The following is a 57671-nucleotide window of genomic DNA, read 5'->3' on the forward strand; positions in this document are numbered from 1 at the left end:
CTTGTCTTCAAACGAAAAACACCTCCAATGAATTTGCATACTTAGTATGCGAATTCAGGAGGTGTTTTTTTCATGTACCACTATTCGGGTTCACTTCAGAAAAGATCTTGAGGGTGTTTTTTACGCTTTCTTAAGCAACAAATACATAAAGTAAGGAGCCCCAATTAAAGCAACGACAATACCTGCTGGGATGCCGTTAGGTTCAACGATGTTTCGGCCAATTGTATCTGCTAATAGCAATAGCCATCCGCCGATTAAAACGGCAATAGGCATGAAAATTTGATGTCTTGGACCTACTAAAGATTTCGCGATATGAGGAGCCATTAGTCCGATAAAGCTAATTCCTCCTGTTACGGAAACAGCTGCAGCTGCAAGCGCAACGGCTGCAACTAATAAGTATCTGCGTTCTTTTTCAATTTCAATTCCAACACCGATTGCGACTGGCTCGTTTAATGCTAGAATGTTTAATCGATTTGCTTTATAGAAAACGAACGGAATTAATACGATTAACCATGGGAGCATTGCTAAAACGAAGACCCAGTCATCTCCCCAAATGTTTCCGGCAATCCACTTGGCGATAAAGTCCACTTTCATACGATCAGCGGATGAAATAAGGACAATCATCATTCCAGATAGTGCAAATGAAAAACCAATACCGGTTAATGTTAGTCGGATTGGCTGAAGCCCAGTTGATTTACTATATGAAAATACGTAAATTAGAACAGCTGTCAGAAAAGCCCCGATAAATCCAACGACTGGTAGTAAGTAAAGAAATGAACCTACATCTATTGGAAAGTATAAAAAGAAAATAGCAACAGCAACACCGGCCCCAGAGTTGATCCCGAGAATACCAGGTTCAGCTAAATCATTTCGAGTAATTCCTTGGAATATAGCCCCTGATAAAGCGAGAGCCATACCAGCTAATAATGTAATCACAATTCTAGGTAGTCTTAAAGAGTATAAAACAAACTCCTCTTTAAAAGTCCCTTGTCCCATTAATGTTGGGAGTAGTCGATCATAAGATAAAGATGCTGAACCAAGTCCCATTCCAACTACAATGGTGGTGATGGTCAGTATTAGTAAAGCGAGTATAATAAGACGTTGTTTTCTTAGAATAGATTGCATCATGAGAATGTTTTTCCTCCTTTACGTACAATGAATAGGAAGAATGGTAACCCTACAATCGCGACAATTGCCGCAACTGGTGTTTCGTACGGAGCGTTAATAGTACGTCCGATTGTATCTGCAAGTAGCATAAAGGAAGCTCCAGCAATTGCTGACATCGGTATAACAAATCGGTAATCTGGACCGACAATTGGGCGTACCATGTGAGGTACCATTAAACCGATAAATGCCATATTTCCAACAAGCGCTACAGATGCACCTGCAAGTAAGATAATAATGATAAATAAAATAGTTTTAATAACAATAATTTTTTGACCAAGTCCAATAGCCACTTCCTCACTGAAACTAAGAACTGTTAATTTTTTTGCTAGTAAGATAGCGATAAAGATACTAATTGAAATGACTGGAATAATAATTTTTAATTGGCTCCAAGTTGTTCCAATTACGCCCCCAGCAGTCCAAAGTGATACATCTTGTGAAATTTTAAAATAAATGCCGATTCCTTCTGAAATTGCGAGTAGAAATGCGGAAACTGCAGCGCCCGCTAATACAATTCGAAGAGGAGAAAGGCCGCCTTTTTTCACCATACCAATTCCAAATACCATGATTGCGCCAATTGCCGCACCGATAAAGCAAGCTAATGTTAAGTAAAGATAGCTGATGGAAGGATTGAAAGCAAGTGTCAGTGCAAGCGCAGCATTTGCTCCACCAGATAGCCCTAATAAACCAGGATCTGCAAGTGGATTTCGTGTTAATCCTTGCATAATCGCTCCAGAAACGGCTAATCCAGCTCCTACAAAAATAGCAGCAACTTCACGTGGTAAACGTATTTCTCGAATAATAGATATTTTGTCTCCTTTAGCGGAGGAAGTGAGTGCTAACCATACATCTTTTATCGAAGTATCTGCAGCACCTAATACCATTGCAACCATAAAAATAAGAAAGAATGCAATTAAGCTTAAAATTAGTTTGTATGTAAAAGCTATAGAACGTGGATTTTCATGATCTTTTGTCATTCGTTTCACATCTTTTCTGTTCATAGAATAAAGGAAGAGGAATTCTTAAATTAAGAATTCCTCATGTTTGTATTATTTACCAAGAAAGTTCTTCTTGAAGAAGTCTAGTTGGAAATCTAATGTAAGTGGATCATTGAAATAGAATTCCATCATGTTTGCTTCATATACGCGATTATTTTTTACTGCTGGGATGTTTTTATATGATTCTGTCTCTTGGAATGAGTTATCAGTCTCTTTATTTTTACTTACGATTAAGTAATCACCAGCAAATTCCGGTAATACCTCAGTAGATAATGCGTAGTAACCTTCTTTTAATGCTTTTTCTTTTACTTTTTCAGGCATTTTTAATTTCATTTCTTGGTACAGGATTTCTGTTCCGCGGCCCCAGTTCTCGCCGTATACATAAAGCTGTTTGTTGAAGTTTTCTACAACAGAAACTGTTGCATCTTCACCGATTTTTGCTTTAATTTCTTTACCAGCTTCTTGTGCACGTTTCTTGAAGTCATCAACCCAAGTTTTTGCTTCTTTTTCTTTGTTTAATAACTTACCAATTTCTAAATGCTGTGTTAAGTAATCAACTTTTCCGTAAGTGTATGTTACAGTAGGAGCGATTTTCTTTAACTTATCGACATTTTTAATATTTGATAAACCGATGATTAAATCTGGATTTAGTTCAGCGATTTTTTCAACATTTTCATCTGATACTTCAGCAACATCTTTAAGTTTGCTATCAAAACGTGGGTTTTGTTTAGACCATGAATCTACCCCAACAAGATTTACATCTAATGACATTACGTTACCAGCGAATGATGATAATACAACAACGCGTTTTGGATTTGCAGGAACTTCTACTTTACCATTTTCAGATTGGTATGTAATTGTTTCTGATTTACTACCTTTTGCATCGTTCTTTTTGTCTGTAGAGCCATTGCTACAAGCACTCATAACAAGAACGAAAAGAACTGTTAGTGAAATAAATAACTTTTTCATCGTCTTTCTCCTTTAACATAGATGATATGTGTATACAATAATTTGTTTAACTGTAATCTTTTTGAAAGAGTAGTGGTAATGCAAAATAATTTATTAAAAATCTTGAATATGAGATTTTATAATATAGTATTAACCATATTAATGAAAGAAGATGTAATCTCAATTTGCTAATTATTAACAAATTGATAATGATTATCACTATTGATTATTTAAATAATATAATTTTATATAGGTGTATTGTCAATAGTAATTTTGATTGTAAATTTTGCGGAAACAGGTTATATTTTATTGAGAATGATAATCAATGACTAGTAGCTGAGGAGTGACACGAATGAATCAAGAAGAATTGTTTGATGTAACTGTGATAGGCGGAGGACCTGCAGGGCTTTATTCAGCTTTTTATAGTGGACTCAGAGAGATGAAAACGAAAATAATAGAATTTCAACCACAGTTAGGTGGAAAAATACATGTTTATCCAGAGAAGATGATTTGGGATGTAGGAGGGCTGCTGCCAGTTACAGGTGATAAATTAATTGAACAACTTGTACAGCAAGGGCTAACATTTAAGCCAGAAGTGGTATTAAATACAAAAGTAGAATCGATTATTCGTAACGAAGATGGCACTTTTACGTTAAAAGCAAGCAATGGCGAAGAACATTTTTCAAAAACAGTTATCGTCGCAACTGGAAGTGGTATATTGAAACCTCAAAAGTTATCAATTGAAGGTGCTGAGCGATTTGAAGTATCTAATTTAAATTATACAGTGAAATCTTTAAAGCGTTTCAAAGGTAAGACGGTCATTATTTCCGGCGGAGGAAATTCTGCGGTTGATTGGGCAAATGAATTAGAACCAATTGCGAAAAAAGTGTATGTAACATATAGAAAAGAAGAATTATCTGGTCATGAAGCACAAGTAAAACAACTGCTGAACAGCTCGGCGGAGTGTTTCTTTAATACATCGATTACAAAACTCATTGCTGGTGATAATCATGAAGCGATCGAATATGTAGAATTGACAAATCATGAAACAGGTGAGGTTTCTCATTTACCTATTGATGAAGTTATTATTAATCATGGATATGAACGTGACATTACATTATTAGAAAATAGTGAGTTAGACGTTGCGATTATAGATAATTATTATATTGCAGGTAATGCAAATAGTGAGTCTTCAGTAGATGGATTATATGCTGCTGGAGATATTTTAAAGCACGAAGGGAAACTACACTTAATTGCAGGTGCATTCCAAGATGCTGGAAATGCTGTGAATAAAGCAAAGCAATTTATCCAACCAGATGCAAGTGAGTACGGAATGGTTTCTTCTCATAATGAAGTATTTAAGAAGAGAAATCGAGAACTGATTAAACAGATGATGAAATAATAAGGAACAAGTATACCCCCACATACTTCTCTATTCAAATGGATGAGAGATGTACGTGGGGGTTTTCCTGTTTACTATATTTTCAATCATTATAATGACACCGGTTTCATCAGTTCATATGATATGAACATTTTATTGGTAAAGCATCCTAGAAAACAATTTAGCTATGTTTTGCTTACGCAGAACATGGCTAAATTACGCTGTCCCTTTAGCGCGTTCATTAGGAAATGGCATATTTAGTATAGAAGCAATATATTGTTTTCCATGTTTTCGAGCCAATGATTCTAATATTTGACGGACGCGTTTTGTAAGATGGCCTTGTTTTTTGATGGCTTCACAATATGCGTCATAGAAAGCATATTTAGCCCAAAGGAAATCATCTTGTTGGAATAAGAAATGATTTTTGTACCATTCACCAATTGTATGATAACAATTGTTTTCATGTATTGCTGTGCTTTGAGAAAGAAAACGATCAGATAAAGATACATTCAAATGAGAAATTGTGTTTTCTGTTTCAACTTGTAGTGTTTTTTCTAACATTGTAATGATGTGACGAGTAGCCATATGTTAACTCTCCTTTGTGTAAATGGGTAATACCATTCTATATTTAAAAAATTCTTACTATATAATACTATACAATATATGGAATGCATCTACCTGCTTTTTGAACTGCATTTACAAAATCTTTTTTATTTGTTTACAAAAATAAAGTAAAGTAAGATACAGTATAGATGAAAAAATAATAAAGGAATGAACGCATTGTATATAACAGTAGAAGAGACTGCGGAGTATTTGAATTTACCGAAATCGTATATTGAAGAGTTAATTCAGCAAAAGAAAATTCGTGCGCTATTCGATGGAGAGCAATATTTAGTAAATAAAGAACAATTCAATACACATTTAGAACAAATGGAGAAATATAAGCAGTTAGTGGAAGAAATATTAAATGAACCAATTCCAGAAGATATGGATGTTAAAGACGAAGACTAAACTTTGGGAAATCCCGTATGAAGATATGCAGAAATGTATCTTCATACGGGATTTTTGTTTAAATGTATCAAAATCCTAATGGGCACGCAGAATTTCTTATATTTTTGATAGGTAGTAGTCTACCATGTTAAAAGCATATTTTTTTCTAGCTAGGACAAACATAGAGAACGTAACCTGTACAGATACATATACTATCAGTGCAAAAGCTTATAAATTAATGGAAGGGGTTTTCTCGTGAGTTTATTTCATTGTGATTTTCTGAAAGACTTAATTGGATCTTTTGTGAGAGTAAACAGGGGTGGTCCAGAATCTCAAAAAGGAACAATAATATCAGTATGTCCGGACTACTTCGTATTGAAGAATGAAAAAGGTGAGCTTTATTACTATCAACTTAGCCATCTGAAAAGTATTACGAAAAATGCAAAAGACTGTGGATCAAGTGATTGTGATTGGGAAGATTGCGAATGTGCAGACGACTTTGAAGCACTACTTCTAAGCTTCAAATATTGCTGGGTGAAAATTAATCGCGGTGGTCCAGAGAAAGTGGAAGGCATTTTACAAGATGTTTCTTGTGACTTCGTTACATTAATTGTAAAAGAAGAAGTTATATTAATTGCAATAAAGCATATTAAAAGTGTTAACTATAATGCATTAGCATGCGGAGAGAGCGATGAGAGCGAAGATAGTAATAGTAAGGAAAGTAGTAGCGATAATTCAGGTCGAGCTCGCGCACAAAGACAGTCAAGTAGAGGAAGATAATAAGAAAGGAGGATACAAATTTGGAAAGTATATTATGCTGTGAGCAAATTAAATGCTTAGTCGGTGAGACTGTAAAAGTAAATCTTCGTGGACCAGAGAGTCGAGTGGGGGTACTTGTATCGTTAGGGAGAGATTACCTTACATTACAACTTCCTCTTGGTGAATTAGTATATTACCAATTGAAACATGTGAAGAGTCTAGCTAAGAAAGTGAAAGAAAGTAAATGTGGCGATTCCTATGTTTCATGTTTCTGCTCTGATGATGATACTTTTGTCGATGTATTACGTGACTTGAAGTATAAGTGGGTAAAGATTAATCGTGGCGGTCCAGAATGTGTGGAAGGATTATTAAGTGAAGTGCATGAAGAATGTATTACACTAGTAAACTGCGATGAAGTCATTTATATCATTAATTATCATATTAAGAGTGTGAGTCAAGTAGTGAAATGTAAAAAGAATGAAGATGAATAATGTTTAATAAATAAGAGGGGCATTATGAGGGAAAGAGAAGAACAATTTCTTATTTCGATAGTATGAAAAGGAATTACTTACTATTAAGACAAAACATTGCCCTGATTATTTTTTTTGAAACGGAAGATAGGAAAGCTGATATTCATAGGAAGGAGGATATAGATGAATGAGTTGAATAAAAGTATTGGAGAAAATATATATGTTAAATTAATCGGTGAAAAAAGATTTAAAGGTGTATTAATTGATGTAGGAAATGATATCGTTGTTCTTTACAATGGACAAGATTACGTATATATATCTTTATATCATGTACAATACTATAAATTTTTAAGACCATATGACGAAGAAATATCAAAACCAGATGTTGATTCTGTAATTAAGAGGGAATCCCCTTCAATTTCTTTGAGAAAAGTATTAAGTACTTCTAAAGGTATTTTTACAGAAGTTTATGTAGCAGGAAATGCTCCAATACATGGTTATGTTACAAGTGTGATGAACGATTATATTGTTTTTTATAGTCCGGTTTATAAAACGGTATATATATCTTTAAAGCATTTAAAATGGTTAATTCCGTATAAAGAAAACCAAGTACCGTATGCCCTCAATAAAAATGAACTCCCCGTAAATCCGTTAAATATTACGTTAGCTAGAACGTTTGAAGAACAGCTTATTAAAATGACAGGGAAAATTATGGTGTTCGATTTAGGTGAGGAGTCCAATAAAATTGGAAAAATGGCGAAAATTGATGAAGGTCATATTGAAATATCAAAAGCACGTGATGCAAAAATGTATGTGAATATTCAACATGTAAAATCCGTCCATTGTCCGTAGATTAGTTGGAAGGGCTGGCTTTTTCTTTTATATGCAGAAGAAAAGGTCGAGCCTATTTATTTAGTTTAATTTGGATATGAGGGGAAAAATGAATTGAATATAAATATATTATAGTGTGATCTTTTTAAAAATAATTTTGCACTACTTTATAAAGAAATATGTACGAGCTATCTTTTTATGTATTCAATTTATTTTTTGAGGAGGAGCTGCTCAACTAATTTATTAAAGGGGTTTTGTTTGTGGAGCAGTTTCCGAATTCGTTATCAATTACATTGCTTGGTAGTGCTGGTGGAGCAGCAAAAGCAGTTTTAGCAATTTTAAATCAAGCGATAGCAAATGAAAAAGATCCAATTTATGAAGTATTAAAGAATGCCAAATTTCATTTGGTGGATATAAAACAAAAAGATAGGACTTATTATGATGAGTTGTTTTCGAATTTGAAAGGTCGCTTATATTTATATGAAATAAACCTTCAAAATGTAGTGGAATTTAAACAACATTTAAAAGAAAAAAGAACGAGTGTTGTGATTGATGTTTCAGGAGCAGATACAATTAGAGTATTAAGCTGCTGTAATGAACTAGGAATTTGTTATATTAATTCAGCCTTGGAAAATGAGGCCGTAGATCAGGACGATAGCTTAATCGGCTTTCAGCTTACGGAAAGATATACAAGGTTTGAGAAGGAGAAAGAGAAATTTACAAATACAAAAGCGATTATAGGTTCAGGTATGAATCCGGGTGTTGTTCAATGGATGGTTGTTGAACTTATGAAGGAACGACCAAATGAAAGGCCAAGAGCATGTTATATTGTAGAACATGACACGTCGTTTTTGAATGATACAGCGCTTATAAAGCCACATACACTTTATGCTTCATGGGCAGTAGAGCGATTTTTAGATGAAGCAATCTGGAGTTATCCGATGTATATGAGTCAACATCGCCCTCTTTACTTTTATGAAGATGTATATGCTTCAGAGTATAAAGTGAAGTTGGGAGAAAAAGAATTCTATGGTTGTTTAATGCCACATGAGGAAGTATTAATTTTAGGGAAAAACTTTAATATGGAAGTTGGTTTTCTTTACCGAATTAATGAGTATACAACAAATATAATTAGACATAATTTAGACAAAGTAGAAGATTTATGGAACTGGAATCGTAAAGTGTTTAATCCAGCGGAAGAAGAGGTTGCTGGAGAGGACTTGGTCGGTGTGTTACTCGTTTATGAAAATAGTGAGACATATATGTATAATGTGATGAATAGTAGCCAAGTTTTTCGTAAATATAAAACGAATGCAACGTATTTTCAGGTAGGGTGCGGGATTTATGCGGGCTTGTCCAGTTTACTTTTAGATCGATTTGAACAAGGTGCTTATTACGTCGAGGAGTTGTTATTAAATACAGAAAGTAAGTACGGTGAGTATTTAAATTTATATATGAAGGATTTTGTAATGGGGCATAATAATTTTACTGATGGATTGTTACATGACAGGGTAAGATGGGTGTAATTTGTTACCAAAAGGAAGGAGAGATCTCCTTCCTTTTAGTATTATAAGGTTAAATATTGCCCTGAAAGCAATTTCATACTTATACTTTAAGGAGATAACAATGAAAGTTTTTTGTATCGATCAAGGGGAGTTTTTATATGAACAAATACAAGAGCTTGATTTATGAAGAAAGAAGAGCCTTAAAGGTATTTATATTATTATTCTATATTATATTCTTTTTATATGACGCTATATATTATTTTGTGTATCCGGCTATGAATATTAGTGGAACAGCGGTAGGTTGGCCAGAAGGTAGTCTTGGGATAGGTGTGCCTATATTTGTAATAGCAATATTTCCTATTTCTATATACCTTCAAAAAAGAGGGTATGTATATTCTGTAAAATATTTATTTTTATTTGGGTACATGTTTATCAATCTTGTTAATAATTTAATGATTTATTTGCGAACGGATAGACCTTTTGAACATGGTAGTATGGTAGAAATGTTATTAATTTTATTTGCCCCAGTTTTCGTGAATAGAAAATACTTTTATTTAGTTTCCTTTAGTGTAATTGGAAAGTACGTATTTTTCACATTGCTATTACAAGATTTAAAAGTGGTAATTCCACTTGTTTTATGTGTATTCTATTTCATTATTTCACATTCTTTATTAAAACGATTTCAATCTTATGTAAGAACAGTGGTTGAAATGATGAACAATATGAAAGAGACGGAAAATTTAGCTGTGATTGGAACTATGTCTACAACAATTGCCCATGAAATTCGAAATCCGTTAACAGCGTTAAAAGGGTTTACGCAAATGCAAAAAGAAAGAAATCCAGCTGATACGATGAGCTACGACATTATGTTACAAGAAATTGAAAGGGTTAATGGATTTGTTAGTGAATTGATGTTGTTAGGAAAACCAAAGCCAACAAATTATGAAAGGTGTAATATACGAGACATCCTTCTATATGTTGTGCATCTAATGGAAAGTTATGCAACGCAATATAGAGTTAAATGTCATTTACAAGTAGATGGGAATTTACCGGCTATAAACGGTGATGATAAGCAATTAAAACAAGTGTTATTAAATATCATTAAAAATGGAATAGAATCAATGCCAGAGGGTGGAGAAATTCATATCCGTGCATATCAAAAAACGCAAGGACATTTGTGTATTTCTGTTGAAGACCAAGGATTTGGTATAGAGAATGAAAAGTTGGAAAAAATCGGCAAGGCGTTTTACACAACAAAGGAGAATGGTACAGGACTTGGATTAATGATTACATATAAAATTATTAAGGAACATCAAGGGAGTATCACGATCCAAAGTAGTCTAGGAGTAGGAACGAAAGTCGAAATTTTTCTGCCGACCGTTTAATGTATTGGGAGAAAAGATTTTTCAGAAAAGTGTTCTTGTTGTGTAAATATAAACATTTTATAAAATGTTTCAAGAAGGGTTTTTTTTATAAAATACTTCGTTTATAATGGAGGAAAATATCGACATGAGATTGATTGCTCATGTAACGGTTCAGTAGTGTTATGAAAAGATAAGAAGGGGTGCACGCGCATCCTTTTTTCTATGCAGATATTATGAAAGAGGTGGTATGATGGAATTAACATTAAATTCGACTGTATGTTTACACACGATTCAATTTCGAAAAGAGCAAAAGAATTATATTGTAAAAGATACAATTACAGGAGAAAAATATGAAATGCCGCCACTTTGGATTGATGCATTGGCAATGATGCGTGACGGTTTTTTATTGGGAGAAATTGAGGAGAAATTAAAAGAAGAGTATCCATCTGAAGAAGTGAATATGTTAGCATTCACGAGGCAACTGTTAGAACTAGAACTTGTTGAAATGGTAGATGGAGAAGAGATAGCTTGCACAAAGAAGAAAGAGATAGATTGTTTAGCTTGGGTGCGTCCCCGTGTGGAACAATTCTTTCTTAATTTAAATAGAAAATATAGAAGCAAAGACCAGTAGTGGCCTTTGCTTTTTTTAATCCCGCTATTTGCCGGGCAGTAAGACCCCCACCTCAAAATTCAGCGGAAGCAAAGAAGTTAGGTGTGGGATGAACAAAACCCCCACTGATTAAAGGTTCACTTTATAGGTTGTGTTTAAAATATAACAGCAAATGCTCTTGCGAAAGCACCGTCACTATTTTTAATTTTTAAAGGTGCGGCTGAGAAAAAGAAACGTTTTGTTTCGATAGCATCTAGATTTGTTAAGTTTTCAATTAAGTAAATATTATTCCCTAGTAATATGTGATGAATCGGTGATGTTTCTGTTGTGACTTCATCAGGAGAAATGAAATCTAAACCGATAGATTTTACTTTTAATTGAACTAATTCTTCAGCTAATTCTTCAGAAAGATAAAATGCTTCTTTCTCATAAGCTTCTGTATTCCATTTGGTGGATAGATTAGAATGAAAAATAACAATATCACCTTCTTTTATGTCAGTATTATGCAATACTGCCTTAGGTAATTTTCGCTCTTGAATATGTGTTACATCTATAAGAACAGCTTCACCTACAAATTGATCCAGCGGTAATTGATCGATGGTCGTTGCGCCTGAAATAAAATGCGCAGGAGCATCACAATGCGTGCCAACATGAACGACAGAATGAAAATCTGTAACTTGATAGCCTGATTCTTCAACACTTGTAACAGCTTCTAGTTGTATTTTAGGTGTTCCAGGAAATTGAGACATATTATTTTCAAATGTTTGCGATAAATCAATTACTTTCATTTTACATACCTCCAATATATATTTTTCAAATAATAAAAAGCTCACCCTTCAATATCAAGAAAGGTGAGCTTTACATGCTAGTTGAGTTTTATCTTCCAAAATGCAATGCATTTTGCAGGAATTAGCACCTATTCAGTTTGTATAAACTGAGGTTGCTGGGCTTCAAAGGGCCGGTCCCTCTGCCTCTCTTGATAAAGAAGTATTCAGTTTTTTTGAAAACGGAATTTTCCGATAGTTAAATTGTAATTCATTTCCTTTTTTCGTGCAATACAAAATAGGTATTCACCCAAATAAAGCTGCTCGCATATTGTAGGTTATGTAAATAGAATGCTGCGAAGGAGTGAGTGCAGTGACAGGAAATGTATTAAATTATTATGCTGGTGGTAATACAGCTAGGGGATTTCACAATTTATACGAAGAGAATTTAAAAGGATTAGACAGATTATTTATCTTAAAGGGTGGCCCAGGAACGGGAAAATCTTCTTTAATAAAGGCAATAGGTCGCGAATGGATTGAAAAAGGATATGATATTGAATTGTTACATTGTTCTTCTGATAATAAATCGGTTGATGGTGTAATTATCCCAAAATTAAAAGTAGGAATTGTTGATGGGACATCGCCGCATGTTATTGAGCCAAAAATGCCAGGAGTTGTTGAAGAGTATATAAATTTAGGAATTGCTTGGGACTCAGATAAACTAAGAAAGCAGAAGTTAGAAATTGAAAGATTTGTTTCAGAAGCAAGCAAAGCTTTTCAGTCTGCTTACGCACGTTTTAAAGAGGCATTGGTTATACATGATGAGTGGGAGAAGATATATATTGATAATATAGATTTTAATAAAGCAAATGAACTAACCAATCAGCTAATCCAGAAATTATTTGCAGATAAAAGCGGGAGACAATCGCTTGTAAAACATCGTTTTTTAGGAGCTGCTACACCGAAAGGAGCAGTTGATTTTGTTCCTAATTTAACAGAAGGGTTACCACATCGTTATTTTATAAAAGGGCGCCCAGGCTCTGGAAAATCAACGATGCTCAAAAAGTTAGCTAAGGCAGCTGAGGAAAAAGGGTTTGAAGTTGAAGTATATCATTGCGGATTTGACCCGAATAGTCTTGATATGGTTATCGTAAGAGAATTAGGATTTGCAATTTTTGATAGCACCGCACCACATGAATATTTTCCAAGTCGCGAGGGTGATGAAATTATTGATATGTATGCCCTTATTGTTACGCCAGGGACGGATGAGAAATATGCGAAGGAAATTCGTGATGTCTCCATTCAATATAAAGCAAAAATGAATGAGGCGATGTCTTTCTTAGCGAAAGCAAAATCGGTTCGTGATAAATTAGAACGAATTTATATTGCTGCTATGGATTTTTCAATAGTAGATGCATATAAAGAGGAGATTCAAAAAGAGTTTGAACGAATTGCTGCTACTGTAATTGAAAAGCAACAATAGACGTTTCATTAGGCTGTCAGTAATTTCTGACAGTTTTTTTAGTATGTAGTAAAATTAATAGTGTATTGTCGAATTTCCAAGGAAATAATCAAAAAATGGAGTTGTTATGAAATGAGAGAGAAAATCGAGTTGGAGTTAGAAAGAATTGAAAAAGAGAATGATGTGAAAATTTTATTTGCGGTGGAATCAGGGAGTCGTGCTTGGGGGTTTCCATCGAAAGATAGCGATTATGATGTTAGGTTTATTTATATACATCCAGTAGAATGGTATTTATCAATTCATGATAAACGAGATGTAATTGAATATCCAATTAGCGATGATTTAGATATAAGTGGTTGGGATATTAAAAAGGCATTGCAACTATTCGCGAAGTCGAATCCTGCTTTACTTGAGTGGATTCGATCACCAATTTTTTATTCGAAAAACTCTAATTTTCCAGAACTACTTCAACAGATGAGTGAGAAGAATTTTGATCCAAAAGCAACGATATATCATTATTTACATATGGCGTCGAAAAATTATCGTGAATTTTTGCAAGGTGAGAATGTAAAGCTGAAAAAGTACTTTTATGTATTACGTCCCATTTTAGCTTGTAAGTGGCTAGAAGAGAAAACGACTTTACCTCCTGTAGAATTTGACCGATTGATTACAGAATTATCATTAGAACGTAGCGTATTAGATGAAATTGAAAAGTTGTTAATAAAGAAAAAAGCAGGTACTGAATTAGATGTTGGATTGAAAATTAAGGTGCTAAATCAATTTTTAGAAGAACAAATTCATTACTATCAGGAATATGTAAAAGGAATTGAAAAGGGATCAGGAATCGATATTGAGAGTTTAAATACATTGTTTCGAGATATGTTGTTTGAAGCATATGAAAAAGAGCACAAGTAAGTTTGTGCCCTTTTTATTTTGTAGGAATGAAGAAAACAGATATAGCTGCGATAAGACCTGCAAAGGAGAATAAGTAAAAATTCCATGCTAAGTCATATTGCATTGTCATAATAATACCGACAAGAATTGGGCCAGCAATTGCACCAACTCGGCCAAGCCCCAGTCCCCAGCCTAAGGAGGTAGCTCGGATATGTGATGGGAAGTATTGTGTTACATATGCATTTAATATTTGAGTAATACCGACTGATCCAATACCAGCAAGGCCAATTAAAAGATAAATGATTGTAACAGATGGTTTGATTGTTAATAGTCCGATACATATAGCTGCCATAAGATAAGAGATGCTAATAACAATTTTTGCTCCTATACGATCAGCAATTGCTCCAGCGAATAATGCGCCGATAGCTGCGGTAATATTTAGCATAAGTAGAAATGACAGACTAGACCCAAGAGGATATCCTGCCTGGCGCATCATCTGTGGTAACCAAGTATTTAAGCCGTATATTAAAAACATTCCCATTATATAAGTGATCCAAAAAAGTAGCGTTGCTTTTATGTATTCTTTTGAGAATAACGTAGTAAATCCATTTTTCTTTTGTATAGTAGATGGAGCTTGATGAGTTTTATTTTTCACATGAAATTCAATTGGAAAACGATTAAGAATTTGGTTCACTTCTTCTTGGCGATTACGTGATAATAAAAATTGAATGGACTCAGGTAAATAGCGAATAATGAAAGGAATGAGGAGTAGTGGAATCATTCCGATACCAAACATAATTCTCCATCCGAAATCTTCTAACATAAATATAGACAAAATAGCACCTAACACGATACCTAAAGGATAGCCAGTAAACATAAGAGCATAAATAAAAGATTGCCTTTTTTTGGGTGAATATTCAACAGTAAGTGCTGAAGCTGTTGGGATAACACCGCCTAATCCGATTCCTCCTATAAATCGAGATAATCCAAATAACTCAGGAGAAGGAGCGATAGCCGCTAAACCCATTGTGATAGAAAAAAGTGCTAAACAGCATATAAGCGTCCATTTACGTCCAATTAGATCTGTAATCGTTCCAACTAGAATAGCCCCAATAAACATCCCAAATAAAGCATAGCTTGCAATTGTGCCAGCGTGCGATGGTGATAGCGCCCAGCTTTTGTCTTCTAGGAGCTTTGGTAGAACGGCACCGTAAATACCTAAATCATATCCATCAGCTAAAATGGCTAGCCAACAAATAAAAACAACAAGTTTTGTAATAGAGCTTGAAAAGATAGTTTCTGTAGATTCTAGATGAGGTGGAGCTGAAGGTTGCATAATATTCCCCCCCCTTTTTAATTTGTAGATGAATATATTATTTCATTTAATGTTAATATTTTCCTCCCTGTGTTGAAATTTATCTGAAAAGGTTTTATAACAAATAAAGAAGTTCAACAGTAATTATGTTGAACTTCTTTATTTGTTCACTCATTATCAACTCGTTTTAACGGTTGATCTGCTGGACCTTCAAGAACGTCTCCTTCAATTGAAAAACGAGAACCATGGCAAGGACAATCCCAGGTACAATCACCATTATTCCATTCAACTTCACAGCCGAGATGTGTACAAGTTGTATCGACGATATGTAATTTTCCTTCTTTGTCCTTATAAGCACCTGCTCGTTTACCGTTAACATGTACGACAGATCCTTCACCAACTTCGAGATCTTCTGGCTTACGTAATGCGGTTTCGATCTTTCCTTCAATTAAATGTTTCGCAACATCAATGTTCTGGGAGAGGAACGTTTTTATATCTGGATTTGCATGGAAGCGTGATGGTGCATACAGTTCTTTATAGGGACTGTGGACTTTTAGGATGGAGTCCTTCAGTAGCTGAGCGGCAGCAGTTCCAGTTGTCATTCCCCATTTGCGATATCCAGTTGCAACAAATATATTTGGATTTCTTTCGTTAATATGTCCGATATAAGGAAGCTTATCTAGAGTGATTAAATCTTGTGCTGACCATCTATAAGGAACCTCGTCTATTCCAAAAGTTGCTTCAGCAAAAGAATAGAGTGCTTCATAATGAAGCATCGTATTTATTCCTTGTCCTGTTTTATGACTTTCTCCGCCAATTAAAATTAATTTCTCTCCATTGTTTGTTATATAGCGTAAGGAGCGCTTTGGATCATCAATACTTAAATACATGCCACCTGGATAATCTGTTTTGGCTTTTATTGCAAGAGCGTAGGAGCGTTCTGCGTACATTCGCGTAAAGAAAAAGCTATTCGCATCATAAAAAGGAAAATGTGAACAAGAGACAACATATTCACAAGTGATATGATGGCCCTCTTTTGTAATTATTTGTGGATAATCTCCCTTTTCCACATCCATAGCTGTTGTTTGTTCGTAGACCTTTCCACCCATCTCCACAAACTTTTCTAAAAGTGTTTTTAAATAAAGAAGGGGATGGAATTGTGCTTGATTTTTCATGACAAGTGCAGATTGTACTGGAATAGGAATCGATAGAGATTGAACATAATCACAAGGTATATTTAATTTTTGATAAGCTTCATATTCTTTCGATAAATTTCTTAATCCGTTATCAGTAGTTGTATATAAATATGAATCTTCATTTGAGAAATTACAGTCGATTTTATATGTTTGAACAGTTTCGTTTATGAATTGTAGAGCCTGATTATTTGATTCATAGTAAAGCCCGGCCTTTTCTACACCGAAGTGATTTATTAATTCATCATAAATAAGATCATGTTGTGCTGTTACTTTCGCTGTTGTATGCCCAGTCGTCCCGTTTAAAATACGACCAGAATCAATTAAAACAACATCGATGCCTTCTTTTGCAAGTAAATAGGCAGTAGTAATACCTGTAATACCAGCACCGATAATAGCAACTTTCGCCTTTATATTTTCGGATAAACGAGGGAAAGTAGGAAACTGAGTAGATTCAATCCAATAAGATAGCGGCAGTTGTGGAAATGTATCACTTGTCATTGCTGAAACCTCCTGATTTTAGAACAATTTTCCTTTTAATATTTCCATATTATATGAAATTCATGTGTGTTGTTTTAGAAGAAGTCTATTTTTATTAAAAGAGGTTATAAATTATTTTGATATAATTAATTAGGTGGGGCATTATGAAGAAGTAGGATTTATATAAAACTAAATTCAAGTGATTCTGTTTGTTGATTACATAGAGATTTATTGAATGAGATAGGGTCTATGGCGTTTAAGAAAATGTCTATAGATAGTGGATAAATCCTTATGTAATATATACATTTTCTTTAGTGAAATAAAGTATGATTATAAAAATATAACCAACTTTTATTACTAGGTCATAAAAGTTGTTGACAATATAGAAATTCTATTGTTATGATTCATCATGTGGAAAGGTTGATAGAGAGTAAAAAGAGAAATGTTTTTCATTGATAATAAAAGCGAAAAATAAGTGACGATAGAGTGAGTATATTTTCCTTATAATACATGCTTTTTGGATCATTTAGTAAAATCAATCTGGAAGCAAGAATTGATATATGTAAGTTGCGCAAGGCGCGGCATAAGAAAGGGGCAAAAGGATGAAGGAGCTTCATACATTTGGGTGGTATGCAGCACGTGTATCACCACATTTGCCGAAAAAAGCATTTAAACCAGTGCCTACTCGTTTATTTGGTGGATTGGCTTATTTGCTTGTGGCATTGTCGGGATTAATATCGATTGGTGTATTTGAATTGAATGTGTGGGCGAATCTAGGAATTGCGATTGTTCTTGGATTATGTTTTGCTTCACTAGGATTTTTAGGGCATGAAATTTTACATGGAACTGTTGTAAGAAAGGCATGGCTTCGTGACTTCTTAGGAGCGATTGCATTTATGCCATTATCAACAGGGCCAAAGCTTTGGAGAAAGTGGCATAATGCAACGCATCATGTTCATACACAGCATGAAGAGAATGATCCGGATGCATGGCCGACACTTGAGAAACTTAAGAAGAGTAAGTTTTTGAGTTGGGTATATCGTATGCCTCTACATGTACGTTCATTCTTTAGTTTTCTGTCACTAACAATTCAATTTACATTGCATTCGACTCGAATGTTCTTTCATTTTATAAAAGAGTTCAAGTCATCCAATCAAAAATCTGTATGGCTTCAACTTCTTTTGCCTTGGACAGTTTGGATTAGTTTATTGTTTATTATGGGACCTGGAAAATGGTTATTTGCATATGTCATTCCGTTGTTAATTGCTAACTTTATTGTAATGGCATATATCGCAACAAATCACCGCTTAAATCCAATTGTTCCAGTAAATGATCCGTTAGCAAACTGCTTATCAGTAACAGTGCCGCGCTGGGTAGACGTTTTGCATTTCAATTTCTCATATCATACAGAACATCATCTGTTCCCTGCTATGAGCTCTAAATACTATCCGTTAGTAAAAGAGAAGATTAAAGAAATGTGGCCGGAACGTTATCACGAAATGCCGATGACAAAAGCATTGGCAGCACTTTGGAATACACCACGTGTGTATTATCACGGAAGTGAATTAGTTGATCCGCATAGAGAGCATTTCTACGGTTCTTTAGGAAATGGCTTAGACCCTCATAATATTTCATATCGTGAGGAACATATAGAAGAAAAAGAGAGTATTAAAAAAATAAATCAGTAAAAATTAATATATTTTTGCAGTGAAAAAGCAAGCCATCTCAGGCTTGCTTTTTCTTATAAAGAAACTTCCTTTTTGTTCTTTTTATTGACTTGGAAGGAGTTAGTTTCTTTTCGTTGTAATCGTTTTTCTAAAAGATTAACAAAATAAGTAAATAGAAGAACAAGTACGAGATAGTATGCACCAACGATTATGTAAGTATCTAATTGTTGGAAGTTACCTGCTGCAATTGATAAACCCGATCCCCATAATTCGGACATTCCTACATAAGCAACAAGTGAAGAATCTTTTAATCCGATAATAAATTGGTTTCCTAGAGGAGGAAGAGACAGACGAAATGCTTGTGGTAATATAATTCGTCGCATAGCTAAAGGATAAGGCATGCCTAAAGAGCGAGCTGCTTCTAATTGTCCTCGGTCAACGGATTGAATAGATCCACGGAAAATTTCCGTAATATATGCACCGTTATGAATTGCTAAAGCGATTGCTCCTGCCCAAAAAGGGGTGAAAACAACAACAGATGTAATTCCAAAATAGAGAATGGCAATTTGAACAATTAAAGGTGTACCACGAATAATAGCAATGTAGACATGAGCGATACTATTTAAAACTTTATTGTTAGAGATTCGAAAGAAAGCGAATAATAATCCAATTAATGAACCGAGTACTAGGGAAGTTAATGTTAATTGTAATGTGACAATAGTAGCTTTTAAGAGTGTGGGATAGGAAGAGATAAAAATTTCAAACATGCGTTTCACCTCATATTGTATAGATTTTAGTAGAGAATGAAATGCCCCACATAAAATGAACACTTAATCAGTGTGGCACTGTTTATGAATCTTTTGAATGGCTAACTTACTTACTTCGTTTTTTCCTCTTCACCAAGAATATTACGTCCGAACCATTTTTTACTGATCTTATCATACGTACCATCTTTAATGATTTCATCTAACGCTTTATTTACTTTCTCAACCATTTCTTTATTATCTTTGCGAATAGCAATTCCCATTTCATCAAGATTTAATGGTTTTCCGGCTTCTTTTATATTCGATTTTCCTTCTTTTATCATACGTAGACCAACCATTTGATCCGTAATTACTGCGTCAACACGCCCAGGCTCTAAATCCATAAGAGCAGTAATATCACTGTCATATTCTGTGATTTGATCTGTATATTTTGCAACAAGATTTTTAAAGGTACTAGCTTTTACAACACCAATTTTCTTACCTTTTAAATCTTCTGGAGAAGAGATAGCGGTATTCTTTTTAGCTACAAAAATTTGGGCGCCAGAGCGATAGTACGGATTTGAGAAACTAACAGCTTTTAAGCGCTCCTCTGTAATTGCCATACTACCCAGTATTACATCATATTTCTTCGCTTGAAGACCTTGAATTAGCGTTTCCCATGGGTTTGTAACTGGCGTAGCCTTCATGTTCATCTTTTTAGCAAGAGCTTCACCGATTTCTACATCAAAACCGACAAGTTTGCCGTCATTTTCTTTATAGTTAAAAGGTTTGTATAATCCACTCATCGCATAGCGAAATTCTTTTTCACCATTTGATGAAGTAGTAGAACTTTCTTTGCTACAAGCTCCTAGTATGAAAGATGTACATAGTGTAATGCTCGCAACAATGGTTAATAGTTTTCTTTTCATAAAACCCCTCCTATATATTGATCATACGGATGTTTTTCAGTATGTTATTGAAATATTTTATTTGGATGATTAGTTGTGCACCGTATGAATGTATTCCTTTTCGTTTGAAACAGAAGTTACATTATAAAACGTTACGTAAAAATTGTTTTGCTCGTTCATGTGATGGAGCTGAAAAGAATTGTGCTGGCGGAGCATCTTCTACAATCTTTCCATCGTCCATAAAGATGACGCGATCAGCTACATCTTTTGCGAAATTCATTTCATGAGTAACAATAACCATTGTCATCCCTTCTTCAGCAAGTTCTTTCATAACTTGCAATACTTCTCCAACAAGTTCAGGGTCTAAAGCTGAGGTAGGCTCATCAAATAGCATAATCTTAGGGCTCATTGCAAGAGCTCGTGCAATGGCAATGCGCTGTTTTTGACCACCTGAAAGAAGATGAGGAGTTACATCCGCTTTATCTTGAAGGCCGACTTTTTGGAGAAGTTGATTTCCAATATCCTGTGCATTTGCTTTCTCTAATTTTTTTACATGAATAGGTGCTTCTATGATGTTTTCTAGTGAGGTCATATGAGGAAAGAGGTTAAAGTGCTGAAAAACCATACCGACATTTTCACGGACTTTATTTAAATTTGAATGCTTTGGATCAATTCGCTCACCTTGTAAGTGAATTTCGCCTTCATCGTACATTTCTAAAAAGTTAAGACAGCGAAGTAATGTACTTTTACCAGAACCACTGGCACCAATTAAAACAACAACTTCTTTTTCTTTTACTTCTAAATCAATTCCTTTTAACACATCAAGTGAACCGAATGATTTTACTAGATTTCGAACTTGAATCATACAAAACCCCCAGTTAAAAATATATTTTACAAATGTTGCCCCGTATTTCTGTTATTAGTCATAAATTGTCAGAATCCTTTATTTTTTTCGTGCAATTTGATATTCAAAGAAATAATGATTTTTAAAATCTCTATATCCTTCTATAATGAAAATATGGATAATAATATATAGGTAGTATTTATATTGCTTATAAAAAGGGGGAAAGGGAAGATGGAAAAAGAAAGAAAAACATTTTCTTTTGGATTACGTACACAACTTATGCTATTCACTACAGTTTTAGCTTTTATTACATATTCAACAAGTATATTTTTTATTTACGTGATATACGATTATTTTCAAAGTTATGTAAGTCAAACTGTATATAATATTATCGTTATGTTATTAGGGGTAGTATGGTCTGGAATTTTAGCATATGGAGCAGCCGTATTTTTAATTAAACCACTTCGCAAGTTAGAGGAAGCGGCAAGAAAAGCAGCTGAGGGTGATATTCGTGAAGATGTTCCATTACCGAAGACAGATGATGAAATTAAATCTTTAAGTGTTGCATTTAATATGATGTTAGGAAACTTAAGGGGCATGGTAAAAAATATTGATACAACATTTTCTTATACAAACAATCAAGTACAGCAGATTAGAAAACAAACAGGAGAAGCAACGAGACAAGCGCAAGGTGTATCTGAGACTCTTGCAGAGATTTCTTCAGGCGCTGAGCAATCAGCAGCATCAATTCAAGCAATTGTTTCTGCTGTTGATACAACGACGTCTATTGCAAGTGAAGTAGAAGAAAAAGCGAAGCAGTCTGATACGTTGTCTTCAGAAATGGTTCAAGCTTTAGGGCATAGTACTCGTGTCTTTACGTCTTTAATTCAAGGTATTCAAACATTGGCAAAAGAAAATGAAGATTCAATGCAAAATGTACAGAAGTTAGAAGAACGAATGAAACAAGTAGAACATATTGTGTCTGTTGTGAGTGCGATTGCTAGCCAAACGAATTTATTAGCACTAAATGCTTCTATTGAGGCAGCTCGCGCAGGAGAGCATGGAAGAGGTTTTGCGGTTGTTGCGGAAGAAGTACGTAAACTTGCTGATGAAAGTGATCATTCTGCAAGAAACATATCTCAGTTATTACGGAATATGCAAGATGAAGTACAACAAGTTGCAATGAAAATGACAGAACAAGTGAAAATAGCTAAAGAAGAGGCGAAACGTGGGGAAGCTACGGAATTAATTTTAAAAGAAATGTCATCAAGTGTTATGGAAGTAGCCGATGCAACTCAGCAAATTAGTAGTTATATGAATGAACAAGTGAGCCACATTCATCAAACAGGAGCACAAACAAAAGCTGTAGCAGCAATTGCTGAAGAAACGTCAGCTGGTTCGCAAGAAGTGGCGCGTGTGACGCTACAACAGTCTAAAAATATGATAGTAATCGATCAATTATTAAAAGATTTAGAGAAGCAAGCAACTGATTTGAAACAAACAATTGAACGATTTTCAATGTAAAAGGAAGAACAGAATGCTGTTCTTCTCTTTTTTATTTAGTTTGATTTAATATTTACAGTTAAACTATGAACGTTTCCGCAACATTCTTTTCTCTCCCTTTCGGATGAAAATTATAGCGAGCTATAATATTAAAAGGGGTGTCTTTTATGAAAAAAGAAAAAAGACAACGGTTAATTAAACAATTTGTAAAGGAGTATGAAATAGATAAGCAAGAAAGATTAGTAGAATTGTTAGCAAAAAAAGATGTATTAGTAACACAAGCTACGGTTTCTCGCGATATTCGTGAGTTAAACTTAACGAAGGTACCTTCTCAAGAAGGATTAATGATATATAAAGTTTTCTCAGAAGAGCATTTAAAAACTGATATAAAGTTAAAGAAAAAATTACGAGAAGTTGTTGTGAAAATTGATTGTGTAGATCAATTAATGGTTATTAAAACATTACCTGGTAATGCACATGTTATTGGTGTTTTATTTGATGAGTTAGATTGGACAGAAAAAATAGGATGTATATGTGGAAATGATACATGCCTTATAATTTCACAGTCGAAATCAGATAGGGAGATTATAGAAGAAAGATTAAATTTAATTATTTAGATGTAAAAATCCTGTTTTTAATAAAATTAAAAACAGGATTTTTGTTTAAATACGGAAGTTGAATATTCAACATATATGCGTAATATATGTGTTTTTTATTGAAAAAGCGAGAGAGTTTGTTATAAAAATACAAATTCGTATGATTTTAAAAAAATAACTTGTTTAATATTTCACAATGATAATGTGGATGCTTTCACAAAGATGAAAGTGCAGAGCATTTATTATGTACTTGTAAGACATCAAACATATTTAAAAGGAGGTACAACAAATGAAACATCCGATACATGTTACTTCAGAAATTGGGGAATTACAAACGGTTTTATTAAAACGACCGGGTAAAGAAGTGGAAAACTTGACGCCAGATTATTTGCAGCAATTATTATTTGATGATATTCCATACTTACCAATTATTCAAAAAGAGCATGATTATTTTGCACAAACGTTACGCAATCGGGGTGTTGAAGTTCTTTATTTAGAAAAACTAGCCGCTGAGGCGTTAGTAGATAAAAAACTTCGAGAAGAATTTGTTGATCGTATTTTAAAAGAAGGACAGGCTGACGTAAATGTTGCACATCAAACTTTAAAAGAATATTTACTTTCCTTTTCAAATGAAGAATTAATTCAAAAAATTATGGGCGGTGTACGGAAAAACGAAATTGAAACAAGTAAGAAGACACATTTATATGAATTAATGGAAGATCATTATCCGTTTTACTTAGATCCAATGCCTAATTTATATTTTACTCGTGATCCAGCAGCTAGCGTGGGCGATGGCTTAACGATAAATAAGATGAGAGAACCAGCGCGTAGACGTGAATCATTATTCATGGAGTACATCATTAAATATCACCCAAGATTTGCAAAACATAATGTACCAATCTGGTTAGATCGTGATTATAAATTTCCAATTGAAGGTGGCGACGAGCTAATTTTAAATGAAGAAACAATTGCGATTGGAGTGTCTGCTCGTACTTCAGCTAAAGCAATTGAACGTTTAGCTAAAAATCTCTTTAGCCGACAAAATAAAATTAAGAAAGTGTTAGCAATAGAAATTCCAAAATGCCGAGCATTTATGCATTTAGATACAGTATTTACAATGGTTGATTATGACAAGTTTACAATTCATCCAGCCATTCAAGGGCCAAAAGGGAATATGAATATTTATATTTTAGAAAAAGGATCAGATGAGGAAACTCTTAAAATTACACATCGTACTTCTTTAATGGAAGCATTAAAAGAGGTATTAGGCTTAAGTGAATTAGTTCTTATTCCATGTGGAGGAGGAGATGTAATTGCTTCTGCTCGTGAACAATGGAATGATGGCTCGAACACATTAGCAATCGCACCAGGTGTAGTTGTTACATATGATCGCAACTATGTATCCAATACGTTATTACGGGAGCACGGTATAGAAGTAATTGAAGTGCTAAGTTCGGAATTATCTCGTGGTCGTGGGGGTCCACGTTGCATGAGTATGCCAATTGTTCGTAAAGATATTTAGTATAAATAACGGAGAAAGTAGGGATGAAGTATGTTAATGACTAGACCAAATTTAAAAGGAAGAAGCTTTCTAGCAGAAAAAGATTTTACACAAGAAGAATTGTTATATTTTCTAGATTTGGCAGCAGAATTAAAAGAGAAAAAGAAAAATGGTATCCCGCATCATTATTTAGAAGATAAGAATGTAGCGCTCTTATTTGAAAAAACCTCCACTCGTACGCGCTGTGCATTTACAGTAGCATGTACAGATTTAGGGGCGAATCCTGAATATTTAGGGAAAGGTGATATTCAGCTTGGGAAAAAAGAATCCGTAGAGGATACAGCAAAAGTGTTAGGGCGTATGTTTGACGGAATTGAGTTTCGTGGATTTAATCATGAGACTGTAGAATCTTTAGCACAAAATTCTGGTGTGCCAGTTTGGAATGGATTAACAGACATGTGGCATCCAACACAAACACTAGCAGATTTATTAACAATTAGAGAACATGTAGGGAAGTTGAAAAATGTGAAGCTCGTTTACGTTGGAGATGGACGAAATAATGTTGCTAATAGCTTACTAGTTGGTGGAGCAATCGTTGGAATGGATGTACGTATTTGCACACCAGAATCTTTATGGCCTGCACAAGAAGTAATTGATTTAGCAAAAAAATATAATGAACAGGTAATGATAACAAGTAATGTGGAAGAAGCTGTTGCGAATGCAGATGTAATTTATACAGATGTATGGGTGTCTATGGGGGAAGAAGAAAAATTTGCTGAACGTGTCGAGTTATTGAGACCTTATCAAGTAAATATGAAAATGATTAAAGAAACAGGGAATGAAAACGTGATTTTCTTACATTGTTTACCTGCATTTCATGATGTTGAAACGATGTATGGCGAAGAAGTTTACGAGAAATATGGGTTGAAAGAAATGGAGGTAACTGACGAAGTATTCCGCAGTAAACATTCAAAAGTATTTGATCAAGCTGAAAATAGAATGCATACAATTAAAGCGGTTATGGCAGCTACTTTAGGAAACATGGAGTAAAGAAGAAAGGGAGTCTTCCTTTCTTCTTTCTCCTCCTTTAGACACTATCATTCACTATTGCTTTTGTATTGTTATTGCAATTAAAGAGAGGTGAGTGGAATGGGTGAAGATAAGAAATTAGGGTTGTTTACACTAACGGCTCTTGTAGTTGGGTCTATGATTGGCGGTGGAGCCTTTAATTTAGCGAGTGATATGGCAAAAGGTGCTGGTGCTGGAGCCATTATTATTGGCTGGGTTATAACAGGAATTGGGATGATTGCACTTGGATTATCTTTTCAAAATCTAACTGTAAAACGGCCAGATTTAGATGGTGGTATTTTTAGCTATGCAAAAGCAGGATTTGGTAATTTTATGGGATTTAATAGTGCGTGGGGATACTGGCTATCTGCTTGGCTTGGGAATGTAGCTTACGGTACATTATTATTTTCTTCATTAGGATATTTCTTCCCGATCTTTGAAGGCGGTCAAAATGTAGAATCCATTATTGGTGCAAGCGTATTATTGTGGTGTGTTCACATGTTAATTTTACGTGGAGTTCAATCAGCAGCACTTGTGAATTTAGTAACTACAATCGCAAAATTAGTACCTGTATTTGTATTTATTGTCATAGGAATCTTCGCGTTTCATATTGATACATTCTTAGATGGATTTTGGGGGCAAACTGGTTCTTTTTCATGGGGAGCAGTTGGCAGCCAAGTTAAAAGTACAATGCTTGTAACTCTATGGGTATTTATTGGGGTAGAAGGGGCGGTTGTTTTATCCAGTCGAGCAAAAAATAGAAGTGATGTAGGGAAAGCAACGGTTATTGGCTTAATTGGTACACTCATCATTTACATTTTAATCACATTATTGTCTCTTGGACTTATGCAGCAAGCAGATATTGCTGGTTTGAAAAATCCAGCTATGGCTTATTTATTTGAAAGTGTTGTTGGAAAATGGGGTGCTATCTTTATAAATTTAGGTTTGGTCATCTCTGTATTAGGTGCTTGGTTAGGTTGGACTTTGCTCGCTTCTGAAATTCCATATTTAGCGGCTAAAGATGGAGTATTTCCAAAATGGTTCGCAAAAGAAAATAAAAATAAGGCTCCAGTAAATTCATTATGGATAACAAATGGTTTAATTCAAATATTCTTGTTAACATTCGTCGTTTCTGATCAGGCGTATAACTTTGCATTCTCTTTAGCATCTTCAGCCATTTTAATTCCATATGCTTTTTCAGCATTTTATCAACTGAAGCATAGCTTAAAATCTGAAGAAGTAGATCGAAATAAAAATATAATAATTGGTTTGATAGCAAGTATTTATGGTGTGTGGTTAGTTTATGCAGCTGGTTTAGAGTATTTATTATTAACAATGACTTTATATGCGCCAGGTATTTTTATTTTTTACAATGTTCAAAAGCAAAAGAGTTCGAAGCAAATATTTACTCGAGTGGAATTAGCATCATCCGTAGCAATTGGTGCTTTAGCATTCTTTGCGATTTATGGATTAATTACAGGCAGTATTACTTTATAAAGCGCTGTGAAAGCGAAATGAACTGGAGGGCTGAAATATGGCACGAAGAAAAATTGTAGTTGCACTAGGGGGAAATGCGATACAGTCTGGAGAAGCTACTGCGGGAGCGCAGCAAGAAGCGTTGGAAAAAACGGCGGAACAACTTGTGAAAATAATGGAAAATGATGTGGATATAGTAATTGCGCATGGAAATGGCCCACAAGTGGGGAATATTTTATTACAGCAAAAAGCTGCAGAAACGGAAAAGACACCTGCAATGCCATTAGATACTTGTGGGGCAATGAGCCAAGGGATGATTGGATATTGGATGGAAAATGCGATTGAAAAGGCATTGAAAAAACGGAATATAAAAAAAGACGTAGCAACGGTTATAACGCGCGTTGTTGTGGACAAAAAAGATGAGGCATTTAAAAATCCAACTAAACCAATTGGTCCTTTTTATACAGAAGAAGAGGCCAGAAGATTAATGGATGAAACAAAAGCAGTGTTTAAAGAAGATGCTGGTAGAGGATGGAGACGTGTTGTTCCATCACCGAAGCCTGTAAGTATTCATGAACATAAAGTGATTAATTCTTTGGTGGAAGATGGAAACATAGTGATAGCTGTTGGCGGGGGTGGAATTCCAGTAATTGATTCCGAAGAAGGGTTAAAAGGAACTGAAGCGGTTATCGATAAAGATTTCGCTGCGCAGAAATTAGCAGAATTAGTAGATGCCGATACGCTCGTTATTTTAACTGCAGTTGATCATGTGTATGTAAATTATAATCAACCGAATCAAAAAAAATTAGAGCATGTCACAGTGAATCAATTAGAAGAATATATTGAAGAACAACAATTTGCTGCGGGAAGCATGCTTCCAAAAATTGAAGCTGCTATTAATTTTGTTAATACAAATCCAAAAAGAAAAACAATTATTACGTCTTTAGAAAAAGTATATGAAGCACTAGAAGAAAAAGCTGGTACTATTATTTCAAAACAGAATGTATGCATGTATGTTTAAATTATTATGTACGCTACTTAGTAGTAAAAAAAGAATGAGGTTAATAACTTCATTCTTTTTATTTATTAATATTTTTTGTACTCATTGTTCATAAAGTTTTCATGATGAAATCTGAATATATAAGTTAATTATGATAAAATTCAAATTGAATACGCTTTCTTGATTTTTCGCTCCAACATACAGCAAGAGAGAGGGAATTTTATGAATAGACGGAACGTAGTGAAAGACTTAAAGCAGTTCGAATTATTTGCTCATTTAACAGAAAAAAAATTGAAAGGCTTAACAGAGTTTGTTTATTGGCGAACTTATAAAAAAGGTCAATTTTTATTTTTAGAAGGGGATTCAAGGGAAAGAATTTACTTCATGTTAGATGGTTTTGTAAAGTTAGAGCGGGTTAATCAAAATGGGAACTTATTATACGATGACTATGTAAAGCGGTATTCTATTTTTCCTTATGGTGGTATGTTTACAGACAGAGGATATAACTATACAGCAGAAGCAATGACGGATGTGGAGGTATATTATATTCCAACGGTAATCTTTGAAGATATGGTAAAATCCAGCAGAACGCAATTGATGTACGTTGTTCAGCAATTATCATCTATATTAAAATTGAATGAAAATCGAGTGCAAAATATTACAATTCCTAATGCACAAGATCGTGTTATCCAAACGTTAAATTATTTAATGCAGGATTTAGGAGAACAGAGTGGGGAAAAGATTGTAATTTCATGTCCACTTACAACAATTGAAATATCCAAAATATCTGGAACATCTCGAGAGACAGTTAGCAGCGTATTAAAACAATTAAAAAATGATAGCATTGTTACAATTTTAGATAAAAAAATTACAATACACAATCCAACATATTTTGAAGAAATCTCAATGTGAAAATTGTATATTGATTTTTTAATTCATAATGTATATTAATAAGGTTCTTTATATATTTATAAGGAACTTTTTTACGTTATCCTCTATAAAAAGATTGTATAGTATGGTAATAATAGCTAAAATCGATAATAAAAAACAAAGTGAAGGGGAGAAAGAATGATTCGTATTGAGTATGATCGATTAGTAGCTATTTGTTACAGTATAGGGGTTTTGTTATTATTAAAAATTCCAAATGATAATGAATTAATTGGGGAAAAACTATTCAATGTCTATAAGGTTCCGATACATACGTATGTTTATATGGATTATAAAGTCTCAAATATATTGATTGTTTCTTTCATACTACATGTAATTGCATTTATATTATTTTTAAAATGGCTAGGAAAAAAGGAGTCTAGTACATTTAGAAAAATGAATAAGATAAAAGTAGTAGGCATTAGTATTTTGATTGTAATGATGCCGTTTATTTTGAATACAATCCTCCAGACATTGAATAAAACATGGTACTATGCAGGAAAAACAGGGGTAGAAGCAATAGAATATAAAAAAGAAGATAGCCAGTGTAGAATGGAGAAAAATGGAGATAATATCCAACCGAAGTGCATTGTTACTTTAAAAAATTATCGTAATCATTCACAAGCATTAAAAGTTGTTTTATATGATAATGCAAACGAGAATTCAAAAAGCTATCCAGTACCGAAACCAGTCTATTTACAAAAACATGAGACAAAGCAATTCGAATTTCAAGTTCCTGTTTCTTATAATAGAGGTATGGAAAAAGATAAAGTACCAAATATTAAATTACATTCATTGCATGAAAATGATACGAAATACAATTAATCTGTAAGTAAAAGTTTATGAGTAGGAGCAAGAATTTGAAACGATATAGAAAATCAACTTGAATCATCCAACATACTGTGAGGTAACGGTATATTGGATGATTTTTTTATGTTATCCTCTTTTTCACGTATGAAAAGGAGGAATACTTTGTTGGAAATGAAAAACATCACAAGGATCATACATAGTTTTTACTTTACGCAATCTGTGAAAGTTAGAGCCATAATAACTAGTTTGCCAATTTTTAATGTCGATATCGGGCCAGTTCACATAGTCACCTAGTGTATAAGGATCTAAGCTTTCTCGTAAATCTTTAACCCAGCGTATATTTCGATTTTCTTCATCATCGCATTTCCAAGAGGTAATGTATTCTTGGGCAATAATTGCTTTACGATGAAAATAAGCCGTTTCATTCGGCGAAATATTTTCAACAGCACCTATGAGCGATTGATGCCAAATACTAGCATCTTTATTTGGGGCATGAGAAAGAAAGTATTGCATGAGTTGAATGCCTTTAAGGGGAATAGGTTTATAGACATAGGAACCAGAGCGCTTGAAATTTTCAGGGATGTTACCGCCATTAAAAAATTCGACAGCCTTTATATAAGGAACTTCTTCTATAAAGAGAGAGGGGCTGCCAGTTTCAAGAAGAGGGGATAATAGGGAATGGAGTTCAGAGGGAGAACCGACAAACTCGCCTTGTGCTTCGATTTTATTTCGTTGCTTGGCGAATAATTCGATCGATGAAGTGAGACGTTCATCTATATAAGGTGCCCAGTTTTGCCACGCTTGAAATGCAGCAATAAAGTCTTCCCATTCCCATGTAATTGAGAAAATTGATACATTTTTTACGGGGTGGACTCGAAAAGTTAAGGAAGTGATAATTCCGAAGTTTCCACCACCGCCACCACGGCATGCCCAAAAAAGGTTAGAGTTTTCTTGTTCATTTGCACGAATGGGTTTTGCACCAAATTTTCCACACGCTTGTACCATTTCCACTTCCATTAATTGATCACATTTTAATCCAAATAAGCGTGAAAGCATACCAATACCACCGCCAAGTGCTAATCCAACAATTCCAACGCTTGCACTTGTACCAGCAGGAATTGTAACACCGTAATTCCAAAGTTCTTTATAAACAGTGCCAAGATTTGCACCAGCCTCAATTGTTGCTGTTAATTTCTCTGTATTAACAGTAATGCGATGCATTTCACTCACATCAATAATAAGTCCTCTATTTAAAAGAGAAAAATTTTCATAGCTATGACGTCCACTTCTTAACCGAAATGGTATATGACGTTCACGTGCCCATTTTAAGGCGTTACAGATATCCTTGTTATTTTGACAAAAAACAATAATACAAGGGAGTTTTGGAATACTTAAATTTAAATTCATTCGGGCTACATTGTAGTCAGGATCTGTGGGAACAACGATACGACCTGTTAATTTTGTTTGCTTCAATTTCTTACTCCTTTCCAAAATAATCAGAGCTTTTTATTAATATATGAAAAATGTCTGTAATACGCGTGGACAAGGAGAGGTGGAGAATGAGATTTACCTTTGTGAGAAATAAATAAAGCATAAGAATAAAGAATCTACATAGAGTTCAATGAAAACAGTTGCAAACTGTTCATATTTTGTTATGATAGTGTTACGAAAACGTTTGCATAAAATTCTGATGGGATGCAAAAGGAGAGAAGGACTATGAATAAGACATGGTGGAAAGAAGCAGTTGCTTATCAAATTTATCCACGAAGCTTTATGGATTCAAATGGTGATGGTATTGGAGATTTACAAGGTATTATTGCAAAACTGGATTATTTAAAAGACTTAGGTATAGATGTAATTTGGATTTGTCCAATGTATAAGTCGCCTAATGATGATAATGGTTATGATATTAGTGATTATCAAGATATTATGGATGAGTTTGGTACAATGGCAGACTTTGATGCTTTACTAGATGAAGTTCATAAGCGTGATATGAAGCTTATTATTGATTTAGTTATTAATCATACGAGTGATGAACATCCATGGTTTATTGAATCACGTTCATCTAAAGATAATCCGAAGCGTGATTGGTATATTTGGCATGATGGTAAAGATGGTGCGGAGCCAAACAACTGGGAAAGTATTTTTAATGGTTCGGCATGGGAATATGATGAAGAAACAGAACAATATTATTTACATCTATTCTCACGTAAACAACCAGATTTGAACTGGGAGAATAAAGAAGTTCGCGAAGTACTATATGATACGGTTAATTGGTGGCTTGATAAAGGTATTGATGGTTTCCGCGTTGATGCGATCAGTCATATAAAAAAAGAAGAAGGCCTTAAGGATATGCCAAATCCAAAAGAGTTAAAATATGTGCCATCTTTTGATAAACATATGAATGTGAAAGGTATTCAACCTTTATTAGAAGAGCTAAAAGAAAATACATTATCTAAGTACGATATTATGACTGTTGGTGAAGCAAATGGCGTTAAGATTGAAGATGCTGAGCTTTGGGTTGGAGAAGAGCAAGGTAAGTTCAATATGGTATTCCAGTTTGAACATTTAAGTTTATGGGATGCAGAGAAGAAGAAAGACCTTGATGTTGTAGGGTTGAAAAAAGTATTAACGAAATGGCAAAAAGGATTAGAAAATAAAGGATGGAACGCTTTATATATTGAGAATCACGATAAACCACGTATCGTTTCAACATGGGGAGATGACAAACAATATTGGCGTGAAAGTGCAACAGCTCTAGGGGCGATGTATTTCTTTATGCACGGTACACCGTTTATTTATCAAGGCCAAGAAATTGGTATGACAAATGTTCAGTTACCAAATATTGAAGATTACGATGATGTAGCAATTAAAAATTTATATCGCGAGAAAATTGCAGAGGGCGTACCACATCAAGATATGATGGAGATTATATGGGCTTCTTGCCGCGATAATTCACGTACACCTATGCAGTGGAATGATGAGATGAATGCTGGTTTCACAACAAGTACACCTTGGTTTAGCATGAATCCAAATTACAAAGAAATTAATGTTGAAAAGCAAAAAAATGAAGAAAAGTCTATTTTCAATTTCTATAAGAAAATGATTGCCCTGAAAAAAGAGCACGATGTACTGAACTATGGTACGTACGATTTACTTTTAGAAGACGATCCACAAATTTATGCATATACACGTACGTTACAGGATGAAAAAGTCATTGTAATTAGTAATATCTCAAAAGAGGAAGCTGTGTATAATGAGGGTTCATTTGCACTAGAACGCAAACGTTTGCTTTTAAATAACTATGAAGTTGCGGAACATGAAGAAGTAACAACAATTGCTTTAAAACCTTATGAAACAAGGGTTTATCGCATTTCATAATAAAAAAGGATGCTCTTTGAGCATCTTTTTTTATGAAAAAAAATAAATTTCTATTGCAAAGTGAAAACGCTTTTATTAAAATAGATTTATGAAAACGGTTGCGTAAAGATAAAAATAAAGTAATATAAGGAATCGTTTTCATAAAGGGAACAGAAATTATAATTTAAATCATTATGTTGTTATAAATAAAGGGGAGGAAGAACAGATGAAAATTACGTCTTTTGATTTTTGGCAAAAGTTCGGGAAAGCGTTATTAGTTGTTGTAGCTGTAATGCCAGCAGCCGGTTTAATGATTTCCATCGGTAAGTTAATTGGGATGTCTGCTGGGGATGTTAACGCAGTTCATACAATTGCTCGCGTAATGGAAGACATCGGTTGGGCAATCATTACAAATCTACACATTTTATTCGCAGTAGCAATTGGGGGATCTTGGGCGAAGGATCGTGCAGGCGGTGCATTTGCAGCACTATTAGCATTCGTCTTAACAAACCGAATTACAGGAGCTATATTTGGCGTAAACGCTCAAATGTTAGCGGATTCAAAAGCGACAGTTTCTTCAGTAATAGCAGGAGATTTACTTGTAAAAGATTATTTTACTTCTGTACTTGGTGCACCAGCATTAAACATGGGAGTTTTCGTGGGGATTATCACAGGTTTCTTAGGAGCTAATCTATATAACAAATATTATAACTATAATAAACTGCCACAGGCATTAGCATTCTTTAATGGAAAACGATTTGTGCCATTCGTTGTAATTCTTTGGTCTACAGTTACTGCGATTGTATTATCACTTCTATGGCCATTCATCCAAAGTGGGTTAAATGAATTTGGTCGCTGGATTGCAGCTTCAAAAGATAGTGCACCAGTTGTTGCACCGTTTGTATATGGAACGTTAGAGCGTTTATTATTACCATTTGGTTTACACCATATGTTAACGATTCCGATGAACTATACAGAGCTAGGTGGAACATATACGATGCTAACTGGTTCAAAAGTTGGACAAGTTGTAGCAGGACAAGATCCATTATGGCTTGCATGGATTACAGATTTAAATAATTTATTAGCAAATGGAGATACGAAGGCATATAACGATTTATTAAATAACGTTGTACCAGCTCGTTTCAAAGCTGGACAAGTTATCGGCTCAACAGCAGCGTTAATGGGGATTGCATTTGCGATGTTCCGTAACGTTGATAAAGAAAAGCGTGCAAAATATAAACCAATGTTTTTATCAGCAGCATTAGCAGTATTCTTAACAGGTGTAACAGAACCAATTGAATTCATGTTCATGTTTATTGCTCCAGTATTATATGTTGTATATGCTATTACAACAGGACTTGCATTCGCGCTAGCTGATTTAATTAACTTACGTGTTCATGCATTTGGATTTATTGAGTTAATTACTCGTACACCAATGATGGTTAATGCAGGTTTAACAAGAGACTTAATCAACTTTGTTATTGTTTCATTAGTGTTCTTCGGTCTTAACTTTACACTATTTAATTTCTTAATTAAAAAATTCAATTTACCAACACCAGGGCGTGCAGGTAACTATATTGATAATGAAGATGAGGCATCAGAAGGAACAGGAAATGTACAAGACGGTTCATTAGCAACAAAAGTTATCGATTTATTAGGTGGAAAAGAAAATATTGCTGACGTAGATGCTTGTATGACACGCTTACGTGTAACAGTAAAAGACTTAGATGTTGTTGCACCAGAAGCACAGTGGAAACAAAATGGTGCTTTAGGGCTTATTGTAAAAGATAAAGGTGTACAAGCGGTATATGGTCCGAAAGCTGACGTATTAAAGTCAGACATTCAAGATATGTTAGGTGCGTAATAATATGAAATTGCTAACTTTAAACTGTCATTCTTGGCAAGAAGAGAATCAAATAGAAAAGATACAATACCTTGCTAAAGTAATTCAAGAAGAAGAGTACGATGTCATCGCATTGCAAGAAGTAAGTCAGTCCATACAAGCTGAAAATGTATGCGGTAACAAGAAAGAAGATAATTTTGGACTTTTACTATTAGAAGAGTTAAAAGCGCTACATGTAAAAGATTACAATATTACTTGGGATTTCTCTCATATTGGTTATGACGTGTATGAAGAAGGATTAGCGATTATAACGAAGCATAATATTATAAAAGAAGATACGTTCTTTATTTCAGAAAACGAGGATACAACGTATTGGAAAACGCGTAAAATTGTAAGTACAACACTTGCTTATAATGGTAAGGATATAACGTTTTACTCTTGCCATCTCGGTTGGTGGAATGATGAAGAAGAGTCATTCAAAGGTCAAGTCGATCGTTTGATGGAGCGTGTAGATAGCAATAAGCTCGCCTTCTTAATGGGAGATTTTAATAACAATGCTCGATTGAAAGGCGAAGGTTATGAGTATATGATGCAAAAAGGGTTGTATGACACATATGAATTAGCAATAGAGAAGGATGAAGGAACGACTGTCCAAGGCGAGATTGCTGGTTGGGATGAAAATAAACATAGTTTGCGAATCGATCTAATATTGTGTAACCAAAGTAAAAAGGTTCATTCTTCAAAAGTTATTTTTAATGGTACAAACAGAAATGTAATTTCAGATCATTTCGGTGTAGAGGTTCAATTGGATATATAATAGAAGAAATCCTCACAGAGAATAAAAGCTGTGAGGATTTTTTTTAGGAATACAAGTATTTCCAAGAGAAAATACTTGTATTTTTTATGACATTTCATATATATTTGTTATTATTGAATGTAAAACCGATTTGGTCATTTTGTATTCATACTTTCACTCACTTCGTTATATAATGAAGTAAGTGAAAGTTAATGGGAAAAAATAGTACGTTTTTGGTTAATACACGATGTAGAAAGTGATATAATTGCAAAATGTATGTATCATTTTCTAAAGAAGGAAAAATATATAATTAGGTGATAACTTCTATGAAACAGATTTGGCGTATTTATAAGACAGATTTACGGAATGTAGCCAAACATTGGGCTGCAATTGTTATTGTTTTAGGATTAATGATTTTACCATCGTTATATGCATGGTTTAACATTAAAGCTTCTTGGGATCCGTATGGAAATACAAAAGAGGTTCCCATTGCAGTTTCTAACCAAGATGCAGGTTCTAATTTAAGAGGGAAAGACATTAATATCGGGAAAGAGATTGTAGACTCCCTTAAGAAAAACAAAAATCTTGGCTGGAAATTTGTAGATGAAAAACAAGCAATTTACGGAGTTGAGCGTGGGGATTATTATGCAAGTATTACGATTCCAAAAGACTTCTCTGAAAAAATTGCAACTGTTCTGGATGAAAATCCGAAAAAACCAGAACTGGATTATTATGTGAATGAAAAAGTAAACGCGATTGCACCGAAGATTACAGCAAAAGGTGCATCAGGTATTACAGAAGAAATTAGTAAAAACTTTGTAAAAACAGCAAACGGTGAGATTTTTAAAATTTTCAATGACCTTGGAATCGATTTAGAAACAAACTTACCAAGTATCGAAAAAGTAAAAGATCTTGTATTTAAGTTAGAAGCGCAGTTCCCAGAAATGAATACACTCATGGATAAGGCGTTAGATGATGCGACTCGAGCAGAAGATATTGTGAAAGTGGCGCAAAAAGATTTACCTGTTGTAGAGAGTGTAATAAATGATGGGCAGGAAGCATTGGCGAATTTAGATAAGTTCTTTGCAAGACAAGATCAAACATTAAAAAACGCTCCAGGAACGATAAGAAATGATTTAGTAGTAGCAAAAGGCGTTATGGATAGTGCAGCTGTATTTACTAACTTTTTAATGAATCCAGGTGTGGATTTAAATATTCCTGATTTCTCTGGAATGAATGGATTACCTGAATTCCCTGCAAGACCGGACCTTTCTAAGTTGAATAATGACGGATATAAAAGTATAGCGCAAAATATTAATCAAACAGTAAATAATGTTTTAAGCTCATCACGTGCAGGAACAGCTTATGGGAAAAGTGTTTTAAATGGATTGCAAAATGGTCAGTTTGATCCAGAACAAGCAAAGAAAGATTTAAATGCAGTATCAAATCAATTGCAAGCTCGTACAGAAGGTATTTCGTATCTTATTAATGTATTTACTGAACTTCAAAACTCAGCGACGACTGATTTTGGAAAAAGCTTTTTCCAAGGGCGAGTGGATCGCCTAACTAAGCTGAAAAGTGGTATGGAAAATGCAAACAACGGTATTAAAGATATTGTAAATGTTATCGGTACAGGACAAGAAGTAAAGAAAGATGTAACAGATGTAGCAAATCAAAAATTAGATGCAGCAAATGCATTAATTGATCAAGCTGAAAAAGATTATAATGAAACGTTTGTAGCAGATTATAAAAAAGCAGTTAGCACAGTAGATCAAGCTAAAGCTAATGCGAATGAAATATACGATAATGCAAAAGCTGATTATGATAAAGCGAAAAATGGTCTAGAAAGTACTAAATCTAGTGTCCAAAAAGCACTAGAGGATGTACAAAACAAAGGTATTAATGGTTTAGAAGGTTCGAAGGAAGCCTTGAAAAGCTTAAATGGTCAATTCCAATCTGGAATCGGTTTAATTGATGATATGATTCCAGTTCTAGAAAGTACAAATAAGGTTTTAGCGGATGTAAATAGTGATAAAAACCTTAATAATGGAATCGCAAAATTAAATAAAGCGAAAAGTAGTCTGCAAAAAGGTGTAGATGCAACGAATAAGGGGATTACACTTCTTAACAATGGACAGAAACCTACAAAAGATGTAATTGAAAGTATTAACAATGCTGCGAAGGGCGGATCAGCTCAATTAACAGATGTATTATCGACGTATGATTCAGAGATTGTACCTAACTTCAATACAGCAATTGCTCGTACAAAAGAGATGTCGAAAAATACAACTCAAATTTTAAACGATGCAGACAAAAAGCTTCCAGATGTTAAAAAGTTACTAGAAGATTCATCAAAAGGCTTGGTAGACGGTAGAAAGAAATTAGTAGACATTAAAGCTGAAATGCCGGAGACTGAGAAAAAGATTAAAGATTTAGCAAATAAAATTCGTGATTTTGAATCTGAAGAGGATTTAAAAGACATCATACGCTTATTGAAAAACGATGTTGAGAAGCAAAGTGATTACTTTGCGAATCCAGTAAATTTAAAAGAAAATAAATTATTTGCGATGCCGAACTACGGTTCAGCGATGTCACCATTCTATACAGTGCTTGCATTATGGGTAGGCGCATTATTAATGGTTTCATTATTAACGGTAGAAGTACACGAAGAGGGCGCGAATTATAAGAGCCATGAAATTTACTTCGGACGTTTATTAACATTCTTAACGATAGGTCTTTCACAAGCGTTTATCGTATCGATGGGAGATATATTCTTACTCGGTACGTACGTAGTCGATAAGTTCTGGTTTGTGTTATTTAGTTTATTTATTGGTGGAGTCTTCGTTTGTATCGTATACTCACTCGTTTCTATTTTCGGAAACGTTGGGAAATCGATGGCGATCATTTTACTTGTACTACAAGTAGCAGGGTCGGGCGGAACATTCCCAATTCAAATGACACCGAAATTCTTCCAAGCAATTTATCCGTTCTTACCGTTCACATACGCAATTAGTGCAATTCGTGAAACTGTTGGCGGAATGCTTTGGGATATCGTAATAAGAGACTTACTTGTGTTAAGTGTTTTCGTAGTAGTTATGATCGTTGCTGCGTTATTACTGAAAACACCAATTAACAAATCAAGTGAAAAATTTGTTGAGAATGCAAAAGGAAGTAAAATTATTCACTAAAATAAAAGGTTCCTACCGATAGAGGTAGGAACCTTTTTGTTTAATCAAATTTTAATTTTTTTAATGCTTCCGCGAATGGGTTATTTAATGGTTCTTCTTCTTTTTTCTGTTGTTTCATATATTTTTGAACGTCGCGTTTATCGGCTTTGTTTCCAGATTCTTTTTTACGTCGCTCTTGGAATGTTGATAATTTCTCGCGATAGCCACATTTACATGCGAAAATTTGGCCTGCACCCTCACCACGTAATTCTAGTTTCTTTTTACATTGCGGACAGCGAGCATTTGTTGTACGAGATACATTTTTACGATGACCACATTCACGGTCTTGGCATACGAGCATTTTTCCCTTTTTTCCATTTACTTCTAGCATTGGTTTACCGCAATCTGGACAAGACTTCGTCGAAATGTTGTCATGTTTATATTTCTTATCACTCGATTTAATTTCAGAAACAATTTCTTTCGTATAGTTCTTCATTTCCGAAATGAATACTTCTTTTTTCAATTTACCTTTTGCGATAGCCTCAAGTTTTTGTTCCCATTCACCAGTTAGTGTAGGAGATTTTAATTCTTCTGGTACTAAATCAAGTAACTGGCCACCTTTTGAAGTAATGTGAATATCTTTACCACGTTTTTCAATTAAGAATGAATTGAATAGCTTGTCGATAATGTCAGCACGCGTTGCTACAGTACCTAATCCACCAGTCCATTTTAACGTATCAGCAAGTTGTTTATTTTGCGTATCCATATATTTTGTAGGATTCTCCATTGCTGAAAGTAAAGTTGCTTCATTAAAGCGTGCAGGTGCTTTCGTTTGGCCTGATGTTTGCATAAGTAACTTTACAGTTAATGTATCGCCCTTTTCAATGTGAGGCAGAAGCTGCTCTTTTACGTCATCAGTTACATCATCGTCTTCAAATCGATTTTCGTATACTTCCTTCCAACCAGCATGTAAAATTGTTTTTCCGCGTGCAATGAACGTTTCACTACCAACTTTAGTATGTAATGTTAGTTGCTCGTATTCGAATGCTGGGAATAAAACAGCTAAGAAACGTTTTACAACTAAATCATAAATTTTACGTTCTTTATCTGTGAATGCTGAGAAGTTAACGTATCCTTCTGTTGGAATAATCGCATGATGATCGCTTACTTTACTATCATCAACAAATGATTTATTAGCCTTGATAGGCTTTTGTAATACTTTATGTGCTAAAGGACGGTACTCTCCAACGCCACATGCTTTTAAACGTTCTGGAAGTGTTTCAACGATATCAGATGAAATGTAGCGTGAATCTGTACGAGGGTACGTTAGCACTTTATGTTGTTCATATAACTTCTGCATAATGTTTAATGTTTCTTTCGCAGAGTAACCGAACTTTTTATTTGCATCACGTTGTAATTCAGTTAAATCGTAAAGACCAGGAGAGAATGACTTCTTCTGTTTTTTATCAATTTCCACAACAGTAGCATGTTGTTTATCTAAACCTTTTACAATACCATCAATTTTTTCTTTATTAAAACTACGGCTATTGCCATTTGCATCTTGCCAAGTAAGTTTGAGTTTCTCCATCGTTTGAGCTTCGATGCCGTAGTAAGTTTGTGCTTTGAAGTTCTTGATTTCATCTTCACGACTAGCAATCATAGCGACAGTAGGCGTTTGTACACGACCGCAATTTAACTGAGCATTAAAGCGAGTCGTTAAAGCGCGAGTTGCATTAAGACCGATATACCAGTCAGCTTCTGAACGTGCAACTGCTGAAGCGTATAAATTGTCATAGGCTTTACCTGGTTTTAAATTTGCAAAACCATCTTTAATTGCTTTATCGGTTACAGAAGAAATCCATAAACGTTTGATTGGTTTGTTTAGCTTAACTTTATCGATGATCCAGCGTGCGACTAATTCCCCTTCACGTCCAGCGTCTGTTGCTACAATAATTTCATTTACATCTTTTCTAAGTAGCTGACTCTTTACAGCATTAAACTGTTTACCAGTTTGTTTAATAACCGTTAATTTCAAACGCTCTGGTAGCATTGGTAAATCTTCTAAATTCCACTGTTTATATTTCACATCATAGCTTTCTGGATCTGCTAATGTAACGAGATGACCTAAAGCCCAAGTTACAATATATTTACTACCCTCAAGATAGCCGTTTCCTTTTTTATCACACTTCAGTACACGAGCAATATCTCGTGCAACGGAAGGCTTTTCAGCGATTACAACGCTTTTTGACATATTAAAAACATCCTTTCAAATTTCCATAAGTTAAATATAGCATACATCTTCTTGAGATTCAGTTTCGCTTCATATTTGAGCTGTTTTTAGTGGAATGAACAAAATCCTCACTGATTAAAGTTTCACTTTATATAGAAAAGTAAAGAACTTGTTATTTTACTAGAATAAGAGTAGACTTTGAAGTAGATGAATAAGAAACACATGGGAGTTTGTGGATACAAACTGAGAGTATGGCTACTAGTCCGTCATTGACCATTTGAACCTGTTGGATAATGCCAGCGTAGGGAGAGTGTAAAAGCACATGTTCAGGCACTTTGCGTACGCGCGAAGTGCCTTTTTGTGTATCTCCCATCATTATAGTTAGGAGATGAAAAGGATGAATATGAAAGAAATTAGTAAAGTAGTGGATTTGGTGAGAGAATCTAATCCGCTCGTTCATAATATTACAAATGTTGTTGTAACAAATTTTACTGCTAACGGTTTGTTGGCACTTGGGGCATCGCCTGTAATGGCGTATGCAAAAGAAGAAGTAGCAGAAATGGCTAGCATTGCTGGAGCGTTAGTATTAAATATGGGAACACTTCGTCCTGAGGAAGTAGAAGCGATGTTACTTGCTGGTAAATCAGCAAATGTGAACAATGTGCCAGTACTATTTGATCCAGTTGGTGCAGGAGCAACTTCGTATCGAACAGAAGTTGCGAGACATATTCCAGCCGAAATAGATTTAGCAATTATCCGCGGCAATGCGGCTGAAATAGCAAACGTTATTAATGAGAAATGGGAAATTAAAGGGGTAGACGCTGGTACTGGAAATGGCAATGTTGTAAGTATTGCAAGGCAGGCAGCAGATGAACTAAATACAGTTGCTGTCATTACTGGAAAAGAAGATGTTGTTACAGATGGAGAGCGAACTGTTCTTATTCGAAATGGTCATCCTATTTTAACAAAGGTTACGGGAACAGGGTGTTTACTAACTTCGGTAATAGGAGCATTTGTAGCAGTAGAAAAAGATTATGTAAAAGCAGTAGTAGCCGCATTAACGTTTTATGGTGTAGCTGCGGAACTGGCAGCTGTTAAAACAGTAGAAAAAGGGCCAGGTAGTTTCCAAATTGAATTTTTAAATCAATTAGCGAATACAACTTCAGCTGATATTGAGAAGTATGGGAAGATTGAGGAGTTAGAGTAAGGGGGATGAAACATACGATGCGCATTGAAACAAAGAAAATGTCTAAGTTATTACAAGTGTATTTTATTATGGGAAGTAATAACTGCACGAGGGATCCTTTAGCTGTATTGAAAGAAGCGTTAGATGGTGGAGTGACACTTTTTCAGTTTCGCGAGAAGGGGGAAGGTTCTTTAATCGGAGGAGATAGAGTGCGCTTTGCAAAAGAATTGCAGACGCTTTGTAAGGAATATAGTGTTCCTTTCATTGTAAATGATGATGTAGAATTAGCCATTGAATTAGATGCAGATGGTGTTCATGTAGGACAAAATGATGAAGGGATTACATCTGTTCGTGAAAAAATGGGAGATAAAATTATCGGCGTATCTGCTCATACAATTGAAGAAGCACGCTTTGCAATCGAAAATGGAGCAGATTATTTAGGTGTTGGACCTATTTTCCCAACGAGTACGAAAAAAGATACGAAAGCGGTTCAAGGAACGAAAGGATTAGCTTATTTTAGAGAACAAGGAATTACAGTGCCAATCGTTGGTATTGGTGGGATTACAATTGAAAATACAGCGGCAGTTATAGAAGCGGGTGCGGACGGTGTTTCAGTTATTTCAGCAATTAGTTTAGCTGAATCTGCGTATGAAAGTACGAGAAAATTAGCTGAAGAAGTAAAGAGAAGTTTGTAGAAAAGGACATGTAGTATTTTAAGTGCTACATCGAGAAGTAGACTGCCCAAAAAATTTAAACAAACATTTGATTAAAAAAGCACAAACCTTTTTAAATAAGGGTTTGTGCTTTTTCTTTAAAACATAATAGAAATTAAAAGCATTCCAATTCCGATAGAAGTAAATGTTGCAATTAAGCCTGGAATCATAAAGCTATGATTTAATACGTATTTACCGATACCTGTTGTACCAGTACGGTCAAAGTTAATGGCAGCAACGATTGTCCCGTAGTTTGGAATGAAGAAATATCCGTTTACTGCAGGGAACATCGCAATCAGTAGTGCTGGTGGAATACCAAGGGATAGTCCAAGTGGCATTAAGGCACGTACTGTTGCTGCTTGGCTGTACAGTAAAATAGATAGAATGAATAGTGCGATGGCAAATAGCCAAGGTGCACTTGTTACTAAATGCTGAATAGATCCTTGAATCATATTTAAGTTTCCATTAAAGAAAGTATCTCCCATCCAAGCGATACCGAAAATAGCAACAACTGCTGTTGCTCCTGCTTTAAAGACGTTACCAGACACAATGCTTTCTACATTTGGTTTACAGAAAATAATAATAAGAGCCGCGATAGTTAACATAACCACCTCAATTGTGTTCGGCATGGAAAGACGGGCTAACTTCCCATCAACTATCCATCCTGGACGAAGTGCTTCAAATGAACCAAGAAGTACAACAAGGAAGGTTCCTACAAGGAAAAGGATAACTGATAATTTGGCGCCCTTTACACCTACAAATTCTTTTTTCTCTTCAAGCTTAGGAATCATTCCTTCTTTTAATCGTTTTAAGTATTCAGGGTCTTCATTTAATTCTTTTCCCATCTTACTAGCAACGAATGCTGCTAACATACAAGCAATGAAAGTAGAAGGAATACTCACTTTTAAAATATCTAATAAAGTGATTTTATAGTCAGCTAACATTGCTAAAAGAGCAACTGTGGCAGCTGAAATTGGGCTAGCTGTAATTGCTTGTTGAGAAGCGATTACGGCAATCGACATTGGGCGTTCCGGTCTAACCCCTGATTCACGAGAGACTTCTGCAATAACAGGAAGTACAGAATAGGCAACGTGACCAGTACCTGCACATAGTGTGAATAAATAAGTAACAATTGGAGCAAAAAAAGTAATACGCTTTGGATTTTTTCGTAATGCTTTTTCAGCTAGGTGAACAAGATAGTCCATTCCTCCAGCAGCTTGCAAAGCACCAGCAGCAGTAATTACTGCCAAAATCATAAGCATTACATCGATAGGAGGCGCGGTCGGTTGTAAGTGGAAGACAAAAACGAGTATTGCCATACCAACTCCACCCATTACTCCTAAACCAACTCCGCCTAGGCGTGCACCAATAAAAATACAGAGTAACAAGGTAAGAAATTGTAGCCAAAACATGATAAACTACCTCCGAAATTCATTAGTTAAGATATATTCGAATAGTTTAATTTGAATGAAAATTAAATAAATACCCGAAGAAATCCTTGTTATTTATACATTTTTTATTATATAACACAAAAAAAGTAACATTCACGTACTTTTTGAAATTATTTCGAAAAAGCAATTCGTTAAAAATTTGTATTTATATCTCTAAATAAGTAGACATTTTGATTTATATGTTGTAACCTTTGATAGAGAATATATGATTCTCATAGAACTCCCATATCGTTCAACTCGTTCAGCGAGAAAGGCAAACTGATGGAAACATGAGGACGCAAAACTACAGGAGCTAAGGTCGAAAGGCTATGCTAGCCAGTTACCGGACGGATAGGGTTGGTCTTGGCCAATGCTTTTACATTGGCTTTTTTTTATTCTCGAACATATTGAGAAACATCTTTAAACAAAATATTCATATATTTTGTTTTTTTGTTTAGAATCATTAAGGAAGGTGGATATTAATGAAAAAATATTGGCATAAGTTATCGTTCCTTCAAAAGAACGTCTTATTAACCGTATTAGTTATTTTGACACTTGTTGGAAGTATGGGCGCGTTAAGTTTCAACATGTTTCAAAATAGTATGATGTCTTTATTTGAAAGACAGTCTATTGAAACAGGAGAAATAGTGTTGAAAAAATTGGATGTAGAATTAGTTAGAGACATGGCGAAAGATCCTACAGCCGAAAAAGTGAAAAAAGAAAAGTTAACAGAGAAATTAGATGAAGTGTCAAAAGAATTGAAAAGTGTTGGACAAACGTATGTTACAGGAGCAAAGCCGAATGAAAAGCGGGAATTACAACTCGTTGGTTTGACTACAGAGTTAACAAATGCATTCCCTATAAAGCCGGGAGATTATTATGAACAACCCGCTCATTGGATGAAGGCGTACGATAAGGTCATTGATACGAAAAAGGCCCAAATGACAGAAGTATATGAAGATGAAATAGGTTCGTGGGTGACAATATTAGAACCAATTACAGATGGAGAAAACAATATTGTTGCAATTATTGCGGCTGACTTAGATGCTTCCATTGTTCCTATTACAAAAGAGAAGTTTATGATACAGGGCTTACTCTTTATCATTATTTCATTAGCAATTGCGACTATTACTCAATTCTTTATCGTGCGTCACTCGCTAGCTCCATTAAAAGATTTACGAGAAGGATTACGTAAAATTGGTGAAGGTGATTTAAGTATTAAATTAAAAGAAAGACCAGATGATATTGGAATTATTAATGTTTATTTCAATAACACGATTGAAAAATTTAAAGGGATTATAGATAAAGTAAGGCAAACTGCTGAGCAAGTTTCTTCTTCTTCACAAGAATTGTCGGCGAGTACAGAGGAAAACAGTATGGCAGTTCAAGAGATTGCAAGTTCTATTGAAGGTTTAAGAGTAGGGGCACAGTCTCAAAAAACTTCAGTACAACAATGTTTAGGAATTGTACATGGAATGGAAGATAAGGTAGAAGAGATAACTGGGGCTGCAAAACAAGTTGCGGTTGCTTCTGAAGGTATGGAGCAACATTCAATTGAAGGTAATGAAGTGATTGGACAAATTATTAATCAAATGAGTTTAATCCAAAATGCAGTACAGGATTTATCTTCCATCATTTATTCGTTAGAAACAAGGTCAAAAGAAATTAGTGATATCGTAACTGTAATTACAGGTATTTCAAATCAAACAAATTTATTAGCTTTAAATGCTTCTATTGAGGCTTCACGTGCTGGAGCAGCTGGAAGAGGGTTTGCAGTTGTTGCTGATGAAGTACGAAAATTAGCAGAACAAACTGAAGCGTCTGCAAAAGATATAGCGAAATTAATTGGTGAAACACAAGCTGAGACAGAAGATGCTGTAGTTTCAATGCAAAAAGGTTCAAAAGAAGTAGAAACTGGAATTTCACTTGTTCAAAGTAGTGGAGATTTCTTTGAAAAAATTTCAAAATCAGCGCAATCTGTTACAGATCAAGTAAAAGCTGTCTCTGGTAATTCGAGTGACATTTTACAAAATAGCCAGAATATTGTTCAAGTCGTAAATGAATTATCACATATTGCAAATACTTATGCCAACAGCAGTAGTAATGTTGAAGAAAGCATGAAAGAGCAAGAAATATCAGTACAAGATATTGCAGAATTAGCGACTTCTTTAAGTTGGCTTTCTCAGGAATTACAAGAGCTTATCGGTGAGTTTAAAAGCGAATAAGGAGAAAGTTCAATTCTAATCAAAGGGGATATCTCCGCTACTGATTATGAATTGAACGAATCTGCCCGTTAATAAGGGATGAAAAAGGTGTGAATTTTCACACCTTTATTATATTTAAGAGAGGAATTTACATAAATATGAAATTAGCAATTTCTTATAATGAGATGGTAAAAGAATTTTTAGGGAAAGTAGAAGGAAGTATTAAAATACCTAAAGATGTGCAAGGAACGGAACTTAGGATAAAAAGGAAAACTGAACTATTTCCAAATTTGACTCACATTGTAGATTTAATAGGAGCGACTGCAACGTGGTTATATCATATTTCTAAAGAAAAACATATTGTCGTGCTTTATCATGTAAGAGGAAGTTTATTTCCGATTACTATTGAAGTTTCTAATTTTCTCTCCTATGAAAGTGTGGATTTACAGATTGAAGAGCAACTGGAACAAATTAAAGAAATGAATGAGGAAGAAATAGAAGAGTTTCAAAACGGTAATACATTATATGAAATGTCACCTATTATTATTGGTGAAACATATTATGAGCTACAAGACACGAATACATTACAATTTGTATTCAGTAAAAATATGCAAAGCGTAGAAATAATATTTAATAGTGTTAATTGGAAAGAGACAACGATTACTCGTTATGCACAACAAATACAAGGTGTTTTAATCAATACATTAAAAAATAATAATAATTATATAAATGATTTTAATGTTATTACAGAGGCCGAGATGGCACTTTATAGTCAAGTGAATGATACGACAGCAGTATATCCTGAGAAAAGTATCGTCGATATGTTCTATAATACTGTTACTCAATTTCCAAATCGTATAGCTTTATCTTCAAGGGAAGGTACTTTAACTTATGAGGAGCTAAATAAAAAAAGTAATCAAATAGCTCATATGTTAATTAAAAACGGCGTCCAATTAGGAGACTATGTTGGAATATTTATGAAACGTAGCATAGACACAGTAGTAAGTATGGTAGCTATATTAAAAGCTGGTGCAGCGTATGTTCCGATTGATCCAGATTATCCGGAAAGTAGAATACAGTACATTATTCAAGATAGCCAAGCGAAAGTTATATTGATGAAAGAGACGCCTATAACATGTGATGGGGTTCAAACAGTTTCAATGTATGATAGTGAAACTTGTGAAGATATAGATGTAAAGTTGTCTATTCATTGTGATGATGTAGCTTATATGATTTATACATCTGGTTCAACAGGGAATCCAAAGGGAACGATGTTAGCACATAGAGGCGTTGTTAATCTGTACATTTGGATGCAAAAGCAATATGAATTGACAGAAGAGGATGTATTTGCCCAATTTCCTTCCTTTAGTTTCGATGCTTCTGTATGGGAGTCATTTGCTTCTTTATTCTGTGGAGGAAACTTGTATGTATTATTAGAGGAAGAGCGATTGTCTGTAGAAGCATTTGCACATGCAATCTATAAAGTGAAAGCAACTTCGATCTTGGCATTAGCAACAATTTTTGTTCGACAAGTAGCAACTTATTTAGCAGAAGAAGATATATATAAGCTAGCTTCCCTAAAAAGAATTGCGATTGGCGGTGAAATGTTGCCTGTAGAGGTTATTAAATTGTGGAGAGAAAGAATAGGTACAAATGTTGAAATTCATAATGTATACGGACCGACAGAATGTACAGTAGTGACGACAACTTATAAAATACCTAGTCAGTTAAATGAGGATGTTGCGAGTATTCCCATTGGTAAACCATGTTCTAATTATCAAGTTATGATTTTGGATGAGAATATGAATCTTTGTCCAATTGGTGTACCTGGTGAATTATATATAGATTCAGTAGGATTAGCAAAAGGGTATTTTAATAAACCTAATAAAACAATTGAAGCTTTTATTCCGAACCCTTTTAATCCTATAGTTAGTATATATAAAACAAGTGATATTGTTAAGTTGCTAGAGGATGGAAATATAGAGTTTTTACATCGGAAAGATGATCAAGTAAAAATTAGAGGACATCGTATTGAACTAGGAGAAATCCAAAGTAAAATTTCTCAAAATCATAATATAAAAGAAAATGCTGTTTTTGCTAAGAAGAGTAAGGAAGGTAGCCAATATTTAATCGCGTTCTATACAACTTTAAATAAAAAAGAAATACCAGAATTAGTTTATCAGTTACAAGAGCAATTACCAGATTATATGGTGCCATCTAAACTAATTTATATTAATGAATTACCACTTACACCTAATAAAAAGATTGATGTTAAGAAGTTAGCTCAGTTAGAAGAAAAGTATGAACCGGTTCGTCTACAAGAATATGTTGCACCTTCTAATAAAGCAGAAAAACAAATAGCGAACGCTTGGGCGGAAGTATTAGGAATTTCAAAAGTTGGAGTGCATGATGATTTCTTTACAATTGGTGGACATTCATTGAAAGTATTACGAGTCTTAACATTGTTAAAAGAAGATTTTTCACATTTAACAATTCAAGATTTCTTTAAAGAAAGAACGATATATGGATTAGCTCGAATTGAGCGAGAAGTAAAAGTAGAGAAAGAAGAAGTATTTCGTGAATATAAAGTGATTCACGAACCAGATACTATTACGTATGCAAACGTTTTGGAAGAAACCCAGATTTTAAATGTCTTTTTAACAGGAGCTACTGGTTATTTAGGATCACACATATTATATGAATTGTTGAGAGATACATCTGCTACTATTTATTGTTTAGTAAGACCAACCAAAGATGTGCAACAAAGAATTATAGATACATTAACAGGCTACTTTAGTGATATATGTGAAGAATGGTTACAGCGTATACAGGCCGTAGCTGGTGATCTGGGGGAAGAGTATCTTGGGATGAGCGAAGAAGAATTTATGTTCATCAGTTCTAAGATGGATACGATAATTCATTGCGGTGCAGATGTAAGACATTTTGGAGATGTAAAACAATTTGAAAATATAAATGTCCAAGGAACTAGCCGTATGCTAGCATTAGTGGAAAAAGATGCTACATTCCATTTTATTTCTACGATTGGTATCCCGTTAGAATTAGCAGTAGATCAATGGGATACATACATGAAAACTGGTGATTTTAATTACAGTGTAGACTTAGAGAATGTATATTCAAATAGTAAACTACAAGCGGAAAACATTGTTCGTGAAGCAATGAAAAATGGTTTGCGTGGAAATATTTATCGTGCAGGTAATTTAGCATGTCATTCAGAAACAGGTTCGTTCCAACAAAATATTGAAGGAAACGCATTTTATCGTCTTATTAAAACAATGCTATTAATTGGAAAAGCACCAAATGTGAAGTGGAAAGTTGATTTCACACCAATTGATTTTGCTAGTAAATCAATTGTAACGTATGTACAAGATTCACAAATAGATGGAGAAACATTGCACATCTGTCATCCACATCAAATTGAGTTTGAACAATTTATACAGCTAATTGGAGAGTGTGGATACAATCTTGAACTGGTTACACTTTCAGAATATGAAAATGCCGGACTTGAATTAGCAAAGGGAAATGAAGTAATAGCAGAGTTAATTGCTTCTCAAGTTGCAGGAGATGGAGCGCAGCAATCTGAAATTGTAATGGGTACGCGTAGAACGAATGAATGGATTAAGAAAAAAGAATTGAAAGTACCAGCAATTAATAAAGAATTTATACAGCAGTTATTAGCTCATGGTGAAAAAGTTGGTTATTTTCCAAAAATAATGAAATGATTATGCATGCTTTTGTTTGTTCAATAAAATAAATCATGCTACAATGAAAACGAATTAAGGACCGGGGAGCCAATTGGCTGAGAGGATGTAAGTAAACATCGACCCTCAACCTGATCTGGATAATGCCAGCGTAGGGAGTTACTTAAAGTGATGTAGCATATGTTATTCTATAATAACTTGCATACAAGGCTTTCCTACGCAGTAGGAAAGCCTTTTCTTATTTTTGAAATTTAATTTTATAAGGGGGATTTTATTATGTCACAACAAGTTACAATGTCATTTTCAGTAGTACCACAAGCGAAAACGAAAGATGTATATTCTGTTGTCGATAAAGCAATTGAAGTTGTGCAACAATCGGGAGTTCGTTATGAAGTAGGGGCAATGGAAACAACTTTGGAAGGAGAATTAGATGTACTTCTTGATGTCGTTAAACGTGCACAACAAGCTTGCGTCGATGCTGGAGCAGAAGAAGTGATTACTTCTATTAAAATCCATTATCGTCCAAGCACTGGTGTAACGATAGATGAAAAGGTTTGGAAGTACCGTGATGAATATGCAAAACCAGAAGCAATCTAAACTTATTACAACTATTTGGCTTATCCTTCTCATTGCGATATGGGAAGGATCTGTTTCATTATTTAAAATCGAACCGTGGATTTTACCAAAGCCTTCTGCCATTGTTCAAGAATTAATTAGGATGAAAGATTTACTATTACCAAATACGATGCAAACACTGCAGGAAGTTATAATTGGACTATTCTTTGCAATTTTATTGGGGACGAGCATCGCAATTATTATGGACGTTATACCGTTATTTCGTATTTTAATAAATCCATTGCTCGTTATTTCGCAAACAATTCCAATTGTTGTACTTGCACCACTATTTATTATTTGGTTTGGATATGGGATGTTGCCGAAAGTAATGGTCGTAATACTCGTTTGTTTCTTCCCAATTGCGCTTAGTATTTTAGAAGGTTTTCAAACAGTAGATAAAAACATGTTGAAGCTGTTACAAACAATGAAGGCGACGAAATGGCAAGTTTACCAGAAAGTAAAATTTCCAGCAGTGCTTCCATACTTTTTCTCAGGCTTAAAAATTGCAGTTACATATAGCGTAATGGGGGCAATTATCGGAGAATGGCTCGGTGCAAGTGAAGGATTAGGTGTTATGCTTACGAGGGCTACAAAATCATTTTTGACTGCCCGAGTATTTGGTGTTGCAGCAATCATCGTTATGGTGACATTGTGCCTGTATTTTATCGTAGAGTTTATGGCAAGAATAACAGCACCATGGATATATAGAAAGGACGGCAGAAAATGAAAAAAGGTTTGAAAGTTATGTTAGCTGCCTTATTAGCGGTAGGTGTGGCTGGATGTAATCCGGCGAAGAAAGAAGAAAGTAAAAGTAAAGATCAAAAAGTAAAAGTAGTATTAGATTGGTTTCCAAATACGAATCATACTGGCTTGTATGTAGCACAAACGAAAGATTATTACAAAAAGCAAGGATTAGATGTAGAAATTATTCAACCGGGTGACAATGTAACAGCAGAGCAAATGATAGCATCAGGAAAAGCTGACTTCGCAATAAGCGCACAAGAAAATGTAACGTTGGCTCGTGTGGAAGGGATTCCTGTTGTATCTGTCGGAGCGATTATTCAGCATAACACTTCAGCATTTGCATCACTTAAGAAAGATAATATGACGTCACCGAAAGATTTTGAAGGTAAACGTTACGGCGGCTGGGGAGGACCAGCAGAAGAAGCGACATTAAAGACGATTATGGATAAGCATCAAGCTGATTTTAATAAAGTTGAAAAAATCATCTTAGGACAAACCGATTTCTTTAAATCAATCGGCCGTGATGCAGACTTTGAATGGATTTATTACGGATGGGATGGAATTGAAGCGAAGCGCCAAGGAAAAGAGTTAAATACGATTATGGTGAAAGACTTAGACCCAGCGCTTGATTTCTATAGTCCTGTTATTATTACGAGTGAAAAACATACGAAGCAAGATAAAGACTTTGTGAAAAAGTTTATGAGTGCAACAACAGAAGGTTATAATTTTGCAATTAAGGAACCGAAAGAAGCTGCTGATATTCTAATTAAAGCTGTTCCAGATGTAAATAAAGATTTAGTTCAAGAAAGCCAGAAATGGTTAAGTACGAAGTATCAAGATGATGCGAAAGCATGGGGAGTACAGAAGGAAGAAATTTGGACGAATTACATGAATTTCTTATATGACAACAAAGTTATTAAAAAGAAAATCGATGTAAAAGATGCTTTTACAAATGAATTCCTTCCAAGTGAAAAATGAGCGGATTACAAATGAAAAATATAGTGAAATCTTTCGACGGAAAGAATGTATTAGAGAATATTAGTGCCTCTATACAAGAGGGAGAGTTTGTTTCCTTTGTAGGACCGAGTGGTTGCGGGAAAAGCACATTATTAAACATGATTGCAAATGTTGAAAAACCAACAAGCGGGAACGTAACGTATAAAGATAAGCAAGTACAAGAGCAAGATGTTGTTAGTTATATGCCACAACAAGATTTATTACTACCGTGGCGATCAGCTTTGCAAAATATCGTTCTTCCGTTAGAAATTGAAGGAAAGCCGAAAAAACAAAGGCTGACAGAAGGAATGGAAGCATTAAAGCAGTTCGAACTAGATGAATATGCAGACCATTATCCAGATGAATTGTCTGGTGGTATGCGTCAAAGAATTAGTTTTCTGCGCACATATTTGTGTGAAAAGCCAATTATGCTGCTTGATGAGCCTTTTGGAAAGTTAGATGCATTTACAAAAATGGAAGTACATAGCTGGCTTTTAAACTCTTGGCATCAAGAGAAGCAAACAATCGTTATGGTTACACATGACTTAGATGAGGCAATCTTGCTTTCAGATCGCGTATTTATTTTATCTCAAAGACCAGCGTCAATAGTTGGCGAGGTACAAGTGAAATTACCTAGACTGAGAACGATGGATATGTTAACATCACTCGAATTAAAAAAGGATAAAGAAGAGATTTTAAGTGTGTTAGCTCCTTATATGAAAAAATAGAAAAAGCCTTTTAACAGTTTTTAGTATAATTACTGTTAAGAGGCTTTTTTTAGAATATGAAAAGATGGAGAAGGAACAAAAGGGAAAATAGAGAATAGAATATAACAGAGTAGTTTATACTCTTAATATAACAAATGTTAAAGGAGTGAAAGGATAAAATGACTTTATCAACTGTTCTTCAAATGGTTTTAGCTTGATATGGGAGAAGTCTGCCCATTTTTTAAGATTAAGCTAAATTGAAGACAGCAGGTAAAGAACCTTAATCCTTTTTTACGATAATATGTAATGGGTAAGGTGTATTCACCTTACCCATTTTTATATGCATAATTAAATAAGGATTCATACTGTTGGTCTCTCTATTTAGCTTATGGACGATAAGTAAAGGAGAGAAAAAAATGAGTATATTAACAGTAGAAAATTTAAGTCATTCGTATGGTGAGAAAACCATCTTATATAATGCATGCTTTCGATTATTAAAGGGGGAGCATGTTGGGTTAGTAGGGAAAAATGGGATTGGAAAATCAACACTGCTAAGAATTTTAACAGGAGAACTTATACATGATGATGGGAACATTGAATGGTTTCCACATGTGAAGGTTGGATTTTTGCAGCAGCATATAGATTTACAAGAAGGAATAACAATTGCAGGATACTTGCAAAGTGCATTTTCTAACTTGTATGCGATTGAATATGAAATGTTAAAAATTGCAGAAGAGATGGCTGAAGCAGTAGAAGTAGAAAAATTGTTAGTAAGGTATGGAGAGTTACAAACTATATTGGAAAACTCTAATTTCTATCAAATTCATACAGAAATTGAAGAAGTGGCAATTGGTTTAGGGCTGTTTGAAATAGGATTGGAAAAGGATGTTTCAAAGTTAAGTGGAGGACAGCGGACAAAGTTATTACTAGGAAAGCTTCTTCTAGAAAAAGCTGATGTTTTATTGCTAGATGAACCAACGAACTATTTAGATACAGCACATATAGAATGGTTGCAATCGTACTTGAAGTTGTATGAAAAAGCTTATATTATCATTTCGCATGACGAAGTATTTTTGAATAATATTACGAATGTCATTTACCATCTAGAAGAACGAAAAGTTAAGCGATATGTAGGGGATTATGAAAAGTTTTTACAAAGTTATCAATTGCAAAGGAAACAATTACAATCGGCGTATGCGAAACAACAAAAAGAAATTGCTCAGTTAGAAACATTTATTCAAAAAAATAAGATTCGAAAAGCAAAACAGGCAAAAAGTCGAGAGAAAGTATTGGAGAAAATGCAAAGGGTTGAAAAGGTTAAAAATGTACCTCGGTCCCGTTTTGTTTTTACTGTTTATAATGAGCCAGTAAGTAGTATATTACAGGCTGAGAAACTAAGAGTGGGTTATAGTGATTCGTTATTTCCAGAATTGAATTTACAAGTGAAGAAAGGAGAAAAGATAGCTATTGTTGGTCATAATGGTATTGGAAAAACGACAATGTTAAAAACGTTATTAGATCAAATAAAGCCGCTAAGTGGTTCAATTTTTGTTGGGGAACGAGTAAATCCTGCTTATTTTGCACAGGAAGAGTTTGCTTCAGAAATAACACCATTAGAGAAAGTTTGGGCAGAGCGACCAGATATGACAAAGAAAGAAGTGCGCCAAGCATTAGCGAAGTGTGGATTGAAAGAAGAACATGTATTAAAACCTATTCATTTATTAAGCGGTGGAGAGCAAACGAAAGTGCGTTTATGTGAACTCATCGCAACGAAAAGCAATGTTTTAATTTTAGACGAACCGACTAATCATTTGGATGTAGAAACTAAGATGGCTTTAAAAGAAGCGTTACAACAATATAAAGGAACGGTTTTAATTGTCTCACATGAACCTTCTTTCTATGAATCGTGGATAACAAAAGTATGGAATATAGAAGAGTGGAATGCTGAACAATATGAATAAAGAAAAGACATTAGCTTTTATGAGCTAATGTCTTTTCTTTGTGATTAACATGATTTTCGAGAACTCTTACATGAGAATTGTATGAAGAAGCACTCTTATGGTGCGCTTATAAGCGTGCTTTTTCTTTTGTTATATTTATAATAATACGAAAGCCTTTCCCTAACAGGTGACTATCTTTCTTTATATATATAGATAGTTCAAAGTGGAATGAAAATAATTCCTATATGTAAAGAATAATGTGGATATTATAGGAAGACAATAGAAATTAAAGGAAATTCATGTAAAATTCAAATTAACTTCATATCAACTTCATATTAGAAATTAATTATAATAGGTTATTGTGATGCTTTTTATTTTTCATAAAATTAAAAGTTTGAATTTAGGAGGTATTGCTCAAACCTAAATTCAAACTTTAGTGAAATAATTAATGGATATTACGTCTAGTTTTCGCTAATGACGGCATTTAAAAGTTCGGCAGGATTACCCGTTCCTGCACCACCAATTGTAATTGATCCACCAGGAGGAATTTCGCCATTCCATCCTGCGTTCGTAATTACATAATGATTATTTGTTTTACTACTAATTTTAGAATCCCAAACTTGTGTTAAATTGCCGCTATAATCAAATTCTAATTTCCAATTTTTAATAGGAATCGTTCCGTTATTTTTAATTATAATCGAGAAGTTATAACCGCTTCCCCAATTCGAAGTGACTGAAAATGTAGCAGTGCCATTTCCATCAGGAGGTGTTGTATTAGCTTCATCCGTTTTGACAGTAAGAGCGGTAGGGTGTGATTTATTTCCAGAAGCATCTTTGGCAATTACTGAAAATGTGTATTCCGTATTAGGTTTTAAGTTTTTAATTGTAATGCTATTTGTTGTTGCACTCCATTTTTCTTCTCCGGCAGTAATTTCGTATTCAGTAACGCCTACGTTATCAGTGGATGCAGTCCAGCTTAATTGAACTGAGCTTGAAGTTTTATTCGTAACTATAATGTTTTTAACATTCGTTGGTGGCTCAGTATCTTTTTGGTTAATAGGTCCACCAAGTAATTCTTTTACTAGCGTATCAAGTAATTTTGGACCACTACAACTATATTTTGGACTTGTACGGCAATCTCCGCTTAGTTCCCAAAACATTGCTCCACTTAAACCTTTCGTCTTTATATAGTCTGTTTTATATTTCATAGATTCATTGTCATCGTAGCTAATAAATGTGCCTGTAGTTGCATTATATAAATAAGGTACTTTAGCTGTGTCATTCCAGTAGCGTACAAAACCATTTTTATTAACGTAATTGGCTGTTAAATCACCGTAATCATACACACCTGTGTCACCGGTAGAATAATCATCCCAAGTACCTTTAGAAGCAAGTTTCCCATCACTACCTGGTTTGCAAGGTTGATATTGTCCGTTATTTTCTTTTCCACAACTTTTCCAGCCACGTCCGTAAAAAGGTACGCCTAATACTAGTTTATCCACTGGAACACCTTCATTGGTATAAACGTCTATAGCACCATCTACGTAAAAATTCGTATTTGCTGCTGGGTCATTTGGATCCTTATATAGAGCTGCATTATGATTAGAAGTAGCTTCCCATCCACCGTGGAAATCATATGTCATAATATTAATCCAATCGAGTATTTGAGAAATTTTCTTTAGCTCTGTATGATCAGCGTAGCGTTGACTTGCACCTGACGCGATTGTTAGTAAATATTGTTTGCCATCTTCAGCACCTGCTTTATTCAAAGCATTTCGGACGTCTTGAAGAAGAAGAGTGAAATTTTGTTTATCTTCAGGACGATAACTACCACCAGGAATTGTTTCAAC

The 57671-nt window shown here is 34.5% G+C and carries 46 protein-coding genes and 4 riboswitches (1 of these 50 running past the window's edge); of the genes, 32 read left to right on the forward strand and 14 right to left on the reverse strand.

Going from position 1 to position 57671, the window contains the following annotated elements; genetic code table 11:
• Nucleotides 1-120 precede the first annotated feature (120 nt).
• From ASE54_RS13925 to ASE54_RS13935, 3 genes are read right to left on the reverse strand one after another with little or no spacing between them, the layout of a single operon-like run.
• A complete protein-coding gene (locus tag ASE54_RS13925) occupies nucleotides 121-1128 on the reverse strand; it encodes an iron ABC transporter permease (RefSeq protein ID WP_000983742.1) in 1008 nt (335 codons plus the stop codon).
• Complete coding sequence (locus ASE54_RS13930; RefSeq protein ID WP_002153558.1) at nucleotides 1125-2165, reverse strand: iron ABC transporter permease; 1041 nt, start codon at nucleotides 2163-2165, stop codon at nucleotides 1125-1127. The genes ASE54_RS13925 and ASE54_RS13930 overlap by 4 nt, the downstream gene beginning before the upstream one ends.
• 48 nt (nucleotides 2166-2213) lie before the next feature.
• Nucleotides 2214-3131: an iron-hydroxamate ABC transporter substrate-binding protein gene (locus ASE54_RS13935; protein WP_000732570.1), complete on the reverse strand. Its 918-nt coding sequence runs from the start codon at nucleotides 3129-3131 to the stop codon at nucleotides 2214-2216.
• Nucleotides 3132-3462: 331 nt separating this feature from the next.
• Here ASE54_RS13935 and ASE54_RS13940 point away from each other — a divergent pair, with 331 nt between their 5' ends.
• Entirely contained in the window at nucleotides 3463-4512 is a 1050-nt protein-coding gene (locus tag ASE54_RS13940; RefSeq protein ID WP_001070938.1) for an NAD(P)/FAD-dependent oxidoreductase, read from the forward strand.
• Nucleotides 4513-4707: 195 nt separating this feature from the next.
• Here the strand turns inward: ASE54_RS13940 and ASE54_RS13945 are convergent, their stop codons facing one another.
• Nucleotides 4708-5076 carry a hypothetical protein gene (locus ASE54_RS13945; protein ID WP_000235474.1) on the reverse strand — a complete coding sequence of 123 codons (369 nt, stop codon included), beginning with the start codon at nucleotides 5074-5076 and terminating at the stop codon, nucleotides 4708-4710.
• 186 nt (nucleotides 5077-5262) lie between these two features.
• Between ASE54_RS13945 and ASE54_RS13950 the strand changes: the two genes are divergently transcribed.
• The 7 genes from ASE54_RS13950 (at nucleotide 5263) to ASE54_RS13980 (ending at nucleotide 11041) form a co-directional block, all read left to right on the forward strand.
• Nucleotides 5263-5502, forward strand: a complete 240-nt coding sequence (locus tag ASE54_RS13950; RefSeq protein WP_001998970.1) for a helix-turn-helix domain-containing protein — start codon at nucleotides 5263-5265, stop codon at nucleotides 5500-5502.
• 234 nt (nucleotides 5503-5736) lie between these two features.
• A complete protein-coding gene (locus ASE54_RS13955) occupies nucleotides 5737-6261 on the forward strand; it encodes a hypothetical protein (RefSeq protein WP_000051518.1) in 525 nt (174 codons plus the stop codon).
• Nucleotides 6262-6281: 20 nt separating this feature from the next.
• Nucleotides 6282-6731 carry a hypothetical protein gene (locus ASE54_RS13960; protein ID WP_000443833.1) on the forward strand — a complete coding sequence of 150 codons (450 nt, stop codon included), beginning with the start codon at nucleotides 6282-6284 and terminating at the stop codon, nucleotides 6729-6731.
• A 162-nt stretch (nucleotides 6732-6893) separates the two neighbouring features.
• The gene (locus tag ASE54_RS13965; protein ID WP_001004281.1) at nucleotides 6894-7562 is read left to right on the forward strand and encodes a hypothetical protein; all 669 of its coding nucleotides are present in this window, start codon (nucleotides 6894-6896) and stop codon (nucleotides 7560-7562) included.
• A gap of 239 nt (nucleotides 7563-7801) precedes the next feature.
• Entirely contained in the window at nucleotides 7802-9067 is a 1266-nt protein-coding gene (locus ASE54_RS13970; protein ID WP_000434725.1) for a hypothetical protein, read from the forward strand.
• 137 nt (nucleotides 9068-9204) lie between these two features.
• Nucleotides 9205-10431 (forward strand): ATP-binding protein, encoded by a 1227-nt coding sequence (locus ASE54_RS13975; RefSeq protein ID WP_001046099.1) that lies wholly within the window; start codon nucleotides 9205-9207, stop codon nucleotides 10429-10431.
• A 229-nt stretch (nucleotides 10432-10660) separates the two neighbouring features.
• A complete protein-coding gene (locus tag ASE54_RS13980; RefSeq protein ID WP_000424116.1) occupies nucleotides 10661-11041 on the forward strand; it encodes a hypothetical protein in 381 nt (126 codons plus the stop codon).
• Between the two features lie 134 nt (nucleotides 11042-11175).
• Here ASE54_RS13980 and ASE54_RS13985 read toward each other — a convergent pair whose 3' ends face one another.
• Nucleotides 11176-11808 (reverse strand): cyclase family protein, encoded by a 633-nt coding sequence (locus ASE54_RS13985; RefSeq protein ID WP_000862976.1) that lies wholly within the window; start codon nucleotides 11806-11808, stop codon nucleotides 11176-11178.
• Between the two features lie 85 nt (nucleotides 11809-11893).
• Nucleotides 11894-12006, reverse strand: a riboswitch (SAM riboswitch).
• A gap of 151 nt (nucleotides 12007-12157) precedes the next feature.
• Between ASE54_RS13985 and ASE54_RS13990 the strand changes: the two genes are divergently transcribed.
• A complete protein-coding gene (locus tag ASE54_RS13990; protein ID WP_000147466.1) occupies nucleotides 12158-13267 on the forward strand; it encodes a PRK06851 family protein in 1110 nt (369 codons plus the stop codon).
• A gap of 111 nt (nucleotides 13268-13378) precedes the next feature.
• Nucleotides 13379-14161 (forward strand): nucleotidyltransferase domain-containing protein, encoded by a 783-nt coding sequence (locus ASE54_RS13995; protein WP_001208229.1) that lies wholly within the window; start codon nucleotides 13379-13381, stop codon nucleotides 14159-14161.
• A gap of 13 nt (nucleotides 14162-14174) precedes the next feature.
• On the opposite strand, the gene ASE54_RS14000 is transcribed toward ASE54_RS13995, so the two are convergent.
• Nucleotides 14175-15476, reverse strand: a complete 1302-nt coding sequence (locus tag ASE54_RS14000; RefSeq protein ID WP_001183099.1) for an aromatic acid/H+ symport family MFS transporter — start codon at nucleotides 15474-15476, stop codon at nucleotides 14175-14177.
• A 146-nt stretch (nucleotides 15477-15622) separates the two neighbouring features.
• Nucleotides 15623-17149, reverse strand: coding sequence for an FAD-dependent oxidoreductase (locus ASE54_RS14005; protein WP_000199973.1), 1527 nt, complete (start codon nucleotides 17147-17149; stop codon nucleotides 15623-15625).
• Between the two features lie 581 nt (nucleotides 17150-17730).
• Between ASE54_RS14005 and ASE54_RS14010 the strand changes: the two genes are divergently transcribed.
• A complete protein-coding gene (locus tag ASE54_RS14010; RefSeq protein ID WP_000661228.1) occupies nucleotides 17731-18816 on the forward strand; it encodes an acyl-CoA desaturase in 1086 nt (361 codons plus the stop codon).
• A gap of 53 nt (nucleotides 18817-18869) precedes the next feature.
• Here the strand turns inward: ASE54_RS14010 and ASE54_RS14015 are convergent, their stop codons facing one another.
• From ASE54_RS14015 to ASE54_RS14025, 3 genes are all read right to left on the reverse strand, one after another.
• Complete coding sequence (locus tag ASE54_RS14015; protein WP_003255986.1) at nucleotides 18870-19625, reverse strand: amino acid ABC transporter permease; 756 nt, start codon at nucleotides 19623-19625, stop codon at nucleotides 18870-18872.
• A gap of 47 nt (nucleotides 19626-19672) precedes the next feature.
• The gene (locus ASE54_RS14020; protein WP_000823756.1) at nucleotides 19673-20467 is read right to left on the reverse strand and encodes an ABC transporter substrate-binding protein; all 795 of its coding nucleotides are present in this window, start codon (nucleotides 20465-20467) and stop codon (nucleotides 19673-19675) included.
• A 121-nt stretch (nucleotides 20468-20588) separates the two neighbouring features.
• Nucleotides 20589-21311, reverse strand: a complete 723-nt coding sequence (locus ASE54_RS14025; protein ID WP_000616926.1) for an amino acid ABC transporter ATP-binding protein — start codon at nucleotides 21309-21311, stop codon at nucleotides 20589-20591.
• Between the two features lie 210 nt (nucleotides 21312-21521).
• Here ASE54_RS14025 and ASE54_RS14030 point away from each other — a divergent pair, with 210 nt between their 5' ends.
• The 8 genes from ASE54_RS14030 (at nucleotide 21522) to ASE54_RS14065 (ending at nucleotide 30186) form a co-directional block, all read left to right on the forward strand.
• Nucleotides 21522-22814 (forward strand): methyl-accepting chemotaxis protein, encoded by a 1293-nt coding sequence (locus tag ASE54_RS14030; RefSeq protein WP_000410235.1) that lies wholly within the window; start codon nucleotides 21522-21524, stop codon nucleotides 22812-22814.
• A 146-nt stretch (nucleotides 22815-22960) separates the two neighbouring features.
• Nucleotides 22961-23410: an arginine repressor gene (gene argR, locus ASE54_RS14035; protein ID WP_000711823.1), complete on the forward strand. Its 450-nt coding sequence runs from the start codon at nucleotides 22961-22963 to the stop codon at nucleotides 23408-23410.
• 268 nt (nucleotides 23411-23678) lie between these two features.
• The gene (gene arcA / locus ASE54_RS14040) at nucleotides 23679-24911 is read left to right on the forward strand and encodes an arginine deiminase (protein ID WP_000682331.1); all 1233 of its coding nucleotides are present in this window, start codon (nucleotides 23679-23681) and stop codon (nucleotides 24909-24911) included.
• Nucleotides 24912-24941: 30 nt separating this feature from the next.
• Nucleotides 24942-25940, forward strand: coding sequence for an ornithine carbamoyltransferase (gene argF, locus ASE54_RS14045; RefSeq protein WP_000930283.1), 999 nt, complete (start codon nucleotides 24942-24944; stop codon nucleotides 25938-25940).
• Between the two features lie 99 nt (nucleotides 25941-26039).
• Nucleotides 26040-27455 (forward strand): arginine-ornithine antiporter, encoded by a 1416-nt coding sequence (gene arcD / locus ASE54_RS14050; protein ID WP_000503413.1) that lies wholly within the window; start codon nucleotides 26040-26042, stop codon nucleotides 27453-27455.
• Between the two features lie 37 nt (nucleotides 27456-27492).
• Nucleotides 27493-28455 (forward strand): carbamate kinase, encoded by a 963-nt coding sequence (gene arcC / locus ASE54_RS14055; protein WP_000113948.1) that lies wholly within the window; start codon nucleotides 27493-27495, stop codon nucleotides 28453-28455.
• A 201-nt stretch (nucleotides 28456-28656) separates the two neighbouring features.
• On the forward strand, nucleotides 28657-29346 hold the full coding sequence (locus tag ASE54_RS14060) for a Crp/Fnr family transcriptional regulator (protein WP_001081906.1): 690 nt from the start codon (nucleotides 28657-28659) through the stop codon (nucleotides 29344-29346).
• Between the two features lie 156 nt (nucleotides 29347-29502).
• A complete protein-coding gene (locus ASE54_RS14065; RefSeq protein ID WP_000619192.1) occupies nucleotides 29503-30186 on the forward strand; it encodes a hypothetical protein in 684 nt (227 codons plus the stop codon).
• 123 nt (nucleotides 30187-30309) lie between these two features.
• Here ASE54_RS14065 and ASE54_RS14070 read toward each other — a convergent pair whose 3' ends face one another.
• Nucleotides 30310-31644, reverse strand: a complete 1335-nt coding sequence (locus ASE54_RS14070; RefSeq protein ID WP_000814904.1) for an FAD-binding oxidoreductase — start codon at nucleotides 31642-31644, stop codon at nucleotides 30310-30312.
• 243 nt (nucleotides 31645-31887) lie between these two features.
• Here ASE54_RS14070 and ASE54_RS14075 point away from each other — a divergent pair, with 243 nt between their 5' ends.
• From ASE54_RS14075 to ASE54_RS14090, 4 genes are all read left to right on the forward strand, one after another.
• Nucleotides 31888-33552: an alpha-glucosidase gene (locus tag ASE54_RS14075; protein WP_001044708.1), complete on the forward strand. Its 1665-nt coding sequence runs from the start codon at nucleotides 31888-31890 to the stop codon at nucleotides 33550-33552.
• A 205-nt stretch (nucleotides 33553-33757) separates the two neighbouring features.
• Nucleotides 33758-35395 (forward strand): PTS transporter subunit IIBC, encoded by a 1638-nt coding sequence (locus ASE54_RS14080; protein ID WP_000705569.1) that lies wholly within the window; start codon nucleotides 33758-33760, stop codon nucleotides 35393-35395.
• 4 nt (nucleotides 35396-35399) lie between these two features.
• Nucleotides 35400-36191, forward strand: a complete 792-nt coding sequence (locus tag ASE54_RS14085) for an endonuclease/exonuclease/phosphatase family protein (RefSeq protein ID WP_000771990.1) — start codon at nucleotides 35400-35402, stop codon at nucleotides 36189-36191.
• Between the two features lie 305 nt (nucleotides 36192-36496).
• Nucleotides 36497-39358, forward strand: coding sequence for a YhgE/Pip domain-containing protein (locus ASE54_RS14090; RefSeq protein ID WP_000810076.1), 2862 nt, complete (start codon nucleotides 36497-36499; stop codon nucleotides 39356-39358).
• A 40-nt stretch (nucleotides 39359-39398) separates the two neighbouring features.
• On the opposite strand, the gene topB is transcribed toward ASE54_RS14090, so the two are convergent.
• Nucleotides 39399-41588, reverse strand: a complete 2190-nt coding sequence (topB, locus tag ASE54_RS14095) for a DNA topoisomerase III (protein WP_000047319.1) — start codon at nucleotides 41586-41588, stop codon at nucleotides 39399-39401.
• Between the two features lie 191 nt (nucleotides 41589-41779).
• Nucleotides 41780-41892: riboswitch (TPP riboswitch) on the forward strand.
• Nucleotides 41893-41964: 72 nt separating this feature from the next.
• Between topB and thiM the strand changes: the two genes are divergently transcribed.
• Together thiM and thiE are read left to right on the forward strand one after the other, a co-directional pair.
• A complete protein-coding gene (gene thiM / locus ASE54_RS14100; RefSeq protein WP_001056107.1) occupies nucleotides 41965-42774 on the forward strand; it encodes a hydroxyethylthiazole kinase in 810 nt (269 codons plus the stop codon).
• Between the two features lie 5 nt (nucleotides 42775-42779).
• Nucleotides 42780-43448 (forward strand): thiamine phosphate synthase, encoded by a 669-nt coding sequence (thiE, locus tag ASE54_RS14105; protein ID WP_003255464.1) that lies wholly within the window; start codon nucleotides 42780-42782, stop codon nucleotides 43446-43448.
• Nucleotides 43449-43564: 116 nt separating this feature from the next.
• Here thiE and ASE54_RS14110 read toward each other — a convergent pair whose 3' ends face one another.
• Nucleotides 43565-44878, reverse strand: coding sequence for an anaerobic C4-dicarboxylate transporter (locus tag ASE54_RS14110; RefSeq protein ID WP_000498723.1), 1314 nt, complete (start codon nucleotides 44876-44878; stop codon nucleotides 43565-43567).
• 281 nt (nucleotides 44879-45159) lie between these two features.
• A riboswitch (cyclic di-GMP riboswitch) is annotated at nucleotides 45160-45244 on the forward strand.
• A gap of 134 nt (nucleotides 45245-45378) precedes the next feature.
• Here ASE54_RS14110 and ASE54_RS14115 point away from each other — a divergent pair.
• The 7 genes from ASE54_RS14115 (at nucleotide 45379) to ASE54_RS14145 (ending at nucleotide 55842) form a co-directional block, all read left to right on the forward strand.
• A complete protein-coding gene (locus ASE54_RS14115) occupies nucleotides 45379-47121 on the forward strand; it encodes a methyl-accepting chemotaxis protein (protein ID WP_000761081.1) in 1743 nt (580 codons plus the stop codon).
• Nucleotides 47122-47258: 137 nt separating this feature from the next.
• Nucleotides 47259-50840, forward strand: coding sequence for a non-ribosomal peptide synthetase (locus tag ASE54_RS14120; protein ID WP_000761465.1), 3582 nt, complete (start codon nucleotides 47259-47261; stop codon nucleotides 50838-50840).
• A gap of 52 nt (nucleotides 50841-50892) precedes the next feature.
• Nucleotides 50893-50994: riboswitch (TPP riboswitch) on the forward strand.
• 101 nt (nucleotides 50995-51095) lie between these two features.
• Nucleotides 51096-51416 (forward strand): MTH1187 family thiamine-binding protein, encoded by a 321-nt coding sequence (locus ASE54_RS14125; protein WP_000082906.1) that lies wholly within the window; start codon nucleotides 51096-51098, stop codon nucleotides 51414-51416.
• Nucleotides 51388-52161, forward strand: coding sequence for an ABC transporter permease (locus tag ASE54_RS14130; protein WP_001057168.1), 774 nt, complete (start codon nucleotides 51388-51390; stop codon nucleotides 52159-52161). Before ASE54_RS14125 ends, ASE54_RS14130 begins: the two co-directional genes overlap by 29 nt.
• Entirely contained in the window at nucleotides 52158-53156 is a 999-nt protein-coding gene (locus tag ASE54_RS14135) for an ABC transporter substrate-binding protein (RefSeq protein ID WP_000715561.1), read from the forward strand. The genes ASE54_RS14130 and ASE54_RS14135 overlap by 4 nt, the downstream gene beginning before the upstream one ends.
• Nucleotides 53153-53902 carry an ABC transporter ATP-binding protein gene (locus tag ASE54_RS14140; RefSeq protein ID WP_000016094.1) on the forward strand — a complete coding sequence of 250 codons (750 nt, stop codon included), beginning with the start codon at nucleotides 53153-53155 and terminating at the stop codon, nucleotides 53900-53902. The genes ASE54_RS14135 and ASE54_RS14140 overlap by 4 nt, the downstream gene beginning before the upstream one ends.
• A 395-nt stretch (nucleotides 53903-54297) precedes the next feature.
• Nucleotides 54298-55842 (forward strand): ABC-F family ATP-binding cassette domain-containing protein, encoded by a 1545-nt coding sequence (locus ASE54_RS14145; protein ID WP_000025944.1) that lies wholly within the window; start codon nucleotides 54298-54300, stop codon nucleotides 55840-55842.
• A gap of 440 nt (nucleotides 55843-56282) precedes the next feature.
• On the opposite strand, the gene ASE54_RS14150 is transcribed toward ASE54_RS14145, so the two are convergent.
• On the reverse strand, nucleotides 56283-57671 hold the 3' portion of the coding sequence (locus ASE54_RS14150; protein ID WP_001257475.1) for a glycosyl hydrolase family 18 protein. Its footprint extends 636 nt past the window's final position; 1389 of the gene's 2025 nt are visible here — the last part of the coding sequence; its start codon lies off the right edge, out of view; it ends in the stop codon at nucleotides 56283-56285.

Source organism: Bacillus sp. Root131, assembly GCF_001429475.1.
Lineage (GTDB): Bacteria > Bacillota > Bacilli > Bacillales > Bacillaceae_G > Bacillus_A > Bacillus_A thuringiensis_S.

What these genes read in the sequence shown, in the direction of transcription:
- ASE54_RS14060 (WP_001081906.1), top strand. Translation starts at nt 28,657, where the DNA reads ATGAATAGACGGAACGTAGTGAAAGACTTAAAGCAGTTCGAATTATTT.
- ASE54_RS14005 (WP_000199973.1), bottom strand. Translation starts at nt 17,149, where the DNA reads ATGACAAGTGATACATTTCCACAACTGCCGCTATCTTATTGGATTGAA.
- ASE54_RS14090 (WP_000810076.1), top strand. Translation starts at nt 36,497, where the DNA reads ATGAAACAGATTTGGCGTATTTATAAGACAGATTTACGGAATGTAGCC.
- ASE54_RS13965 (WP_001004281.1), top strand. Translation starts at nt 6,894, where the DNA reads ATGAATGAGTTGAATAAAAGTATTGGAGAAAATATATATGTTAAATTA.
- ASE54_RS13940 (WP_001070938.1), top strand. Translation starts at nt 3,463, where the DNA reads ATGAATCAAGAAGAATTGTTTGATGTAACTGTGATAGGCGGAGGACCT.
- ASE54_RS14115 (WP_000761081.1), top strand. Translation starts at nt 45,379, where the DNA reads ATGAAAAAATATTGGCATAAGTTATCGTTCCTTCAAAAGAACGTCTTA.
- arcC (WP_000113948.1), top strand. Translation starts at nt 27,493, where the DNA reads ATGGCACGAAGAAAAATTGTAGTTGCACTAGGGGGAAATGCGATACAG.
- ASE54_RS13995 (WP_001208229.1), top strand. Translation starts at nt 13,379, where the DNA reads ATGAGAGAGAAAATCGAGTTGGAGTTAGAAAGAATTGAAAAAGAGAAT.
- ASE54_RS14080 (WP_000705569.1), top strand. Translation starts at nt 33,758, where the DNA reads ATGAAAATTACGTCTTTTGATTTTTGGCAAAAGTTCGGGAAAGCGTTA.
- ASE54_RS14075 (WP_001044708.1), top strand. Translation starts at nt 31,888, where the DNA reads ATGAATAAGACATGGTGGAAAGAAGCAGTTGCTTATCAAATTTATCCA.
- arcA (WP_000682331.1), top strand. Translation starts at nt 23,679, where the DNA reads ATGAAACATCCGATACATGTTACTTCAGAAATTGGGGAATTACAAACG.
- ASE54_RS13930 (WP_002153558.1), bottom strand. Translation starts at nt 2,165, where the DNA reads ATGAACAGAAAAGATGTGAAACGAATGACAAAAGATCATGAAAATCCA.
- ASE54_RS14130 (WP_001057168.1), top strand. Translation starts at nt 51,388, where the DNA reads ATGAATATGCAAAACCAGAAGCAATCTAAACTTATTACAACTATTTGG.
- argR (WP_000711823.1), top strand. Translation starts at nt 22,961, where the DNA reads ATGAAAAAAGAAAAAAGACAACGGTTAATTAAACAATTTGTAAAGGAG.
- ASE54_RS14020 (WP_000823756.1), bottom strand. Translation starts at nt 20,467, where the DNA reads ATGAAAAGAAAACTATTAACCATTGTTGCGAGCATTACACTATGTACA.
- ASE54_RS13935 (WP_000732570.1), bottom strand. Translation starts at nt 3,131, where the DNA reads ATGAAAAAGTTATTTATTTCACTAACAGTTCTTTTCGTTCTTGTTATG.
- ASE54_RS14085 (WP_000771990.1), top strand. Translation starts at nt 35,400, where the DNA reads ATGAAATTGCTAACTTTAAACTGTCATTCTTGGCAAGAAGAGAATCAA.
- ASE54_RS14120 (WP_000761465.1), top strand. Translation starts at nt 47,259, where the DNA reads ATGAAATTAGCAATTTCTTATAATGAGATGGTAAAAGAATTTTTAGGG.
- ASE54_RS14135 (WP_000715561.1), top strand. Translation starts at nt 52,158, where the DNA reads ATGAAAAAAGGTTTGAAAGTTATGTTAGCTGCCTTATTAGCGGTAGGT.
- arcD (WP_000503413.1), top strand. Translation starts at nt 26,040, where the DNA reads ATGGGTGAAGATAAGAAATTAGGGTTGTTTACACTAACGGCTCTTGTA.
- ASE54_RS14030 (WP_000410235.1), top strand. Translation starts at nt 21,522, where the DNA reads ATGGAAAAAGAAAGAAAAACATTTTCTTTTGGATTACGTACACAACTT.
- ASE54_RS14025 (WP_000616926.1), bottom strand. Translation starts at nt 21,311, where the DNA reads ATGATTCAAGTTCGAAATCTAGTAAAATCATTCGGTTCACTTGATGTG.
- thiM (WP_001056107.1), top strand. Translation starts at nt 41,965, where the DNA reads ATGAATATGAAAGAAATTAGTAAAGTAGTGGATTTGGTGAGAGAATCT.
- thiE (WP_003255464.1), top strand. Translation starts at nt 42,780, where the DNA reads ATGAAACATACGATGCGCATTGAAACAAAGAAAATGTCTAAGTTATTA.
- ASE54_RS13950 (WP_001998970.1), top strand. Translation starts at nt 5,263, where the DNA reads ATGAACGCATTGTATATAACAGTAGAAGAGACTGCGGAGTATTTGAAT.
- ASE54_RS13975 (WP_001046099.1), top strand. Translation starts at nt 9,205, where the DNA reads ATGAACAAATACAAGAGCTTGATTTATGAAGAAAGAAGAGCCTTAAAG.
- ASE54_RS13980 (WP_000424116.1), top strand. Translation starts at nt 10,661, where the DNA reads ATGGAATTAACATTAAATTCGACTGTATGTTTACACACGATTCAATTT.
- argF (WP_000930283.1), top strand. Translation starts at nt 24,942, where the DNA reads ATGTTAATGACTAGACCAAATTTAAAAGGAAGAAGCTTTCTAGCAGAA.
- ASE54_RS14000 (WP_001183099.1), bottom strand. Translation starts at nt 15,476, where the DNA reads ATGCAACCTTCAGCTCCACCTCATCTAGAATCTACAGAAACTATCTTT.
- ASE54_RS14065 (WP_000619192.1), top strand. Translation starts at nt 29,503, where the DNA reads ATGATTCGTATTGAGTATGATCGATTAGTAGCTATTTGTTACAGTATA.
- ASE54_RS14010 (WP_000661228.1), top strand. Translation starts at nt 17,731, where the DNA reads ATGAAGGAGCTTCATACATTTGGGTGGTATGCAGCACGTGTATCACCA.
- ASE54_RS14140 (WP_000016094.1), top strand. Translation starts at nt 53,153, where the DNA reads ATGAGCGGATTACAAATGAAAAATATAGTGAAATCTTTCGACGGAAAG.
- ASE54_RS13945 (WP_000235474.1), bottom strand. Translation starts at nt 5,076, where the DNA reads ATGGCTACTCGTCACATCATTACAATGTTAGAAAAAACACTACAAGTT.
- topB (WP_000047319.1), bottom strand. Translation starts at nt 41,588, where the DNA reads ATGTCAAAAAGCGTTGTAATCGCTGAAAAGCCTTCCGTTGCACGAGAT.
- ASE54_RS13985 (WP_000862976.1), bottom strand. Translation starts at nt 11,808, where the DNA reads ATGAAAGTAATTGATTTATCGCAAACATTTGAAAATAATATGTCTCAA.
- ASE54_RS14110 (WP_000498723.1), bottom strand. Translation starts at nt 44,878, where the DNA reads ATGTTTTGGCTACAATTTCTTACCTTGTTACTCTGTATTTTTATTGGT.
- ASE54_RS14125 (WP_000082906.1), top strand. Translation starts at nt 51,096, where the DNA reads ATGTCACAACAAGTTACAATGTCATTTTCAGTAGTACCACAAGCGAAA.
- ASE54_RS14145 (WP_000025944.1), top strand. Translation starts at nt 54,298, where the DNA reads ATGAGTATATTAACAGTAGAAAATTTAAGTCATTCGTATGGTGAGAAA.
- ASE54_RS13925 (WP_000983742.1), bottom strand. Translation starts at nt 1,128, where the DNA reads ATGATGCAATCTATTCTAAGAAAACAACGTCTTATTATACTCGCTTTA.